Raw genomic sequence first — 57,671 nt, 5'->3', positions numbered from 1 at the left:
GCCGGCCGTGGAACGATCATCGACGTACTCTGGAGGGCATTATCTGGCGTTACCGTACGTGATCTCCGTGGTGTGACCTGCCCGAGCACTTCGGTCCCTGGCAATCGGTGGCCGAGAGGCATCTACGCTGGTCGGTCGATGGCATCTACGCGCGGATCTTCGCGGCGATCGCCTCTGACCTCGACGCCGAGGACGCCGACCTGGGCGCACTGTTGTCGGTCGATTCGACCAGTGTGCGCGCCCACCAACACGCAGCCGGAGCGCCCGGGCGCCGCACAGGGGATCTGTCGAATTACAAGAAATATCTCGATGAGCCCGATGACCACGCCATTGGGCGTTCCCGCGGCGGGCTGACTACCAAGATCCACGCCTTGACCGACCAGCTGTGCAGTCCGGTCACCCTGGCACTGTCGGCCGGTCAAGCCGGTGATAATCCGATGCTTTGGCCATTGCTGGCCGCCCGGTGCAGCAACTCATACGCCCCGTTTCGCCTGCTGGCGGACAAGGCGTACTCCCATGACTCGACGCGGGCACAGCTGCGCCGGCTCAAGATCGCCCATACCATCCCCGAGCGCAGCGACCAGATCACCCGCCGCAAAGCCAAAGGCCGCAACAGAGGACGGCCTCCGGGGTTCTCAGGCCGAATCTACAAGCACCGCAACACCGTCGAGCGAAGCTTCAACCGGCTCAAACACTGGCGCGCGGTCGCCACCTGCTACGACAAATACGCCCTGACCTACCTCGGCGGTGTCACCCTGGCCGCCATCATCACCTACCACCGCGTCCGCAATTAGCAGACAGGACCTAGTCGAAGCGGCGGGCTGGCCGGGCCGCATTGGGGTCGGTCGGGGCACAATGATGGAGTGACTACTGCCACCGACGGGTCCGCCGACGGCCGCTTGCGCGTGCTAGTGCTGGGCAGCACGGGTTCGATCGGCACCCAGGCGCTGGAAGTCATCGCCGCCAATCCGGACCGTTTCGAGGTCGTCGGGCTGGCTGCCGGGGGCAGCAATCTGGACACGCTGCTGCGACAGCGCGCCGAGACCGGCGTAACGGAGATTGCGATCGCCGACGAGCAGGCGGCGCAACTGGCCGGCGACATTGCGTACCAGGGGCCCGACGCTGTCACCCGGCTGGTGGAGGAGACCGAGGCCGACGTCGTCCTCAACGCGCTCGTCGGCGCATTGGGCCTGCGGCCGACGCTGGCCGCGCTGGCATCCGGGGCCAGGCTGGCCTTGGCTAACAAGGAATCGCTGGTTGCCGGCGGTCCACTGGTATTGCAGGCCGCGCAACCCGGTCAGATCGTGCCGGTCGACTCCGAGCATTCCGCGCTGGCTCAGTGCTTGCGCGCAGGCACCCCCGACGAAGTCGCCAAACTAGTGCTGACCGCCTCGGGTGGGCCGTTTCGGGGGTGGTCGGCGGCCGACCTTCAGGAGGTCACCCCGGAGCAGGCCGGTGCCCATCCGACCTGGTCAATGGGCCCGATGAATACGCTGAACTCCGCCTCACTGGTCAACAAGGGACTCGAGCTCATCGAAACCCACCTACTGTTCGGCATCCCGTACGAGCGCATCGAGGTCGTCGTGCATCCGCAGTCGATCGTGCATTCCATGGTCACCTTCGTCGACGGTTCGACCATCGCCCAGGCCAGCCCCCCAGACATGAAATTGCCGATCTCGCTGGCGTTGGGCTGGCCGCGCCGGGTGCCGGGTGCGGCCAGTTATTGCGATTTCAGTCAGGCTCAGACGTGGGAGTTCGAGCTGCTGGATGCCGAGGTGTTTCCCGCCGTCGAGCTGGCTCGCCACGCCGGCGAGACCGGCGGGTGCATGACTGCGGTCTACAACGCGGCTAACGAAGAAGCGGCAGCGGCCTTCCTCGCCGGCCGGATCAGTTTCCCCGCCATCGTGGGAACTATCGCCGACGTGCTGCACGCTGCCGACCAATGGGCCGTTTCACCCGCTAACGTGGATGACGTACTTGACGCGCAGCGTTGGGCGCGGCAGCGGGCACAGCGTGCGATCGCCAAAGTAAGCCCGGCCGGCGCATGCGAGAAGGTCTCCGGACTGGCTTGAGAAAGGTCGATAGAGGCTGATGATGTTCGTTGTCGGCATTGTGCTCTTCGCACTCGCCATCTTGATATCGGTGGCGCTGCACGAGTGCGGCCACATGTGGGTAGCGCGCGCGACCGGAATGAAGGTGCGGCGCTATTTCGTCGGCTTCGGTCCCACCTTGTGGTCGACGCGCCGAGGCGAAACCGAGTACGGGGTCAAGGCCATTCCGGCGGGTGGCTTCTGTGACATCGCCGGCATGACCCCGGTCGAGGATCTCGAGCCCGACGAACATGACCGGGCGATGTACAAACACGCGACCTGGAAGCGGGTGGCGGTCCTGTTCGCCGGGCCCGGCATGAACTTCGTTATCTGCCTGGTGCTGATCTATGGCATCGCAGTGGTCTGGGGGCTGCCGAACCTGCACCCGCCCACCCAGGTGATCATTGGCGAAACCGGCTGTGTCGCAAGGGAAACGGCTCAAGGAAAACTGGAGCAGTGCACCGGGCCGGGGCCCGCGGCGCTAGCCGGACTGCGCGCCGGTGACGTCGTCGTCAAGGTCGGCGACACCGCGGTCTCCACCTTCGACGAGATGGCGACCGCCATTCGTAAGCTGCACGGCAGTGTGCCGATCGTCGTCGAACGCGACGGAACCACGGTGACGGCCAACGTGGTCATCGAATCCACCCGCCGCTGGGTTCCCAACGAGCAGGGCAATCAACTCGAGCCCGCGACTGTCGGCGCTATCGGGGTGGGCGCGGCCCAGTCCGGGCCGACGCAATACGGGATTCTGTCGGCGCTGCCCGCCACGTTCGCCTTCACTGGTGACCTAACGGTCGAAGTGGGCAGGGCGCTGGTGGCCATCCCGACCAAGGTCGGCGCGCTGGTCCACGCCATCGGGGGCGGCCAGCGTGACCCGCAGACGCCGATCAGCGTGGTCGGCGCCAGCATCATCGGCGGCGACACCGTCGACCACGGGCTGTGGGTGGCCTTCTGGTTCTTCCTGGCCCAGTTGAATCTCATCCTCGGGGCCATCAACCTGCTGCCCCTGTTGCCGTTCGACGGCGGCCATATCGCCGTCGCGGTGTTCGAGAAGATCCGCAACATGATCCGCGCGGCCCGCGGCAAGGTGGCCGCGGCGCCGGTGAACTATCTCAAGCTGATGCCAGCGACCTATGTGGTGCTGGTTTTCGTGGTCGGATACATGCTGTTGACCGTCACCGCCGACTTGGTCAACCCGATCAGGTTGTTCCAATAAGAACCAGAAAGAAGGGGTCACAGTGACCACTGGCCTGGGCATCCCGCAGCCTCCGGCGCCCACGCTTTCGCCCCGCCGCACCACGCGTCAGCTGATGGTCCGCGATGTCGGAGTCGGCAGCGATTACCCGGTCTCGGTGCAATCGATGTGCACCACCAAGACCCACGACGTCAATGCCACGCTGCAGCAGATCGCCGAGCTGACCGCGGCGGGCTGCGACATCGTCCGGGTGGCTTGCCCCCGCCAAGAGGACGCTGACGCGCTGGCCGAGATAGCCCGGCACAGCCAGATTCCGGTGATCGCCGACATCCACTTCCAGCCGAAGTACATCTTTGCCGCCATCGATGCCGTTTGCGCTGCCGTGCGGGTGAATCCGGGCAACATCAAGGAGTTCGACGGCCGGCTGGGGGAGGTCGCCAAGGCGGCCGGGGCGGCTGGCATTCCGATTCGCATCGGGGTCAACGCGGGCTCGCTGGACAAGCGGTTCATGCAGAAGTACGGCAAGGCCACGCCCGAAGCGCTGGTCGAGTCTGCCCTGTGGGAAGCGTCGTTGTTCGAAGAGCATGGTTTCGGCAACATCAAGATCAGCGTCAAGCACAACGACCCGGTGATCATGGTCGCCGCCTACGAGCAGCTGGCGGCCCAATGTGACTATCCGCTGCACCTGGGGGTCACCGAGGCCGGTCCGGCCTTTCAGGGCACCATCAAGTCCGCGGTCGCTTTCGGTGCGCTGCTCTCGCGTGGCATCGGTGACACCATCCGGGTGTCGTTGTCGGCCCCACCCGTGGAGGAAGTCAAGGTCGGCAACCAGATTCTCGAGTCGCTGAATCTGCGACCACGGTCCCTCGAGATCGTGTCCTGTCCGTCCTGCGGACGCGCTCAGGTCGACGTCTACACGCTGGCCAACGAGGTCACCGCCGGCTTGGACGGTCTTGACGTTCCGTTGCGGGTGGCCGTGATGGGGTGCGTCGTCAACGGTCCTGGTGAAGCGCGTGAGGCTGACCTGGGAGTGGCCTCGGGCAACGGCAAGGGCCAGATCTTTGTGCGGGGCGAAGTGATCAAGACGGTGCCCGAAGCGCAGATCGTCGAGACCCTGATCGAGGAGGCGATGCGCATCGCCGCAGAAATGGGAACCGAGGATCCGGGCACGACATCAAGCGGTACGCCTATTGTGACCGTAAGCTGATAGGGGTCAGTGAATTGTCTGGCCTCAGTTCGCACCACAGAGAGATCTGAGATGTCGGCTCCGCCCATCATGCGCCTTGTCGGCGAGCGACGGGTGTCTGTGGTGCGTGACGTTGCCGCATTGTGGCGAGTGCTCGACGAGAATCCGGTCGAATCGTGCATGGTCGCCGCGCGGGTGGCCGACTACGGAATCGAGCCCAATTCGCTTGGCGGGGAACTGTGGACGCGCGACGGAGTGGATGAGTCGTTGTGCTTCGCCGGCGCCAACCTGATCCCGCTGCGCGGTGAATTGATTGATTTGAACGCGTTCGCCGATGAGGCGAAGAGCACCGCGCGGCGGTGTTCGTCGCTGGTGGGCCGGGCCGATCTGGTGCTGCCGATGTGGCAGCGCCTGGAGTCGGCCTGGGGGCCGGCCCGCGATGTGCGTGACCACCAGCCGCTCATGGCCATCAACACCCACCCCAGTTGCGCGATCGACCCGGAGGTACGCCAGATCCGACCCGAGGAGTTGGACGCCTACCTGGTGGCTGCCGTGGACATGTTCATTGGTGAGGTGGGCATCGATCCTCGCCTCGGAGACGGCGGCCGGGGTTATCGCCGCCGGGTCGCCAGCCTCATCGCGGCCGGGCGGGCGTGGGCCCGGTTCGAGCACGGTGAGGTGATTTTCAAGGCCGAGGTGGGGTCGCAGTCTCCGGCCGTCGGGCAGATCCAGGGGGTTTGGGTTCATCCGGAGCGGCGCGGCCTGGGTTTGGGTACCGCGGGAACCGCCACGCTTGCCGCAGTGACCGTCGGCAGCGGGCGCATCGCCAGCCTGTACGTGAACAACTTCAACACGGTCGCCCGCGCCGCCTACACGCGCGTCGGATTCAAGGAAGTCGGCACCTTCGCCACAGTGCTGCTCGACTGAGCAGCCTCCTGCACCAAACCCCTTCGTAGCGTCAACCAGATCCGACATAGCGGTTGGGTCTCGGTGTGTCTACGCCCTCCTTGGAGTCACTGTTCTTAACATCAGTAACGATGGTAACTAGAGCAACATTGGCCTCAGCTGGCGCAGCCCTTTTGTTGGTCTGCTGCATGGCGCTGCCAGGCTGCACGCCCCGCCCCGAGGGCCCGGGGCCGGCTGCCGCGAAATTCTTCGCCGCGCTCGCCGTTGGCGATACCGCGACCGCGGCCCAGCTCAGCGACAACCCCAACGAAGCCCGGGAAGCGCTCAACGCCGCGTGGGCGGGTCTGCAGGCGACCCACCTGGACGCGCAGATCCTCAGCTCGAAGTACGCCGAGGACACGGGCACCGTCGTCTACCGCTTCACCTGGCACTTTCCCAAGAATCGGACGTGGACCTATGACGGCCAGTTGAAGATGGCCCGCGATGAGGGGCGCTGGGCGGTCCGCTGGGTATCCACCGGCTTGCATCCCAAGCTGGGGGAGCACCAGACGTTCTCGCTGCGCGCCGACCCGCCCCGGCGGGCGTCGGTCAACGAACTCGGCGGCACCGATGTACTCGTGCCGGGCTACGTGTATCACTACGCTCTGGATGCCGTCGAGGCCGGCCGCAACCTGATCGGGACCGCCCATGCCGCGGTTGATGCCCTGCACCCCTTCAACGACACGCTCAACGACCCGCAGCTGCTCGCCGAGCAGGCCAGTTCGTTGACACACCCGCTGGACTTGGGGGTCACCCTGCGTCCTGACGACAGCGGTCGGGTCGCCGAAGCGATCGGCCACCTGCCCGGTGTGGTGATCACGCCCCAGCCCGAGATGTTGCCGACCGACGATCATTTCGCCGGAGTCGTCATGACCGAGGTGAAGAAAGCCGTGGTCGACGAGCTGGAGGGCGAGGCGGGCTGGCGGGTGGTCAGCGTCAACCAGAACGGTGTGGACGTGGCCGTGCTGCATGAGGTGGCACCGTCACCGGCGCCGTCGGTCACCATCACGTTGGATCGGGCCGTGCAGAACGCCGCGCAGCGCGCGGTGGACGCCAGGGGCGGCAAGGCGATGATCGTGGTGATCAAGCCCTCGACCGGAGAGATCCTGGCGGTGGCGCAGAATGCCGACGCCGACGCCGACGGCCCGGTTGCCACCACCGGCCTGTATCCACCCGGGTCGACCTTCAAGGTCGTTACCGCCGGTGCGGCCGTCGAGCGCGATATGGCCACCCCCAACACCATGCTCGGCTGCCCCGGCGAACTCGACATCGGCCATCGCACGATCCCCAATTACGGCGGCTTCGATCTCGGCGTAGTGCCGCTATCACGCGCGTTCGCCAGTTCGTGCAACACCACCTTCGCGGAACTGAGCAGCAAGATGCCCCCGCGCGGGTTGACGCAAGCGGCCATTCGTTACGGCATCGGGCTCGACTATCGAGTGGAGGGCCTCACCACGGTCACCGGTTCGGTGCCCCCGACGGTGGACCTGGCAGAGCGCACCGAGGACGGGTTCGGCCAGGGCAAGGTGCTGGCCAGCCCCTTCGGGATGGCGCTGGTGGCGGCCACCGTGGCCGCAGGCAGGACACCGGTTCCGCAGCTCATCGTCGGTCGGCCCACGCAGGTGACGGGTGCGGGCGCGCCGATCAGCCCGAAGATGGTGGACGCGCTGCGCCCCATGATGCGCCTGGTGGTGACCAACGGCACCGCCAAAGAGATCGCCGGGTGCGGCGAGGTCTTCGGCAAGACCGGTGAAGCCGAATTCCCGGGCGGGTCGCATTCCTGGTTCGCCGGATACCGCGGTGACCTGGCTTTCGCCTCGCTAATTGTCGGCGGTGGCAGCTCGGAATACGCCGTGCGGATGACCAAGATGATGTTCGAGCTGATGCCGCCCGGGTACCTGACCTAGCCGCTGTGGGCGCCTGGCTGGGCCCGCGGCGTCGCCGCCAATCCCGCAACCGCGGTAAGTTGCCAGGAGAGGCGGATGATCGCCGTTAGCGAGGGACATCAGGAAAAGGCCATGACGGATTCCGGTGCAGAGATGGTGGCGTTGCGGGTCTCCGACGCCGACAGGAACGGCACGATGCGCCGTTTACACAACGCGGTCGCGCTCGGGTTGATCGACATCAATGAATTCGAGCAGCGTTCGTCTCGGGTGTCGTTTGCGCGCACCCAGAACGAACTGGACGGGCTGGTCTGTGACCTGCCCGGGCCGGGCGCCATCGTCACATCCGCGGCTGACCGGGTCGAATTGCGTGGCTGGGCCGGTTCGTTGAAGCGCCATGGCGAATGGATGGTCCTGACTCGCCTGGCGTTGGTTCGCCGGCTGGGCTCGATCGAACTCGACCTGACCAAGGCGCGTTTCGCGGGACCCGTGGTGGTGATCGAACTCGACATGAGGTTCGGCTCACTCGAGCTCAGACTGCCCGAGGGGGCCAGCGCCTCCATCGACGACGTCGAGGTTTACGTGGGCAGTGCCAGCGACCGTCGCAAGGATGCCCCTGGTGAAGGCACACCGCATGTCGTGGTGACGGGTCAGGTGGTGTGCGGCTCCGTGGTGATCCGGGGTCCGCGCCGGGCCTTGCTGCGCCGTCATCAGGTGTAACCAGCGGTTCGCCCTGGCAGCGACCATCGGGGTGGGATGTGGCGGCGGGCCGGGCGCTCCCGGTGAGGTGCGAGTCACCGGCCAGGCGCGACTAAGCTAGCGGGATGCCTGCTCGCACCGCGCTTTCCCCCGGAGTCCTCTCGCCGATGCGTTCGGTGCCCAAGTGGATCGCGCGCCCGGAGTATGTCGGCAAGCCGACGGCCCGCGAAGGGACCGAGCCATGGGTGCAGACGCCTGAGGTCATCGAGAAGATGCGCGTGGCCGGGCGGATCGCGGCCGGCGCACTGGTCGAGGCGGGCAAAGCGGTCGCACCCGGGGTCACGACCGACGAGCTGGACCGGATCGCCCACGAGTACATGGTCGACAACGGCGCCTACCCGTCGACGCTGGAGTACAAGGGCTTCCCCAAGTCGTGCTGTACCTCGCTCAACGAGGTGATCTGCCACGGAATCCCCGACTCGACGGTGATCGCCGACGGTGACATCGTCAACATCGATGTCACCGCTTACTTCGACGGGGTGCATGGCGACACCAACGCGACCTTCCTGGCCGGTGACGTCTCCGAGGAGCACCGGCTGCTGGTGGAGCGCACCCGGGAAGCGACGATGCGGGCGATCAACGCCGTCAAACCCGGACGGGCGTTGTCGGTCATCGGGCGAGTGATCGAGGCGTATGCAAATCGCTTTGGCTACAACGTGGTTCGCGACTTCACCGGCCACGGCATCGGTACCACCTTCCACAACGGGCTGGTTGTGTTGCATTACGACCAGCCTGCGGTGGAGACGATCATGCAGACCGGGATGACATTCACCATCGAGCCGATGATCAACCTGGGCACGTTGGACTACGAGATCTGGGATGACGACTGGACGGTGGTCACCAAGGACCGCAAGTGGACCGCGCAGTTCGAACACACGCTGCTGGTCACCGATACCGGTGCCGAGATTCTCACGTTGCCATGAGCTCTCCATGCGCGAGCAGACGCAAACTCGCGTAGCCGTCCGCGTGCCGGTGCGATTTTGCGTCTGCTCGCCATGCGCGGTGGCGTCGGCGGTAGACCCGTTACCGGGTGGTTAACCGCAGGAAGCTCGAGGTGTCGCGGGGCTGCGACTGGATGAACTCGTGGCATGCTCTGGTCGATTGGCGGTAACTTGCGTAAGTGTCTTCGATGATGACCACGCTCGACGGATTCCCGGTCCAAGTGGCAGTGGCCGGTCCCGCAACTGGCGTCGTCGTCGTCATTCTTGGTGCCGATCAACGCGCTGTCACCGCGTATGACGCGGTGTGCGAGCGGCTGCATACCGCCTCACTTCGAACGGTGGTGGTGGGCGCCGACCCGCGGCTGACGTCAAAATCCGTGGTTGGCATCCTCGATGCCCTGGGTATCAAGTGGGCGGTGATGGCCGGCGATCGGGAGGGCGCCGAACTCGCCTGGGAACTGGCGGCGATGAGGTTGGGCAGGTTCGCCGGCTTGGTCGCAATTGACCGTGGCCATCCGGCGATCGCCGATTCCGCGGGTATCGTTCGCGATGACCTGTGTCCGCCCGTCGAGATCGCCACCACCGTGCTGGTGACTTCGGCGGCCGTGCGGGAAGCGGCCCGTAACAGCCAGCAGTTGGTCTACGCCGAGTATCGGGTCGTTGAGCTGCTGGGCCGCCGCAATGCGCAGGAGTCGACGGCCCAGCTGGCCACCGAGATCGTGCTGCGGACCAGCGGTTGGTAGGTGCCGCCAACCTGGCCTTCCACGAGCGGGCCGGGGATGTCTAGTCTTGTGCCACAACCGTTTCCGTTGAAATATTCGGCATGACACCACGCTGGGCGATGCGGATGCTCCAGCATGATGGGGAGAGGACGGGTGGTCTTGAACGCCGCTGGACCGGGACCGATCGTGGGGATGACCACATATCTGGATCAAGCCAAGACTGGTGTCTGGGATGTCAGCGCAAGTTTTCTGCCCGCCAGCTATTTCGACGGTGTCACCATGGCTGGTGGCATCGCCGTGCTGCTGCCTCCGCAGCGGGCCGATGCCGATGCTGCCAACAGAGTGCTCGACAGCCTCGATGCCCTGGTCATCACCGGAGGTAAGGATATCGACCCCGCTGCCTACGGCCAACAGGCGCATCCGGCCACCGACGAGCCGGCACCGAACCGGGACAGCTGGGAGTTCGCGCTACTGCGCGGTGCCCTGCACCGGGGGCTACCGGTGCTCGGTATCTGCCGCGGCGCTCAAGTTCTCAACGTCGCATTCGGTGGGACGCTGCACCAGCACCTGCCCGATGTGCTCGGGCACAACGGACACCGGGCAGGCAACGCGGTGTTTTCCTCGCTGCCGGTGCGTACCGTGCCCGGGACCCGGTTGGCGACCTTGATCGGGGAGTCCGCGCAGGTGCGTTGCTACCACCACCAGGCCGTCGCCGAGGTGGGCGAAGGCCTGGTGGTCAGCGCCAGGGATGTTGACGGCGTGGTCGAGGCGCTGGAGCTGCCGGGGGAGAACTTCGTGCTGGCCGTGCAGTGGCATCCCGAGGAGTCATTGGAGGATCTGCGTCTGTTCTCGGCTGTGGTGGATGCCGCCCGGTCGCGCAGCAGCGGGTGAGCGGATCGGACCTCCCGATTGGACGCCGCACTCGGCTCCGCCGGCCTAGTGTGGGCGCTACCCCGGCGGCTCACTGCCGACGGCGTCACCGATTGGTTCGCAGATCCATCCGGTGCGTTGTAGCACCGAGACGACGGGGCTGGCCGCAATCGCTGTTATCCACGCCTGCGGCACCGACAACGCTCCGATCGATGTCGCGTGATCAACGTCGACCAAAAGCTGGCTACCGCCACTGTCCGCGACGGTGGTTCGTGCTAGGCCCGATGCGGTAGCCGTTTCCAGGACATGTAGCGTGCGGGCCGCGAGATTTGACCGTAGGACAACCGAACTCAGTCTTGACAGCGACAAAGCCGCAGGGGAGATCGCGGCACCCAATGACGCATAGGGCGCAGACAGGGCCTTGAGCGCTCGCGGAATTGATGAAACCACCTGAGTGCCGGTAGTCATGATCGCGAGGCTGTCCATGGCGGCTGTCCCGCAGGCAACGGGCGACCCACGGTGGGCCAGCCTCGTGAACCCGATGGCGACGAGTTGGGAGGTCAACGCCGTCGACCTCGGCGAGATAGCCAGGGCACCGGCGAAGTCGTGCACGGCGTCGGCGCAGTGCACCCACACCCGTTCGTACTCGGCTTCGAGCTCGGCGATCACCGGGCTGGCCTGGCCCAGAAAGTTGTTCGCCGACAACCACTTTCTCATCATGCGGTTGGGCGCGATCAGCTGAGCCGATGTCATCTTTGCTGCTGCCCGTTCGTAGGCTTTCGCGGCGGTTTCGGCCTGAACCGCGGTCTGACTGGGATGGCGGGCCAGGGCGGTGAGCAATGCCCAGTGCGGCGCAATGACCCGCATCACCGGCACCGCCGCCGGCCCGCGCCACCCGCTGGTGAGCCCGGCGGCGATCGAACTACATTCCGCCCCAATCTGGCGCATCCCGGCGGCCAACCCGCGCAACGCCACCGCGGTGGCCTGCAGGGAGCCCGGACGGGCTCGACCGGAGTTGACCTCCGGTGGCAACTTCCCGAAGTCCATGGCTATCTCTTCGGCCTCTTCCGCGCGACAATCGTTCGGTGGATGGCAGGAGTGGGCCGTAGAGACATGATCAATTCCTAAAGTGCTGGGGGACGGGTTGATTCCGCTGTTGTCCCGTTACCGATGTGCTCGGGATCGTTGGCATTCGATGGTATCCTGCGAAGGGGTTACCGCATCGAAGAACGGCGTCATGCAACCAGCGCAGATGCGTTGAAATTGCGTGGTTGGCGATCACCTGTAACCGGTTGTGGTGCAGCACAACCGGCGGGAACGATCAGCGTCGAGCGACGCAGAACTTGGTCAAGATATCTCGGTCAGCGGCAGTCGCCGTCGGTGGACCCGGCGGGTGCACGTGGTTCAGCTGGGATTGCCAGCCCCGGGTTACCCAACCACTCGTCGGCCACCAGGCCGAAAGTGGCCCAAGGTGGGCCTGGCTTGGCGGCCGATCCCGCGTCATCCAAGCGTTTCTGAAGGGTTTCTGATGCGCGGGAGGAGCGTCTTGATCGCTATGGTTCACGGGTTGTGAGCCGTGAGCGAGCTGCAGGTGGCCGATATCGGGGATCGCCTGCGACCATGCTGCGGGTTGCAGTAGTGCCGCGGCGGAAAGCCCGGACCGCAGTGCCCAGCCCGCGATGACGGCGGCAAAAAGACCTAGCGCGACGACAACGGCGACGGCGCGTTGCCATCGTCGGGGAGAAGCCGCGCATGGGAAGGTCACAGTGGCGCAAACGTACAGCGCCAGCATTGTTGGGGGCTGGAAGAAACCTTTGAGATTGGTTAGAGGAATGCCATTTTCGGCTGGGTAGCTGAGCACGGGCACGTGATCGGGGCCCGATGCGGCGCGGGCCCTAACCGCATCCCGTCATCGTTTGGGTCATCCGGCGGCCGGGGAACGGGGTACCACCGTTGAGCGCAGCTCGAACCGGGAGGCGGCAGGGCCGTTAGCGCTGCGCCCGTTCATGCCGGTCAACGGCATGAACGGCATACCTGCGGTGCCGCTGTCTACGGAGCCAACCGAGGACAAACTGCTCGGTAGGTTCGCGGCGACGGCACTTGTGGCTGGCGCCGTGATCCAAGAATGCGGAACCGACAACGCCCCTACCGTCATGCCGCGTCCCATTGCGGCGCTCAGTGCCGCACCGCTACCCGTGATTCCCAGCGAGACCGATCCCAGCGATTGCGCCCCGGATTCGACCGCCTTGACCGCACCTGTGGCCGCGGCAGTGAGCGAACCGGTTGCGGCTTTGGTAAATCCGATCCCCTTATCGAGGAAGTTCAGCGCGTACATGGCGAAGTTCAGCGGCACGGTCAGTGAGCTCAGCTTCGACAGCGACGTTGACAACGACGTGAAGGCGCTATTCAGGGATTTCATGATGGGTGCGGTGGCGAGCCCCGCCAGGGCCCCGGGCAGCGTTGTGATCACCTGAGATGCCGCCAGTACGGCCTCGAGGCTTGGCGCAGCCGCCGATGCGCCAGTCGATTGCGTGGCGGCAACACCTTGTCTGGCCAACCCGACCGGGTCGGTGATCGGCGGCGGTGAAGTAAATGGCGTCAGCCGTGTGGCGCTCGCGCAAGCACCCGCGTAGCCATACATTGCTGCCGCATCCTGAGCCCACATCTGTTCGTAGTTGGCCTCGGTTGTCGCGATCGCCGGGCTGTTCTGACCTAGTAGGTTGGTCGCGATCAACGCTGCGAGATGGGCACGGTTGGCGGCGATCACCGGTGGTGGCACTGTCGCCGCGAACGCGCCGGCGTGGGCACTGACGGCCGCTCTTGCCTGGGCCGAGGCTAGCTGTGCCTGGGCCGCGGCGGCATGGGCCATCGCGGTAGCGGCCGGTCCCTGCCACTTGCCGGCCAGTCCCGCGGTGATGGAGCTATAGCAACTGGCCGCCGAATAGAGCTCGGTGGCCAACGCGTCCCAGGCTGTTGCCGCGGTCTGCATGGATGTCGATCCTGGCCCGGAATACATGCGAGCGGAGTTGATTTCGGGTGGTAAAGCTGCGTAGTCCATTGCTATTTCCTCGGGTCTTGCGCCGCTTGGCCGGCTTGGTGCGTTGGCGTGTCTGTCGCCGCTAGCATGACGAATTAGTTTGTGGTGCAACAGAACATGCTCTTCTTCCGGGCACGTTTGGGTGAGCCGTTTAGTGCATGACAAGTCGCACGGGTCAGCGAGATTGCTGATCGGGTGTAGGTTTCGCCGGCTCCGCGTCAGCCTTGGAATGGCCGCACAACGAGCCTGGTGCTAGCCGATCAGCAGCGAGCGACGCAGAGCTGGTTGAGATATGCCCGCCCGGCGGCAGCTGCCAGCGGGGCACGCGCACGCAGTGCACTGAGCGGGTGGCCCGCCGTGGTCAGTGAGGCAGGTGTGGATAGCCACCACTGCGGTGGTGCCGAGCGCGACCACGTCGGCGGCCGATCCCGTTTCAACCCAGCGCTTTTGCACGGGCTGTGGCCTGTGGATGACGAGCGTTGGTGCCCGGTGCTGCGCACGGACTGTTTGTCGATTTCGGCTCGGTTAAGGCCGGCGGCGGATGCTGTTGCCGCCGGATGCGACGGAGTGGCGGCCGCCACCCCAGAGCGCAGTGCCCAGCATCCGATGACGGCGGCGAATAGGCACAGTCCGGCCACCACAGCGATGGCTGACTGCCATCGCGTCGGCTTGTTGGGGCCCCGCAGAAACACAGTGATTCAACGGTACCAGCGACCGTGCTCAGCTGAGGTATCAAGACATGAACCGGCTTTCGCGCCGGTGCCGAGCATGGCCGTGAACCGGGTTGGCAGGGAGTCCGGTCAACCCGCCGCTGGTGGGTGCATGACCACTGTCGGCTTGAACCCGTAGCGGGGGACCTCGCTGAAACCGCGTCCGCCAAAGCCGCTCAATGGCAGCCCGCCGAGCATGCTCGCCGGGCCGTGTGCGGTCAGGGGTGCGCCGGCGGCAACGGATGGCAAGGTCGCCACTGCGGCGCCGACCGGCGAGGTCGCCGCCCAGGTCGGGGGCGCCGACAATGACCCGATCGAGGCCGCATTTCCCACCCCCGCCGACACGGCGGTGCCCAACCCGCCGAATCCGCCGAGACCGGGTGCGGCCCCGCCGAGGCCGCTGCTGGCGGCGATGGCGGCGTCCTCGGCAGCGTCCATGGCCGAGAAACTGGATAGCCCGAAGAAGTCACACATGGTGCCAAAGAAGTTGCCGGGCGTGTAGAAGCCGGAGCCGATCGCGTTCGTGGTTATTGCGTTGACGGCTGTGCCCAGCGGCGATCCGTCGGTCCCGTTGAAGAATGCGAGCAGCCCGCTCGGGGTCGTCAGGTCGATGCCCTGTAAACCGAGCCAACTTTGAATTCCGTCCAGTTGTGGGGCACCCAGCCCCAGCGCGCCCGCGACATCGGTGATGGTGACGCCGGACGCTGACGGCGAGGCCAGCCCCTGCAGGGCGGTCGGCACCGTTGACATCACCTGTGACAGCGATGCCTGGCTTTGGGTGCTACTTGTGTTCGCAGCCTGGGCGATCAGGCCGGCCTCGGAGCTGGTGGTCGGTGGTGGGTCGGCGAACGGGGTCAACCGCGTTGCCGTCGCGCAGCACGCGGCATAGCCGTACATGGCGGCCGCATCTTGGGCCCACATCTCGCCGTAGGCGGCCTCGGCGGCGGCGATGGCCGGCGTGTTTTGGCCGAGTAGGTTGGTGGCGACCAATGAGGCCAACAACGCGCGGTTGGCCGCGATCATCGGCGGTGGCACGGTCACGGCGAATGCGGCTTCGTAGGCCCCGGCGGCGGCCTTGGCCTGCAGTGAAGCCTGCAGGGCCTGTGTAGCGGTGCCCGCCATCCAGGCGATGTAAGGGGCGGCGGCGGAGGCCATCGAGGTCGATGCCGGCCCCCGCCACGGCCCGCTCGTCATGGCGGCCAATGCTGAACTGTAATCGGCTGCGGCCGAGGATAACTCGGTAGAAAGGCCATCCCAGGCCAGTGCGGCGGCCAGCATCGGGCCCGAGCCGGGTCCGGTGTACATGCGTGCCGAGTTGACTTCTGGCGGAAGCGCTGCGTAGTCCATGGTTGCACCCAGCGCTCAACCGGCGATGATCGCGTTGATGGCTTCGTTGGTGGGATGGCAATCCGCACCGACCGACCGCATCGGGCCAAGGTATTTGGCGTTATTCGCTGCTGCGGAGCATATTTCGGGTATCGTTCGGACAGATGATATGGGCTGCTCTTTCGGAATCGAGCCCGGCCCCGGTGGAAGTGTCCGTGTTTGGGCGCGCAGTGGCGCGCGATCGAGAAACAGCATGTGAGCATGAAATATGGTTCAGTGAAGCCATTTTCGATGTCGAGTGCGATACCGGGTCCGGATGGGTAGGTTACGGCCGTCGACTTCAGTGAATTGCTCCGCCCGTGGTTGGGGGAGGAGCTGGTCCGATCGTTGTGTCGCTTGTGCGTCGATCCATGGTTGGGATGCCGGAAATGCCTCCCCACCAACGTCTATCAGATCGGATCGTCATCGAATCCGGTATCGGCGCGGTGGTGCCCGCGGCTTGAGACCGACCCAAGCCGATGTGACGACACGTGTCAGCCGACGCGTTCGGCAGGCATCGAGCACTGCTCTTCTAGCTGTGCGCTACTGCGGGTCAGGAAACAAGGTGCCGATTTGTCCGGTGCAATAGTGTTTCGCATCAAGTGCGACAATGGCTGCCGGCAGCACAGAGCACAGGCCATGTGCGTCCCCTTAGGGTTGGCGGAGACTCCCTGTATCTAGAAGTTAACTACTGCAACCACATTGATGCAATCGATTTGCAGAAATAGTTGCGAATCATTTGCTACCCGACCACATGCGCACCATCTGCGGTTCGGGGGAGAGTGGGTGTGGGCTCAGGTCAACCCGTTGAGCTCGTCTTCGCCTAGCAGGGTGCCGCCGGTACCGCCGGCTCCGCCCTTGCCGTCGGTGCCCGCAGTTGCACCGGCAGCGCCGTTGCCGCCGTTGCCGCCGTTGCCGATCAGCATCGCACCGCCGCCGTCCCCGCCGTCCCCGCCGTCCCCGAATCCGCCCAAGTCGCACTCTCCGCCGGCGCCGCCGGAGCCTCCGGTGCCCAAGAGCGGTCCGCCGCTACCGCCGGACCCGCCGGAGCCGCCATCGATGAACACTCCGAATCCACCGGCCCCGCCGTCACCACCACTGCCGAATAGACCTGCGTTGCCGCCGTTGCCTCCGGACCCGCCCCCGGAGCCGAACCCGCCGAACCCGCCGAATCCGCCGCTGCCGAACAGCAACCCGGCGTTGCCGCCGGCGCCGCCGGTACCAGCAAAGCCGCGGGAGGCTCCGCCGGAGCCCCCGTGCCCGCCGTTGCCGAACAGCAGTCCGGCGTTGCCGCCGGCTCCACCGTTGCTCGAGGGAGCATCGTCGCTGTAGCCGCCGGTGCCGCCAGCGCCGCCGGCGCCGCCGAGCAACCCGCCATTGCCTCCAGCGCCACCGTCGCCGCCGTCGGTATCCCCGGGCCCGCCGTGACCTCCGGCGCCGCCTCCGGCGCCGACCAGGCCGCTGAGCAGCCCGCCCGCGCCGCCGGCCCCGCCGCCCCCACCGGGCCCGGCGAGGCTGCCCCCGCCTACCCCGCCGCCTCCGCCCCCGCCAAACAGGCCCCCGGCTCCACCTGCCCCGCCTACCCCTCCGGCTCCGGTACCGGTCGCTGGTGAGAACCCGCCGGCACCACCAGCCCCGCCAGTACCCGCCAGAAATCCGCCGGCCCCGCCCTCACCGCCGGCGCCGCCCAGGCCTCCCGTCGAGGTGCCACCGGCACCGCCGGTGCCGCCGGTGCCCCACAGCCCGGCGGCTCCGCCCGCACCTCCGTCTTGGGCCGTGAACAGTGGAGCGGATCCGCCGGCGCCGCCGTCGCCGAGCAGCCAGCCGCCGGCGGCTCCATCGGCACCGCTACCCGCCGCAGCGGGGGTACCGTTGCCGATTAGCGGCCGTCCGGTCAGTGTCTGGATCGGCCCGTTGATCGCGGTCAGCGCCTGTTGCTGCAGGGCGTGTATCGGCGAAGCGCTGGCCGGCGCGTTGAAGCCGTCCAGACCCAAGAGCAGCCCGCTGGTCCCGCCCACGCCGGTGCCGCCGACGGTCACACCAGCGCCGCCGATACCGGCGTTGCCGCCGTTGCCGATCAGTACGCCGGCCCCGCCGGCCCCGCCGGCGCCACCGGTGGAAGCGGTGCCGCCGTTGCCACCGGCGCCTCCGTTGCCGAACAGCACCCCACCGGTACCGCCGCCGCCGCCGACACCCCCGGAGCTGAAATAGCCCGCCCCGCCGGCGCCGCCGATTCCGCCGTTGCCAAACCAGCCGGCGTCGCCGCCGGCGCCGCCGGCCCCGCCGTCCACGGAGCTGAAGCCGCCGACTGCACCGGCCCCGCCATCACCGAACAACCCCGCATGACCGCCGGCGCCACCAACCCCCCCGGTGCCGCTAAAGGTGGCTCCGCCGGCACCGCCGGACCCGCCCGGCCCGAACAACAAGCCGGCCGCGCCGCCGGCCCCGCCGTCCCCGCCAAGGGTGCCGCCGAATGCGCCCGACCCGCCGCTTCCGCCCGGGCCGGCCAGCGCCCCGCCGTCCCCGCCGTCCCCGCCCGCTCCGCCATTGACCGAGCCGAATCCGCCGTTACCGCCGTTGCCGCCGCCGGAGCCGAATAGCCCCGTAAGCAGCCCACCGGCTCCACCGGCTCCACCGGCTCCACCATCCCCACCGGTATCCATCCCTGAGGCGCCGCCGGCCCCGCCGAGCCCGCCGGCGCCAAACAACCCGCCGGTGCCGCCGGTGCCACCGACACCGCCCGATGCGGTTAAGAAATTGCTGTACCCGCCGGCCCCGCCGGTCCCGGCATTGCCTAACAACAAGCCCCCGGCCCCGCCGGCTCCGCCGGTGCCGCCGTTGCTGGTCGATGAGCTGCCGCCGGTACCGCCGGCACCCCCGGACCCGAACAGTCCGGCCGCGCCGCCGGCCCCGCCGTTCTGCCCGAATCCCGCCGCGCCAGAGCCGCCGGCGCCGCCATTGCCGAGCAGCCAGCCGCCGGCCGCCCCATCGGCACCGGTGCCCGGGGTCCCGTTGGCGCCGTTGCCGATCAGTGGGCGTCCGGTCAAGGCCAAAGCGGGGGCGTTGATTGCGGCCAGGAGGGGGTCGGCGATTGACGCCGCGCTGGCGGCCTCGGCGCTGGAATAGGCGCCGGCCCCGGAGGTCAGGGCCTGCACAAACCGGCTCCCAAACGCCGCCGCTTGGGCACTGGCCGCTTGATAGGCCTGGGCGTGGCCGGAAAACAGCGCCGCAATTGCGGTTGATATCTCGTCTTCGGCGGCGGCGAGGATCTCGGTTGTAGGGATGGCCGCAGCGGCATTGGCGGCGCTCAGTGTCGAGCCGATGCCAGTCAAGTCTGTTGCTGCCGAGCCAATAAAATCGGGTACCGCAATTACGAACGACATTGTCATCCCTCAAAATAGAATCGAATTCGGTTTGCGCCCAATCGATGTCGACGCGCCTGGCGATATTTACCGTATAGCAAATTGGCTTTTGGGATTCCTATTTCCATAACGGATGCCTAGAATTGGCGGTAATAGCGGCAGGTGATGGGCGGCACGGCGATCTCGGTTGGTCGCCGGTTTGCTGTGAAAATTCCTGGGGTGAAATGGCTTTAGGGCGTCGTGTCCGAACCTGCCAGTGCCGCCGTGCGGTTGTTAGGACTGGGCTGATAAACGGATTGTCTTGCTTGCCAGTTATTTCCGATGTGTTACGTGCGGCCGCAGCGCAGGGTGCCCTGGCTAGGGCAACCCGTTGAGCCCGTCTTGACCCAGTAGCCCGCCGGAGCCGCCGTGGCCTCCGCTGCCGGTGGGTGTTCCGCCGTTGCCGCCGTTGCCGCCGGTCCCGATGAACGCCGCGTTGCCGCCGACCCCGCCGGCGCCGTCGCCTTCCCCGCCCTCGCCGCCGGCTCCGCCGTTGCCGAGCAGCCCTCCGCCGACGCCGCCGGCCCCTCCGGCACCCGCGTCGCCGACTCCGCCGAGTCCGCCGCCGCCACCGGCCCCGCCAAAGCCAACCAGTCTCGCGCTTCCGCCCGTGCCGCCGGCCCCTCCGGTCCCGCTGCCGAACCCGCCGAAGCCCCCGGCCCCGCCCGCCGAGAACAGCAGTCCGGCGTCACCGCCGTTGCCGCCGGCCCCGCCTACGCCGCCGACACCAACGGGTGCGAATCCGCCGTCCCCACCGCCGCCGCCGCTGCCGAACAGCAGCCCGGCGTTGCCGCCGGTTCCGCCGCCACCGGCGAAACCCCCGTGGCTGAAGCCGCCGGCTCCGCCGCTGCCGCCCGGGCCACCGAGCAATCCGCCATCGCCGCCGGCCCCGCCAAGACCTGAAATGGCGGTTGCGCCGCCACCGGTCCCGCCATTGCCGCCGCCGGCCCCGAATAGCCCGCCGAGTAGCCCGCCGGAGCCGCCGGCTCCACCCGAGCCGCCATCGCCATTGAGCACGCTCGCCCCGCCGGTGCCACCGACACCGCCGGCGCCCAGCAGTCCGCCTGCCCCGCCGCCGCCCCCGGCCCCACCGTTACCGCCGCCACCGGCCATGTTGGGTCCGCCGGATCCGCCGGCCCCGCCGGTGCCCGACAGCCAGCCGCCGGCCCCGCCGGATCCGCCGGCGCCGCCGTTGGTAGTCGATGTGAACGAGCTGCCTCCGGCCCCGCCGGTTCCGCCGGCGCCCCATAGCCCGGCCGAACCTCCGGCCCCGCCGTTGTGGCCGACGCCTGGTGCTCCGGACCCGCCGGCTCCGCCGTCACCGAGTAGCCACCCGCCAGGCGTGCCGATCGCCCCGGTGCCAGCAGCGCCGGGGGTGCCATTGCCGATCAGCGGGCGCCCGGTCAGTGCCTGGGTGGGCGCGTTGATGGCGGTGAGGACCTGCTGTTGCAGGTTGTGTAGGGGCGAGGTGCTTGCCGCCGCGTTGAATCCGTCCAGCCCTATGAGTAGCCCGCCGGTGCCGCCGACGCCGGTACCGCCGTTGGTGGTGCTGGCACCGCCGACCCGGGCGTTTCCGCCGTTGCCGAACAGCACACCGGCGCCGCCGTTTCCGCCGGTCCCGCCGCTGACTCCAGCACCGCCGCCGGCACCGCCAGCGCCAGCATTGCCAATCAGCTGGCCGGCTCTCCCGCCGGTCCCGCCGGCGCCGCCAAGGACGTTTTCGCCGTAGCCGCCGGCTCCGCCTATCCCGCCGTTGCCGACCACGGCGGCATTGCCGCCGTCGCCACCACCTGTTGTGCCGTACCCGCCGTTCCCGCCGATCCCACCGGTGCCCCACAGCCCGCCGTTGCCGCCGGCCCCGCCGTTGCCGCCGGCGCCGGAGGAGCCGAAGGTGGTGGATCCGCCGGTCCCGCCGCCGCCGCCATCGCCGAACAGCAGTCCCGCGTTGCCGCCTGCCCCTCCGCTACCGCCACTGCGCCCGAGGCTGGCTCCACCGTCGCCGCCGGCACCGCCCGGGCCGGCGAGCAGGCCGCCGTCGCCGCCGGTTCCGCCGGACCCGCCGTCGCCGAACATGCCAGCCCCACCGCCGGTACCGCCCGCACCACCGCCGGCACCGACCATCGCGGCCAGCAGTCCGCCCGCGCCGCCGTGACCGCCGACACCACCGTCATCGAACTCCGAGCTTCCGCCGGTCCCGCCAATCCCGCCGGCGCCCAACAGCCCACCGGGTCCGCCGGCTCCTCCGGCTCCGCCGTACCCCCCGCCGATGCCGGTCGCGGTGCCGCCGGCTCCACCGGCCCCTGCGTTGCCCGCCAGCCAGCCGCCTGCCCCGCCGTCGCCGCCCGCGCCGCCGCGACCATCGACCGTCGAGCCGCCGCCGGCACCCCCGGCCCCTCCGGAACCGAACAGTCCAGCCGCTCCGCCGTTCCCGCCGGGCATCCCCGCCGCGCCCGACCCACCGGCCCCACCATTGCCGAGCAGCCACCCGCCCGGCGCCCCGTCAACTCCGGTCCCCGGGGCCCCGTTGGCGCCGTTGCCGATCAGCGGGCGCCCGGTCAACGCCAACGCGGGTTCGTTTATGGCGGCCAGCAGCGGGTCGGCGATCGATGCTGCACTTGCGGACTCGGCGCCGGCATAGGCGCTCGCGCCCGCGGTCAAGGCTTGCACAAAGCGTTGCTGAAATGTGGCCGCCTGCGCGCTGGCCGCTTGATATGCATGGGCGTGTTGGGAAAACAGGGCCGCAACCGCCGCGGATACTTCGTCCCCGGCCGGGGCCAGAATCCCCGTTGTCGAAGCCGACGCAGCGGCGGTGGCCGTGTTCAGAGCTGTGCCGATGTTGGCTAAATCCGTTGCTGCCGAATCGATCAACTCCGGCAGCGTGATCACGAAGGACATGTGCTACCTCCAATACCGGAATAACCGGCTGGCGTCGGCCTGGGACCGACGCGGTCATGGTTCACCGTAGCGCGATTCGAGACGAGGATCTCTACATCGGGGCGGATACGTTGCGGTACTAGGGGTTTTAGCGCGCGATCAAATGAGATGGATAATTCGGCACCGTGCGCCGCTCGTCGAACGTGTATGGGGTGAAGCCGTTTCTGGGCTCTTGTGCTGTCAACAAATAGCCGCCAACCCCCGCGAGGCCGGGATGCACTGCGTTGAGAGCGCCTAGGTCCTGTCTGCTAATTGCGGACGCGGTGGTAGGTGATGATGGCGGCCAGGGTGGCACCGCTGAGGTAGGTCAGGGCGTATTTGTCGTAGCGGGTGGCGACCGCGCGCCAGTGTTTGAGCCGGTTGAAGCTTCGCTCGACGGTGTTGCGGTGCTTGTAGATTCGGCCTGAGAACCCCGGAGGCCGTCCTCTGTTGCGGCCTTTGGCTTTGCGGCGGGTGATCTGGTCGCTGCGCTCGGGGATGGTATGGGCGATCTTGAGCCGGCGCAGCTGTGCCCGCGTCGAGTCATGGGAGTTCGCCTTGTCCGCCAGCAGGCGATACGGGGCGTATGAGTTGCTGCGCCGGGCGGCCAGCAGTGGCCAAAGCATCGGATTATCACCGGCTTGACCGGCCGACAGTGCCAGGGTGACCGGACTGCACAGCTGGTCGGTCAAGGCGTGGATCTTGGTAGTCAGCCCGCCGCGGGAGCGCCCAATGGCGTGGTCATCGGGCTCATGGAGATATTTCTTGTAATTCGACAGATCCCCCCTGTGCGGCGCCCGGGGCGCGCGCTCCGGCTGCGTGTTGGTGGGCGCGCACACTGGTCGAATCGACCGACAACAGTGCGCCCAGGTCGGCGTCCTCGGCGTCGAGGTCAGAGGCGATCGCCGCGAAGATCCGCGCGTAGATGCCATCGACCGACCAGCGTAGATGCTTCTCGGCCACCGATTGCCAGGGACCGAAGTGCTCGGGCAGGTCACACCACGGAGATCCCGTACGGTAACGCCAGATAATGCCCTCCAGAGTATGTCGATGATCGTTCCACGGCCGGCCACGCCGCCGCCCCGCAGGCAACACCGCCACGATCAGCGACCACAAATCATCAGAAATCGCATGCGTCCGCATCACCCAAACAGCATCAGCCAAAACACCATTCACATTAAGCAGACACGCCCTAATCGGCGCCTTGGTGGATCTGTTGGTTGGTGGCCACTTTGGCGACGGCCTCGCCGAGCAGAGCCCCTGCGTAGTCATCGCGGGTCCGCAAGTACATGAAGATGCGTTCGGCGCGGGCGCCGAAGCGGTTCTTCTCGACCTCGGCGTCCATGCCCATCCGGACTTTGTGCATTGACAGGGCGCATGCCCTGCGGACCCAATGCAGGATCGTCACGCGGTATATGTCGCGATCCCGATACACGTCGTCAACTCCCAACAGGAACGGCGCATAGGTGTCACCGCACTTGTGCGCGGCCCAGAATCCGACCGGCTGTGGTGGGCCGCCCGCTTCGGTGCGGATTCGGACCACCCAGAGTTCCCAAGCGGGGCTGGTCAGCATGCCCGGGAGCAGCGTCATCGGCAGGTCGAATAGGTTGATCCGAAACTTTTTCTGCTCCAGCTGTTCAAACAGGCCGTGCAAGTAGATGGCCTCCTCGGCGGTCAGTGGAGCCAGGCCGACTCCGTGGAAGCTCACTTCGGTGTCTTTCGCATGTTCGATAACCCGCCGCAGCTGATAGCGCTTCTTGTTATGAAGTGCCGAATACCAGGCCGACTCGTCCGGGGCATCGAGGGTGAGGGTGTGGGTGTCGAGGATTGGCACGCGGGAGAAGCCCTCGTCGAGCATGAAGGTATCCATTTCCAGATCTCCGTCGGGCAAGTCTCGCAGCATGATCGCGTCGGCTCCCGAGCGCTCGGATTCTTCGTCCGCGGCGGCCAGAATCAGTCGTAGCGCTTCCCGCCAGGGGCCAGTGCGGTCCAGGTAGAGGTGATTGCCCTCGGACAGCGTGGAACCCGTCATGACGACCGTTGAACTCAGGTAGTAACGGTCTGCTTCCCGCCGCCTCTCGATCTCCCGGGAAACGTCTTCAACCGCGAGCATGTCATCCTTGGTCAGCAGCGTCGTGAACACGGTTGCGGCGACGACGCGATGGGTGTGGTCGCGGACGATCAGGTAGCGGAACTTCCAGCGATGTTCCGGTGGAGCGTCCTTGGCGCCTTAGATCCGCTCTGCCGCCGCCATCGCGTCCCAGCTACAGTGGGCTGCTTCGCCCAGGACGGTGTCCCAGGTGGCGCGGTCGATCTGGCGGATCGTGGTCGCGCTCTGCATCCGTAATCCATTGTCTCTCAACGGCGCATCCGCTACTGATTCTCGCGGGATCGCGTTCGCGAACTCTTCGGCGAGTTGGCCGTCGGCGACTCCGAGTTCACGCAGCACGTTGGGAATGTGCAACGCCAGCCGATCGATGGCCCGGTCTATCTCGGCGAAGGTGTGTGCGGCGGTGACGCTGAGCCGAATTCCCCCACGCTTCATCGGGACCGAGGGGAACACGGACGAATTCACCAGCAGGCCGTCATCGAGCATCCGCTTGGTGACTTCGAAGGCCACCCGAGGTAAACCGCACTGCAGGAAAAAGATTGGACTCTGATTGACCGCGATCGGGACAATCCCCGCGTCTTGGAGGCCGTTGTTGATCCGGTCCACCCTGGTGCGCAGGGCATCCTGAAACTCGACGATCTCGGGGCTCAAGTGAACGAGTGCTGAGCCTCGTTACGCCCCAAGCATCGGTGGCTGCATGGGCCCGCCGAACATCAGGGGGCCGCCGCTGGTCCGCACCAGGTCCAGCTCTGCCGGATCGCTGAACACCAAGCACGCGCCCCCGGCGGTGCCAGGTCGCCATACATCGAGTAGACGCCGTCCACGCAGAACCACACCCGGCGATGCTTGCTCGCGAGCTTGCTGATGGTGTCGCAGGCCTGGTCAAGGTGATCCTGGCGCACCAACTCGACTCGGGTTCCGCTAATTCGGGCCTGGTTGGCTCCGACGTGGACGGAATGATGGACTTGATGATCGAGGACGAGCGCATCGCGTTCATCGGCCAGCACGGGGAGTGCGGCCAGATGCGCCAGGGTCGTGGTGGGGGCCAACAACGCGTGTCCACCGAAAACTTCGGAAAGAAGCCGCTCTACGTCTTGGTACAGCGGGTTCGCCACAAAGGCCCGCGAGCAGGAGAACTGGGTGCCGTAGCGTTCGCCGGCATCGGTCATGCCATCGATGAGGGCCCGATGGAATTCCAGGCCCAGGTAGGAACACGACGAGAACGAGGTGACCTGGCGACTGTTGACCGTCAGCGATCGCCCGCGGAGCCGGTCGTCCTCGGCGTCGAGAAAATATATTCCCCGCCGCCGTCCATCGTCGGCCAAGTCTTTCACCATGCCGGTAATTTTGCTGTCCATGCCTGCGTGCCCTTTCTCGTGCGGGAATGTAAGTAAAATCGCGAAAATGAAGACAAGTCGCTAGTTCAAGAGGCGTTCTAACACTAAATTCACGCCAATTACTCCGGAGTGCGAAGCCGCGCCAGCGTGCTCACCGGGCGGGCCCACCGAAGTGCCGAAGAAAATGATGTCGCGTGCCGCGTCATAATTTGCGTCTTCCTGAATCAGCGCGGCGCGACATGACGGATCGCAGCCCTGCGCAATCCCAATCGGCTTTGATGCTCCGCAGGCGATAGGAAGCGTTCATAGAGCAGCGCCTGCCTGAATCCGGGTAGGCCGCTCTCGATCGTTTCGAGCACGCATTCGCGGATATTTGCGCGGCGTTCCGGTGATGGACCACGTGCTCCGCGCGGCAGTGGATTCGAGAAGCGTTTGACGACCGTGAGCAGCAATAACGCGACCTGCAGTCGGCCCTGCCGTCGAAGATATATGCCCGCGCTTGGCCCGGATATGCCGCTGGCAACTATCATCGTATCGAGTTTTTCGCATGGAAGGGGTGCGTGCACTTCTCGCTCCTGAGGGTTCGGAGAAATTCGGTATATTCCGGAATTAAATTATTGGGTCCCGGATATCATGAGTACCGGTCCGTTGTTGGGTCTATGTGTTGGCGGAAGCCCGGCATCGAATCCGGGCGCTATCCAGAAGATTCTTTGCCGCGCGGATTTAGTGAGAGCTTGGTGCTGGTTCTAGTTACGCAGCATTTCGGCGACCAGGAAGGCCAGTTCCAGTGATTGTTGGGTGTTCAGTCGTGGGTCGCAGGCGGTCTCGTAGCGCCCGGATAGGTCGGAGTCGGAGATGTCTTGCGCGCCGCCCAGGCATTCGGTGACGTTCTCGCCGGTGATCTCGACGTGGATACCACCCGGGTGGGTTCCCAGGCCGCGATGGACCTCGAAGAATCCCTGTACCTCATCGACGATGCGGTCAAAGTGGCGGGTTTTGTAGCCGGTGGATGACTCGTGGGTGTTGCCGTGCATCGGATCGCACTGCCAGATCACCTGGTGACCGGCGGCCTGGACCTTCTCCACGATCGGCGGCAGCAGATCACGGACCTTGTTGTTCCCCAACCGACTCACCAGCGTCAGCCGGCCCGCCTTGTTATGTGGATCCAGCCGCTCGACATACTCGACAGCCAGCTCCGGAGTCATCGTCGGGCCGATCTTGACCCCGATCGGATTGGCGATCACCTCCGCAAAAGCAACGTGGGCACCATCGAGTTGACGGGTCCGCTCACCGATCCACACGGTATGGGCGGACAAGTCATACAACTGCGGCTCACCGTTTCCCCCCTCACCCAACCGCAACATCGCCCGCTCATAATCGAGCACCAAAGCCTCATGACTGGCGTAGATCTCAGCGGTCTGCAGATTACGGTCGGCCACCCCACAGGCACTCATAAACCGCAGGCCCCGATCGATCTCGTTGGCCAGCGCCTCATAGCGCACCCCCGCCGGCGAGGTCCGCACAAACTCGCGGTTCCAATCATGAACCAAATGCAGCGACGCCAACCCCGACGACGTCAACGCCCGCACCAAGTTCATCGCCGCACTGGCATTGGCGTAGGCACGCACCAGCCGCGACGGATCATGCTCGCGCGCAGCAGCATCGGGCGGAAAACCATTGATCATGTCACCGCGGTAGGACTTCAACCCCAACGCATCAGTATCGGCCGAGCGCGGCTTGGCGTACTGCCCCGCAATCCGAGCAACCTTGACCACCGGCATGCTCGAGCCATAGGTCAGCACCACCGCCATCTGCAACAGCGTGCGCACATTGCCCCTGATATGCGGCTCGGTGTTATCGGTAAACGTCTCCGCGCAATCCCCACCCTGCAGCAAAAACGCCTCACCACGAGCGACCTGCGCCAGCTGCTCCTGCAACCGGATGATCTCCGAAGGCACCGTCACCGGCGGCACACTCTCGAGCACCTTACGCATCGCCGTCGCCTGATCGACCGGCCAGCTGGGCTGCTGAGCAGCCGGCTTAGCCAACGCAGCATCCAACCGCGCCCGCAACTCATCAGACAACGGCGGCAACGACGGCAGCTGGTCAATCGGAATATCTACTTGCGCGCTCGATAATGCGGCTATCGTCAGCGCTTGCATGGCGCCGCCACCGTCGGTATTAGGCGTGGTAACTGTCCCGGTTCGGCTACGTGCATCGCCATTTACTTCCCACTTTTCTGCCCCGGATTCGGACTGTACACGATGTTCGGGAGTGGTGGCTTAATTGGTCAGCTTGGGTGGCTGATTCTCTTAAATTGCCCATGCCAATTCGGCGCGGAATCTGTGACTGATTAGCGCGTGATCACGGCGCGAACCGGCTCGTAGTCACCGGATCGCTGCCGTCCGGTGGCTGTGGGTGTCGGGGTGGTGGCATGGGTGGTGAAATGCGGAGATGTGATGTCGGGGGAGCGGGTGAGGTTGCCCGCTCTGCCGGGGATCCGTCGGAGGGCGAACCGCGGATGGCGAAGTTACCGCGGGCGGAATTTGTGCGAGAAATCGAGCTATCAAATACCTAATTCGACCATTTATTCCGCCGATTAATTGGGGGTCAAGATCATGAGCTGTTGAATAACGCGTAACTTTGAAGTAACAAAGTTAATCACCCTACCTCGCGCTCCCGTACCTTGTTGATTTGGTGCTCTCACCGCCGAACTTGGGAAGTCGGATGCGCGCGAGCGGGTGAAGAAAACCGAATAGTCCGGAAACGCTTGCGGCCGACCCGTTAGCGGCACGTAGGCTGATGCGCCCGCGCGATGTTGGCGCAACGCGCAGTTCAACGATGTATCCGTGGCCAGAACAGATCGCCCAAGCAGATCAGTTGCCGGGCACAAGGATCAGAAGGAGATGAGCGGTATGGCCATTTCGGCCGCGGTGGCGGCGCCGTGAAAGCCGATGAGTCGGGCCGTTTCCGGCGGCTCGTGAGCCGTTGCCAGCACTGCCGCGTCGTCGGCACAAGTCACGACGACATCGCCGATTCGGAGCCGGTGCTCTGGTGCTACCGAACCGAAAATCCCTGTGGCAATTGCATCGTCGCGGGTGCGGACATCGGCTCGGGTTCCCAGCAGCTCCCGCCAGGTATCCAAGACGTCGGTTGTCGCCCCGGGCACGGTGTGCAGGTAGCGCACCCGCGGTTCACCGGCGACCACCCGGATCCCGGCCGAAAGCCGTGGGTCTGTGTCGAGATCGACGCGAGCATCGGCCGCGACATTCAGGCCACCGTGGTCTGCGGTCACCAGTAGCGCCGCATCCGGCGGCAATGCCTCGACCAGCCGGGTGAGCAAGGAATCCACGCTGCGCCCCGCCTCGTGCCACTGGGATGAACCGATGCCGAACAGGTGCGCCGCGGTGTCCAGGTCGGAGGTGTAGGCGTAAACGAGTCCCGGCGCGCCACGCACCTCATCGATGACCAGCTGAGCGTAGTCGTCGCTTGCGCGGGTCGGGTGAAACTGCGCGCCGCGGTACGCCGCTGCGGTCAAGCCGCTGCCGATGAACCACTCCGGCAGCACCGCGCGTGTACTGATGCCCGCCCACGTCAATCGTTCGAACCAGGTTGGGAGGGGCTGCCATTGGCCCTGTGGTGGATCATCGCGCCAGCGGATGTGGTTGAGCACCCGATCGGTTCCGGGGACGTTGACGGTAAAGCCGAGGATGCCGTGCTCACCGGGCATCGCTCCGGTACCCAGGGAGACCAGGCTTGTCGGTGTCGTGGACGGAAACGTACAGCTGAGTTGGCTGACCCGGCCGGCATCACCGGCCAACGAGGCGGCCAGCAGTGCACCATCAGCGGCCAACTCTGGCAGCAAGTGCCAGCCCAGCCCGTCGACCAGGACGACGAGCACGCGGTCGACGTGGCCGACCCGGTCGATCAGCCCGAGCCGGTCTTCGGTGCCCGGGACCCGCAGTAGTGCGCCCGCCGCAGGCAACACGTCGCAGATGGAACCGGGCATGACGGTCAGTCTGGCATGCCGCTATACCCGAGCTAGCCGCTGGTTTGTCACTCGTAGCTGGCGGTGGGTGCTCTCGGCGAGCGCCACCACTTGTTCTGGCGGTAGCCGGCCGCAGAGCCGGCCCCAGTGCACGGCGACTTCTTCGCCGACCGACACATCGGGTACCGCGCTGTATCCGTCGGCCCAAACATCCAGTAGCTGCGATGAGGGCGCGGCCAAAGCCAGCGCCTCGCCATCCCAGATGAGGCTTTGACGCGAAACCTCAACGGCGTCACCGGTGCGGGAGACGACTGTTGCCCAAGTGATTCGGCAACTATCGAGCACGCTCAGCGGATGCTCGTCGAGAAAGCGGGTCCACGGATAGACACCGAAGACGTGGAAGCAGTGATTTCCGGCCGCCTCGTGCGCCAGTTCCGGCGTCAGATGCGACCAATAACGGCCCGCCTGCGGGCCGATGATGGCCAGCAGCTCGTCGAAGAACCGGCCAGGCTCCACGTCGGTGCCGACGCCGCCACCGAGCCAGTATGCCTCGACGAGTCGATAGTCCAACGGATCGGCGATGCCGGTCAGCCGCGAGAGCACCCGCAGGTACGGCCACGCACCCGACAATTTCCTGGCCGCGGCGCGCACATCGGCAACCGATCAGTCCCGCAGCGTGGCGCCCAGCGGGGCACCGCAATAGCCCAAGGCGTTGGGCGCATAGGCGTAGCGGGCGAACATCTCGGGCCCCCGGATGTCGGGCGGATCAGGGACTGACACGCGTCATGCCCGCCCGGACTGCCCCACGAGCGTGACGGCGTCGCGGTGCAGGCGGCCGAAGTTGTAGTAGGCCGCACAGGCCCCCTCCGGAGACACCATGCACGTGCCGATCGGGGTCTCCGGCGTACACGCGGTGCCGAAGACCTTGCATTCCCAAGGCTTGAGCACACCCTTGAGCACCTCACCGCATTGGCATGCCTTCGGGTCGGCCACCCGTACGCCGGGCATCGCGAATCGCAGCTCGGCATCGAACTCGGCGAAATCGTCACTGAGCCGCAGTGCACTTTGCGAGATGAAGCCCAACCCACGCCACTCGAAGTGTGGGCGCAGGGCGAATACCTTGCCCATCAGTGCCAGTGCGGCGGGGTTGCCCTCTTCGGGCACGACCCGCTTGTACTGGTTTTCCACCTCGCAGCGGCCCTCACGAATCTGACGTAGCAGCATCGTGACCGACGCCAGGATGTCCAACGGCTCGAATCCCGCCACGACCAACGGCTTGTGGTACACCTCGGGCACGAACCGATACGGCCGATTACCCACGACGGTCGAGACATGACCGGGGCCAATGAAACCCGACAAGCGCAGATCCGGTGATTCCAGAATGGCTTTGATCGGCGGAACGATCGTTACGTGATTGCAGAACACACTGAAGTTGGGTAACTCGAGGTCGCGAGCCCGCACCAGGGTCACCGCGGTCGAGGGTGCGGTGGTTTCAAAACCGATGGCGAAGAACACCACTTGCTTGTCCGGGTTGTCGATCGCGACCTTGAGCGCATCCAGCGGCGAGTAGACGAATCGAACGTCGGCGCCGCGCGCCTTGGCGTCCAGCAGGCTGCCGTCGGACCCGGGAACCCGCATCATGTCGCCGAAGCAGGTAAAGATGACATCGGGTTGGCCGGCCAGCCACATGGCGTCGTCGATGCGGCCCATCGGGATGACGCACACCGGACAACCGGGGCCGTGCACCAGTTCGACATTGTCTGGCAGGAGGTGTTCGATCCCATGCCGGTAGATGGTGTGCGTGTGTCCGCCGCACACCTCCATGAACTTGAAGTGTTCGGGGCCGGCTCCCGGCAGGTGCGCCAGATGTTCGATGGCGGTCAGCAGTTTTCGGGCCGCCGCCGGATCACGGAATTCGTCGACAAATTTCATCGTCAGCCTCCTCACACGATCGAGGATGAGTCGAAGGCTTCCATCTCGGCTGTGTAGGCCTCGCCGAGCTGCTTGATGGCGGCCAGCGTGAGTAGCGCTTCGCTCTCATCGATCTTGGCCATCGCGAACCTGACGTGAACCAACACACAATCGTCGGGTTGTGGCGTGTCTTCGTCGAGTAACCGCACGCTGATCGTGCGCTGCACCCCACTGACATCGACTTTCGCCAAATAGTTCTCCGGATCGCTGATCTCGACGATCCGGCCCGGAATCCCAAGGCACATGTCAGCCCCTCTCTTCTAGCAGCTCAGCAGATTCGCGGCAGCGGGTCGCCGACCAACATGTCGACAATCCGGGTACCACCGAATCCGGTTCGCAGGATTACGGTTTCGGCCGGCTCGGCGATGATCTCGCCAACCTCGGCCGCATCGGCTCCCAGGGGGTGCGACTGCAACGCGGCCAGCCCCGCTTCGGCTTCCTCGGGCGCGACGACAGCGATGAACTTGCCCTCATTGGCGACGTAAATGGGGTCGATGCCGAGCAGCTCACACGCGCCGTTGACCATCGGAGCCACCGGAAGGCGCTGTTCGTCGAGCAAGACCCCGAAACCACAGGCCTGGGCCAGTTCGTTGCAAACGGTGCCCACCCCGCCGCGGGTGGCGTCGCGCAGCCAGCGGGTGTCCGGGGCGGCCGCCATGAGAAGTTCCACCAGCGGGCTGACCTACGCGGTGTCCGAGTGGATGTCGGCTTCGATGGCCAGATCCCCGCGCGCCAGCATGACTGCCATGCCGTGATCACCCATCGAGCCGGACAACAGCACCTTGTCGCCCGGTCGCACCGAGTCGGCAGATAGCGCACGCCCGGTGGGAATGATGCCGGTCCCGGTGGTCGTGATGAACAGGCCGTCTGCCGCGCCCTTGGGCACCACCTTGGTATCGCCGGTGACGATCTGCACGCCGGCCTTGGCCGCCGCGTCCGCCATGTCGGCGACGATCTGTTTCAACTCCTCGATCGGGAACCCTTCTTCGAGCACGAAGGCGGCCGAAATCCAGGACGGTACCGCGCCCGCCACGGCGAGGTCGTTGCATGTTCCGTGCACGGCGAGTTCGCCGATCGAGCCACCGGGAAAGCGTCTGGGCTGCACCACGAATGAGTCCGTGGACATCGCCACCCGCTCGCCGCTGGGCAGAGTGAGGATGGCTCCATCGCCCAGCGACTCCAGCAGCGGGTTGCGGAAAGCCTCCATGAACACCGCATCGATCAGCGCCGCGGACGCCTTTCCGCCGGCGCCGTGCGCCAGGGTGACGTGCTCGTCGAGCAGCCTGGGACGTCTGCGGCGGAACGATTCGATGCGCCCAATGACGTCACCTTCGGCAAAGCGCGGTCCTGACGACAAGTATTCGCCGGCTGACTTGCTCATGCCGCCCCCAGATCCCGGTCGACCTTTTCGTGGGTCGCCAACCACAACTGATAGCCCAACAATGCCTGTGACTCCTGAATCCGATGCACGCTTTGTGACCGAACGATGAAGCAGGCGTCGACGTTCGGGTTGTCCGCCATCGTGCCACCGTCGTAGCCGGCGAACCCGACGGTGTACAGACCCCGCTGCCGCGCCTCGGCCAACGCGGTCAACAGGTTCGGTGAATTGCCGCTGGTGGACATGGCGATCGCAATGTCGCCGGCCTGTGCGCGCGCGATCAATTGTCGGGCGAACACCAGCTCGAACCCGACATCGTTGCCCAGCGCGGTGATGATCGCCTGGTCGGCGGTCAGCGACCAGGCCGGCAGTGATGTCGTCGGTGTGCCGATCGGCGGCCGGGCGAACAGGCCGGCCAAGGTCGCGGAATCGGTGCAGCTACCGCCATTGCCGAAGGTGAACAGGCGCCCGCCGACGCGGAAGCGGCGTGCCATCTCGGTGGCGGCCTGGTCCAGCAGCTCGGCGTTGGCCTCCAGCGTGGAGCGCCGCAAGGCCAGGCTCTCGGCGGCCTTTGCCTGCGCCGAGGCGGCGAGGTCGGCGAGCAGGGATTGTGGATCTTATTCCTGCGCGTCGATGAACGGATACAGAAAGTTGGTGGGTTCCTCGCGCGTCATGAGTCGTCCCCGTCGTCGCCGAGGCGGCTGATCGCGGTACCCGCATACACTAGCACCAGGTCACCGGCGGCGACCGGGTCGATAAGTGTCGTGATCACGTCCTCGATGCCGCGCGCGGTGCGCACCGCGGCGAGCCCGTCGGCCGGGGCTCACACCACCTCGCCCAGCCGGCCTTCGTCGCTGCAGGTGACGCACACCTCCTCGGTGCACTCGGGTTTGAGCAAACCGGAATGTTCGAAGCAGACATGGGTCAATTCCCACAGCAGGTGATAGAACAGCACAAATCCGCCGGTTGCGGGCACTCGCGGGTCGGGATCGTCGAGCCAGAGCAGATGATCGGCCAGCGCGGCCTCGGGGCGGGCGCCACTGCCGATCCAGATCGTGGTGGCGCCCCAGGCCGGACTGCGACGCATCACCGATCGGACATCGGGCTGGTCGGCGCCGGCCACCGCGACCACGATGTCGCCGGGCCGCACCGATACCCGGACCAGATCCACCAGGTCAGGGCCGGTCAGCGCCACCGCGGGCAAGGCGCGTTGGCCCATGATGACCGGATGGACGAACTCGACCGCGATGTGCAGGGCATGCGGTTCCCACGACGGCGCGATTGACCACATGGTCGCGCCCGCGGCGAACCTTTTCGCCAGCGTGAACGCGGCGGCCGCCAGGTCAGCGGCCAGCTCGGAGCTGAGCCCGCGATCGATCGCGGTGGTGGTCATTGATCAGTCCTTTTCCAATCCTCATCCAGTCCTATCAACAAGGAAACCACGGCCTGGCCCAGCGCGAGCCCACCGTCGTTGGGTGGCACCGTATGGTGGGTCAGCACCTCGAATTCTGCTCGCTGCAATCGCTCCCGGCATGCCCGCAGCAGCAGCACGTTCTGGAACACTCCGCCGGTCAGGCCCACCAGCCGCACCTGGCCCGCTACCTGCGCAACCACCTCGGCGACGGCGCGGGCCACCGCTTGGTGAAAACTCGCCGCCAGTACCGCCGGTGGCGTGCCAGCGCGCAGGGCCGATACCAGTGTTTGCACCATCGTGGTCGGGTCGATCACCCCGTCCGGGCGCACGGTGAGCGGTAGTGACGGCCGGGGCCCGTTGCACTCGGCGAGCGCCGACTCGGCGAGCGCCTCGAGTTCGATGGCGGCCTGGCCTTCATAGTCGATCCGGTGGCGGACGCCGAGCAGGGAAGCCACCGCGTCAAACAAGCGGCCCATGCTCGAGCACGGCACACAGCCCGCGCCGCTGGCCAACTGGGAACGCGTCACCCGTAGTTCATCGACTCCCGCCGCAGCGACCGGCGCCAGGTCCGGACTCCACTCGATATGCGCGGTCCACAGCTGCGACAGCGCCATCCGCCACGGATTGCGCACCGCGGCGTCGCCGCCGGGCAGCGGCACCGCCAACAGGTGTCCGGCGCGGGTGAAGCGGTGGCTCTGGGGCCCGAGGACAAGAATCTCCCCACCCCAAATCGTCTCATCACACCCATAGCCAGTGCCGTCGAAGGAGACTCCGACGACGGGTTCGTTGATCCGCCCGTGCTCGGCGAGCAGCGACACCACGTGCGCGTGATGGTGCTGGATCAGATCGAGTGGTCGATCGTCCGCGTGACGCTCGGCCCAGTTGCGGGTGTGGTAACTCGGATGCAGATCGGCGGCCAAACGAACCGGATGGCCGCGTATTTCTCTGAGTTGGCCAACCGCGCGCTCGAAGGCACGCAACGTCTCCCAGGTAGCCATGTCACCGATATGCCCGGATAGGTAGGCACGTGTGCCGTCGGTCAGACAGAACGTGTTCTTGAGCTCGCCGCCGACGGCAAGAACCGGTGGGCTCTCGACGGCGATGTGTCCGAGGTCGACCGGCAGGGGGGCATAGCCGCGAGATCGGCGGATTGGTAGCTCACGGGCCAGGCCCGCGTCTTCGACCACCCGCACCACCGAGTCGTCGCAGGGCACGTGGATGGGACGGTCGTGGTCGAGCACCGCATCGCACAACATCGAAAGGCGCTCTGCGGCATCAACTTTGGTGAAGCAGATGGGTTCATCGGAGCGGTTGGCGCTGGTCAGCACCAGTGCCTCGGGCGCCGCCGCATCGGCACCCGGGACCGGTGTCAACAGTAGGTGATGGATGGGGGAGTACGGCAGCATCAGCCCGAGCTGCGGGCTGCCCGGAGCGACGGCGTCGGCGACCGGCGCATCGGGTCGGCGGCGCAGCAACACGATTGGCCGGGCGGGACCGGACAACACCGCGGCCTCGGCATCGTCGATGAAGGCGTAGCGGCGCGCCACGTCCAGATCGCGGACCAAGATGGCGAAAGGTTTGGCCCCACGGCTTTTGCGGGATCGCAGCACACCGACCACCGCGTCGTCGTCGACGGCACAGGCCAGGTGGTAGCCACCAATGCCCTTGATGGCGACGACCTTCGCCGCCGTCAGGGCGTGCTGGGTGGCCGCCAGCGCCGCATCCGCCCCGGCGACGTGCTCGGTTGCACTCCGAAACCACAGCGACGGAACGCAGTCCGGGCAGGCGATCGGCTGGGCGTGAAATCGGCGATCGCCTGGATCGTGGTACTAGGTCCTGTCTGCTAATTGCGGACGCGGTGGTAGGTGATGATGGCGGCCAGGGTGGCACCGCCGAGGTAGGTCAGGGCGTATTTGTCGTAGCGGGTGGCGACCGCGCGCCAGTGTTTGAGCCGGTTGAAGCTTCGCTCGACGGTGTTGCGGTGCTTGTAGATTCGGCCTGAGAACCCCGGAGGCCGTCCTCTGTTGCGGCCTTTGGCTTTGCGGCGGGTGATCTGGTCGCTGCGCTCGGGGATGGTATGGGCGATCTTGAGCCGGCGCAGCTGTGCCCGCGTCGAGTCATGGGAGTACGCCTTGTCCGCCAGCAGGTGAAACGGGGCGTATGAGTTGCTGCACCGGGCGGCCAGCAGTGGCCAAAGCATCGGATTATCACCGGCTTGACCGGCCGACAGTGCCAGGGTGACCGGACTGCACAGCTGGTCGGTCAAGGCGTGGATCTTGGTAGTCAGCCCGCCGCGGGAACGCCCAATGGCGTGGTCATCGGGCTCATCGAGATATTTCTTGTAATTCGACAGATCCCCCTGTGCGGCGCCCGGGGCGCGCTCCGGCTGCGTGTTGGTGGGCGCGCACACTGGTCGAATCGACCGACAACAGTGCGCCCAGGTCGGCGTCCTCGTTCCACGGCCGGCCACGCCGCCGCCCCGCAGGCAACACCGCCACGATCAGCGACCACAAATCATCAGAAATCGCATGCGTCCGCATCACCCAAACAGCATCAGCCAAAACACCATTCACATTAAGCAGACACGCCCTAGGCGGCGCACCGCTCGCACATCGGGAATGCCGACATGGTGGTGCCCGGACGGTCGTAGGGCAGCGTGCGGATGACGGTCAATCTCGGCCCGCAATTGGTGCAGGTCACGAACGGGTGCCGAAAGCGTCGGTCCCGCGGGTCGAAAAGCTCGCGCAGGCAGTCGTCGCACACCGCGATATCCGGCGGAATCGGTGTTGTCGCACCGGTTGCGCCCTGGCTGGCAACGATCCGGAAGCCGGCGGCACCGGCCTGCAGCGCCAACTCGGTAGCCGAGACCGAGCTGATGCGGGCCAACGGCGGAGCGTCTGCGCGCAATCGGCGCGCAAACTCGACCAGCCCGGCGCGCCCGCCCTGTACCTAGATGAAGACCGCCGCCGAGTCATTGCCGGCGAACCCGGACAGACCCAGCTCGCTGGCCAGTTGGTGGACGAAGGGGCGAAAACCCACTCCCTGGACGACACCGGTCACCGTGAAACGCTGTCGGGTCTCGGCGCACCGCACCATCGCGGGCCGCAGCAGGGGGAGGCCGGCCATGTCAGCCGCCGTCGGTGAAGTCGGTGTCGGTTCTGCCGCGGCCCATCAACTCCAGACCGGCCATCGCTTGTTCGGCGCCGGCCCGATCCGTTTTCTCGAAGGCGAAGCCCATGTGAATGATCACCCAGTCACCGGGTGAAAATGTCTCCTCCGGCAGCATGCCGATATTGACTTTCCGCGCCTCGCCGGTGACCTCGACCAACGCCAATTGCCCCTCGTACCCGTCGAGGATCCTGATTACTTGACCGGGTATGCCCAGGCACATGCTCAGACCTCCTCTCAGGTCGACTGCGCGGTCGCGGGACCCTGTAGCGCCGCCACGATCTCCTCGACCGCTCGCGCGGCGCGGGGGACGGCCTTGGCGACGGGTTCGGTGAGGCCGATACCTTCCTCGACGCTACCCGCCTCGCATCCGACGACAACGGTGTAGGGCGGATTGCCGCCTAGCGCCCGCAGATTGGCGAACACCGTTCCCGGATCCATGCCGTGGGCGCCCAGGCCGGGCGCCTCTGACCAGGACGCTTGATCTGCCTCGAAATCGGCTTGGAAGACGTGCAGGGTGCCCGGATTGCCGTGGCTGGGTACCGCGTCGACGAGCACCAGGGTGTCCCAGCTGTCCAGCAGGTCGTAGGCCAAGTGCATGCCGCGGATGCCGTAGTCGATGACGCGCACACCCGGATCGTTCTGCGGGATGTCGGCTCGCCGGACCACTTCGGAGCCAAATCCGTCATCCCCCAGAAAGATATTGCCGATTCCGGCTACCAGGATGCGTGCTGTCATCGGGCTGGCGGGAGGCTACATGCGCCGCGGCCTGAGGTAGCGACGGGCGTCCGGTAGCGATACCACGCCCATCACCACCGCGGCCGCCACGACCAGCGCGATGATGCCAAGGAAGATCCAGCCTAAGATCTCCATATCGAACTCCTTTCGTTGCTGGTTTGTTCGGATTCCAACGGCTCGACTTCGTCGGGGGAGAAGTACAGGTAGCGCCCGTACCAATCATGCAGATCGGCGGCGGGATCGTCCTCCACCACGACCCCGACGTGGCGGTTGCCCTCAACGTCCTCATGCACCTAGGTGACCCGCGCGATCTTGCCGGCAACAAAGATGTCCTGAGCGTCGGCGTTGCGCCTGGGGTGTAGCCGGACACGGCTGCCCCGCGCGACCCGGACCCCGTTCACCAGCACGCCGTCCAGCTCGGGCCGAACCGCTTTGTCGGCCATGGGATCCCACCAGTCGACTCCCTCGGGCAGCTCAGGGACTAGGGCGTGTCTGCTTAATGTGAATGGTGTTTTGGCTGATGCTGTTTGGGTGATGCGGACGCATGCGATTTCTGATGATTTGTGGTCGCTGATCGTGGCGGTGTTGCCTGCGGGGCGGCGGCGTGGCCGGCCGTGGAACGATCATCGACGTACTCTGGAGGGCATTATCTGGCGTTACCGTACGGGATCTCCGTGGTGTGACCTGCCCGAGCACTTCGGTCCCTGGCAATCGGTGGCCGAGAGGCATCTACGCTGGTCGGTCGATGGCATCTACGCGCGGATCTTCGCGGCGATCGCCTCTGACCTCGACGCCGAGGACGCCGACCTGGGCGCACTGTTGTCGGTCGATTCGACCAGTGTGCGCGCCCACCGACACGCAGCCGGAGCGCGCTCCGGGCGCCGCACAGGGGGATCTGTCGAATTACAAGAAATATCTCGATGAGCCCGATGACCACGCCATTGGGCGTTCCCGCGGCGGGCTGACTACCAAGATCCACGCCTTGACCGACCAGCTGTGCAGTCCGGTCACCCTGGCACTGTCGGCCGGTCAAGCCGGTGATAATCCGATGCTTTGGCCATTGCTGGCCGCCCGGTGCAGCAACTCATACGCCCCGTTTCGCCTGCTGGCGGACAAGGCGTACTCCCATGACTCGACGCGGGCACAGCTGCGCCGGCTCAAGATCGCCCATACCATCCCCGAGCGCAGCGACCAGATCACCCGCCGCAAAGCCAAAGGCCGCAACAGAGGACGGCCTCCGGGGTTCTCAGGCCGAATCTACAAGCACCGCAACACCGTCGAGCGAAGCTTCAACCGGCTCAAACACTGGCGCGCGGTCGCCACCCGCTACGACAAATACGCCCTGACCTACCTCGGCGGTGTCACCCTGGCCGCCATCATCACCTACCACCGCGTCCGCAATTAGCAGACAGGACCTAGGTCGATGTGCGCGTCCGGGTCCAGACCAGGCTGGGAGAGCAGCCGCATGATCCGCTCGAGCCCGGCTCCGTAGAGGCCGACCACCTCCCGGACCAGTTGCGAAGCGCGCTCCTGCGCGGCGGTTCCGCCGGCCGCGCAGGAGTCCAGGAGTGTCTGGATCCGATCGCCCGCTGTACGCCACTGCACGTCGCTTTCCGAAATTACCTGGGTAGGTTCCGAGGGGGTTTCCGGGCGATCCGCCATGTGTCACTCCCCGACGGGTGACTGTGTTGGTGTGTGCAGTCTCTCCAGGGTTTTGCCCTTTGCCAGATACATGTGCACCCCGCAAGGCAGGCACGGGTCGAAGCTACGCACGGTGCGCATGACATCGATGCCCTTGAAGTTTTCCCGGTCGTTCTCTTCCAAGATCGGCTGGCCCTGCACGGCATCTTCGTAGGGGTCTGGGGTGCCAAAGCTGTCGCGCGGGTTGGCATTCCACGGGGTGGGCGGATACGGGTGGTAGTTGGCGATCTTGCCGTCGCGAATCACCAGATGGTGGCTCAGCACCCCACGCACGGCCTCGGTGAACCCGCATCCGATGCCCTCGTCGGGTACCTCGAATTTCTCTCAGGTCTTGGTGCGCCCGGCCCGGATCTCGGCGAGTGCTTTCTCGGCGAAGTGCAGGGCGCACGCCGCGGCGTAGGCCTGGAAATAGGTGCGGGCGCGGTCGCGCTCGATGGTGTTGCTGCCGTGCTTGGGTGCCTTCCACTCAAACTCGACCGGGCCCTTCAGCGCGGTCTTGGGCAGGTTGATCTTGACGCTGTTGCCGGTGGCCTTGACGTAGCCGATGTCGACCAGGCCGGCCAGGGCCGTCGCCCACAGCCGGGCCAGCGGACCGCCACCGGTGTCCAGGGCCAGGTGATCCTTGCCGTCAAACCAGCGCGGCGACATCACCCAGCTGTACTTGCCGCCATCCATTTCCCGCTTCTGGGGATGCGGGTTGGTGTGCTGGTTCCACGGGTGGCGTCGATCCACCTTGTTGCCTAGGGGATCGGTCTTGACAAACATCTCCTGGTCGGTCCAGTCGTCGTAATACGAACTGCCCAAAAGGATCCGGATACCCAGGTTGATGTCCACGAGCGAGTGGGTGACCAGCTTGCCGTCGACCACAACACCCGGGGTTACAAACATGGCGTTACCCCAGCGTTCCATGTCCTTGTATTCGAAGTTGCACACCTCGGGATCCTGGAAGGAGCCCCAGCAGCCGAGCAGCGTGCGGCGCAGGCCCACCTTCTCGTAGCTGGGCAGGGCGTCGTAGAAGAAGTCGAACAGATCGTCGTGTAGCGGGACGACCTTCTTCATGAACTCCACGTAGCGCATCAGACGCGTCATGTAGTCGGTCATCAACTGGATGGTCGCGACCGTGCCGACCCCACCCGGGTACAGCGTGGAGGGGTGCACGTGGCGACCTTCCATCAGACAAAACATCTCTCGGGTCCAGCGACTGACTTGCAGGGCTTCGCGATAGAACTCGCCGCTGAACGGGTTGAGCGAACGCATGATGTCGGCGATGGTCTTGTATCCGTGCGCGTCGGCATGTGGCGCTTCGGTCTTTTCCGCTTTGGCGAGCACTCCGGGGTTGGTTTCGGAGACCATCTTTTCGCAGAAGTCCACGCCGACCAGGTTCTCTTGGAAGATGTTGTGGTCGAACATGTACTCGGCGGCCTCACCGAGGTTGACGATCCATTCACCCAGGTGCGGCGGCCGGACTCCGTAGGCCATGTTCTGCGCGTAGCACGAACAGGTGGCGTGGTTGTCACCGCAGATGCCGCAGATGCGGCTGGTGATGAAGTGGGCGTCGCGGGGATCCTTGCCTTTCATGAAGATGGAGTAGCCGCGGAAAATAGACGAAGTGCTGTGGCACTCGACGACTTCGCGGTTTTCGAAATCTATCTTGGTGTAGATGCCGAGGCTGCCCACGATTCGGGTGATCGGATCCCACGCCATTTGGACGAGCTGGCCGGGTTCGCGCTTGGCAGTGGTGGGCTCGGGGACGATAGTTGTCATCGGAGTCTCTCTGTCTAGAACAAGATGGAGTGCCGGTCGGTTCGTCGAACTACCAGGTGCGGCGGGCTCCAGTGGTGAGTTGGGTGCCCTTGTGGCGCCAGCGCGGTTCCTTGTCGACGGTGCGTTCGGTGATATTGCGCAGACTGCGGATCACCGTTCCGTACAGACCCGACGCGGTGCTGGACAACTTGCCGCCCGGCGGCTCGTCCATGAACGGCATGAACTTGTCCGGGAATCCCGGCATCGTGCAACCGATGCAAATGCCGCCGACGTTCGGGCAACCCCCGATGCCGTTGATCCAGCCGCGCTTGGGCACGTTGCACTTCACAACGGGACCCCAACAGCCCAGTTTGACAATGCATTTCGGTGAACCGTATTCGGTGGCGAAGTCTCCCTGCTCGTAGTAACCGGCCCGGTCGCAGCCCTCGTGCACGGTGTTGCCGAACAACCACTTGGGGCGCAGCGCGTCGTCGAGCGGAATCATCGGTGCCTGCCCGGTGGCCATGTAGAGCAGATACGTCAGGGTCTCCGACAGGTTGTCCGGGTGAATCGGGCAGCCGGGAACGCAGACGATCGGGATGCCGGCCTTGCTCTTCCAGTCCCAGCCCAGGTAGTCGGGCACCCCCATCGCCCCGGTCGGATTGCCGGCCATCGCGTGGATACCGCCGTAGGTGGCGCATGTTCCCACGGCGACGACAGCGGTGGCGTTGGGCGTTAGCCGATCAAGCCATTCGCTGGTGGTCATCGGCTGACCGGTCGCCGGGTCGTTGCCGAACCCGCACCAGTAGCCCTCGTTCTTGATCTTCTCGTTGGGAATCGACCCTTCCACGACGAGCACGAAGGGCTCCAATTCACCGCGTTCAGCCTTGAAGAACCACGCGAGAAAGTCGTCCGCGCCCCCGCTGGGCCCACATTCAAAATCGATCAATGGCCAGTGGACAGCGACCTGAGGCAGGCCCGGAAGTGCGCCTAATGCGATTTCCTCGACGCTGGGCTGGGTGGCGGCAGTCAACGCCACCGAATCGCCGTCACAACTAAGACCTGCATTGATCCACAGAACATGGATCAAGGTTTCTTCTGCTTTGACTGCTGCTTCTGTTGGCATGCTGCAGCTTTCCGGGGCGGGCTGAAGCCCCTCACGCTGCCGGAGTCGACCTTCGGCCCACTTGCGCAGCGTTGTTTTTGGGTTTACCCCGGTTGCCGAGCCTTGTCAATGGTTCGCAGTTAGAACACCAAGCAATGTGGCAAGAAAGCCATTGCATGGCCCATCGTTTGTGCCGAATCTGCTTCGAGCAGCAAAGTATTCATGACTTCTGGCCCATCCGATGAGCCCCGGCGAGCGGCTCGGCGGACCATTGTTGGGATTTCTGCAAATCATTTGCAGCTGAATTAATGCGCGCCGCCAATTGCATGCGTAAAGAGGTCTATTCCGGCGGTAGGCCTTGCGCGAATCGGCGCAACCAGTCGAACCAGGCGGTCATGCCGGCCCCGGTGCGTGCACTCACCGGCAGGATTGTTGCGTGCGCGTTGACCTCTCGGATGTGCGCGACGTATGTGTCGACGTCAGCGTCCAGATAGGGCACCAGATCGATCTTGTTCAGCAGCACCACATCCACACAGCGGAACATCACCGGGTACTTCAGCGGCTTGTCCTCGCCTTCGGTCACCGAGTACACCATGGCCTTGGCATGCTCGCCGACATCGAACTCCGCCGGACAGACCAGATTGCCGACGTTCTCGACGATCACCAGGTCCAGGTTCGGCAGGTCCAGACCCGGTAGGGCGCGGTTGACTATTGGCGCGTCGAGGTGGCATTCCCCGCCAAATCCGTTGCTGGTGTTCAGCAGCGATACCTGTGCGCCGCGACCACTGAGTTTGGCGGCGTCCAGATCGGTGGCGATGTCGCCTTCGATCACCCCGATGGCGAACTCGCTGGCGAGCTGGTCGAGGGTGGCTTGCAGCACTGTCGTCTTACCCGACCCGGGGGAGCTCATCAGGTTGAGCGCGCGGATCCCGTTGGTCTCGAAAGCCCTCCGGTTGAGATCGGCGCGCACGTCGTTTTCGGCGAAGATTTCTTCCAACACTTCGATTCGCGCCGGTCCCGTCTGATAGCCGGTGTGATCGCCGTGCTGGTGATGTTCGTGCTCGTGGGTGTGCACCGTGCCGTCGTCGTGACGGTGAAATCTACCCATGCTGGAAACCGTTCATCTTGACTACCTTTCACGAGACATCCAGCGATGTCACCAGGAACTCGTTGCCGTGTAGCACCTCTACATCGGAACTGTCACACTGCGGACACCAGATCGACCACGCCGAGGTGATCTCCGACTGCTGGCCACAGGCGCGACAGCGGACCTCGGCGGTGACGCACTCGAGTTCCAACTCGGCGTCGGGCATGTTCTGCGAGTCGCGCACCAGGGTCCAGCAGAACGACAAAGACTCCGGGACCACCTGCCTCAGCGCACCGACACGCACCCGGACCACCTCGACGTGGCGACCGTCGGCATGCGTCTTGACCACGTTGGCGATCGCCTCAGACAGGGCTAGTTCATGCATGGGCGGCAAACGGAGCTCATGTGCCTGTTCTACACCGTGGACCCGCACCGGGGCCATCAGCCCGGGACACAGCGGTGGGGTGCGGCACGGGTCAGGTCGCGCTATTTGCCGCGGCGGTCCACTTCTCTTCGATGCCGCCGAAGCGCCAGACCAGCATGGCGGCGGCCCAGGTGACCACAAACATGCCGACGACCAGGAAACCGACCAGGTTCAGGTTCAGACCGGCGATCCAATCCCAGAATGCACCCCGCCAGCCGAATTCGTCGGCGAAGAGGCCAAGTAACTCGACGCTTCCGATCAGCAGCGCCACTGCCACCGACAGTGCGGTGATGGTGATGTTGTAGTAGATCTTGCGCACCGGGTTGGAGAACGCCCAGCCATAGGCGAAGTTCATGAACGAACCGTCGATGGTGTCCAGCAGGCACATGCCCGCGGTGAACAGCACCGGCAAACACAGGATCGCGTACCAGGGCAATCCGGCCGCCGCGCTGGTGCCGGCGAGCACCAGCAGCGCGATTTCGGTAGCGGTATCGAACCCGAGTCCGAACAGCAATCCCACCGGATACATGTGCCAGGACTTGGTGATCGAGTTGGTGAACCGGCCCAGCAGCCGGTTGATCAGTCCTCGGTTGTTCAGCTGCTCCTCGAGTTCGGCCTCGCTGAACTCGCCGCGCCGCAACCGGAAGAAAACGCGCAGGATGCCGGCCAGAATGATGACGTTGAGGATGGCGATCAGATATAGGAACAGCCCGGAGACGCTGGTGCCGATCAGGCCCGTGTAGTGGTGCAGCCTCGAGGAGTCCTCTCGGACCGGGCCGATGATGGTCTTGATCCCGGTTGCCAGCAGGACCGCTAGGCCGAAAACCACGGTGGAGTGGCCCAGGGAGAAGAAGAATCCGGTGGCCAACGGACGCTGGCCGTCGTTCATCAGCTTGCGGGTTGTGTTGTCGATCGCGGCAATGTGGTCGGCATCGAAGGCATGTCGCATGCCCAGCGTGTAGGCGGTCACTCCGATCCCGATACCGAAGGCCCTGCTGCCCACGGCAAGCTGCGCCGGCTCCACCAAGAAAACCAGCGTGCCCCAGCCGACGACATGCAGCGCGGCGATGAAGGCGAACATCGCGCCCAGGCGCCGCCATTCCGGCGGCGTCAGGGTGCTGTGCAGCCTGGACCACCACGAAGAGCGTGAGACGAGGTCATTGCTGGCCATGTCGGTCCTTCCGGCACTGGGCACGACGCAACAATCAGACTGTAGGTTCGTCCCCGAGCTGGATGCAAGTCAATTGCAAGAACGCCGCCGCGGCGGCACCGCCGTGTTCCATCCCCGTGATGCATCAAGTCAAGATGCCTGCGAAACCTGGTTCATGCATCAGGTAAGGAATGCCCGCGAAATCGGGGTCAGGTGGTGGTCTTGCTTTTGATGCGGATGCCGGCTTTGAGGGCGGGTAGAGCGGCGGGTATGGCGGTGAGGTAGAGCTGTTCGGTCTTGTCTTTGGCGAGTCTGAGCAGGGCGGCTTGCAGGTCGGCGATCTGGTGGGCGATCGCGGCGGGGTTGAGGCTGTTGCGGTAGGTGAGCAGCTCTGTTTGTTGGGCCGCTGAGAGGACTCCGGCGGCCAGCAGCCGGTCCAGGGGGGTCTGGGGCTTGTCGTAGAGCCGGCGGCGGTGACCGTCGCGGCTGCAGCCGTAGCTGATGGGTTTGATGGTGGGGGTCAGGTAGTTGAGCCGGTCGTTGACCAGGTGCCACAGCCGGTTGAGCACGGCGCGTTCTTCGTCGGTGTCGTAGCGGTAGTAGAACCCGTAGCGACGCACGAGGTGGTTGTTTTTGGACTCGATGGTGGCCTGGTCGTTCTTCTTGTAGGGTCGTGAGCGGGTGAAGAAGATCTCCATGTCCGCGGCCCACTTGATGACCGCCTTATTGAGGAATTCGGTGCCGTTGTCGAAGTCCAAACCCGTTACCTTATAGGGATTTTAGTAATTCCGGTTTTGAGGGCGCCCAGGATGTGGGGGTGGGCGTTGTTGCGCACCGTGCGGGTGAACACCCAGCCGATGTGCATGTCGGTGAGGTTGACCGTGCGGGCGAACTCACCTTTCAGTGTCGGGCCGCAGTGCGCCACGGTGTCGCCTTCGAAGAACCCCGGAGATTCTTCGGCCTCATCGCCTGCTTTGCAGATGGTGATCGAGGACCGCAGCAGCGGGGAGGGTTTCGTCGTCGACACACCCGAGATCTGGTCGCGGGCCTTGGCGCCGCGCAGGTAGCGGTCGATCGTGGCGCTGCTCATCGCCAACAGCTCGGCACGCACCGCCGGGCCGTAACGGTCACGGCCGTCCACCAGTTCGCCGTGGCGTTCTAGAGCATCCAACTGAAGTGCCATGGAAGCGGCCAGGTACCGGCCGCACTGCCCGCCTGAGGCCGCCCACACCTTCTGCAACACCTTGAGCGCATCCTAGGAGTACTTCGGATTGCGTTGCCGGCGAGTCCGTTTGGCGACCTGCCGACCCGCTCCCGGCGGCGCGGCCGCCGCCCTCAACCGCCGCCGGGCGTTGTCACGCGACCAGCCGGTGACCGCCACCACCTGATCCAGAATCTGCCCCTTGTCCGCCTTCGGCGCCCCCACATACGCCCTGGCGAACTTCGCGGTGATCTCGGCCCGAGACGACATCGACAGCCCACTTCCCATGCCTGCTGAGGATCGACCGTTTCGCGGGCATTTTTACGTGATCCACCGAGGACGCTTCACGGGCATTTCTCGTGATGCTTGCCGATCACTGGCATTCCCGGGGGATGGGCGCGACACTGAATAGGTGACGACAACGCCGCCGGGGCTGGACCCGGCCGTCACCGAACGCATCGGAGAGTTGCTGCGCGCTCGCGGGTTGCGGCGGATGGCGTCGCGCATCCAGGTGTTGGCGGTGCTCGAACCGGTCAACGGGCACCTGTCGGTGGCCGAGATCCATCAACGGCTGGCCGCGCGGCTTCCCGCCGGTGCACAGCCGCCGGACCTGGCAACCATTTATCGCACCGTCACCACTCTGGTGCAGCAGGGGGTGCTGCACGCGCTGACCCTCGATGGGGGCGTCACCACCTACGGACTGGCCACCGCCGCCCACCACCACGCGGTATGCACCAAATGCGCGGCGATCATCGAAGTACCCGCACGACAGCTGAGCTCGGCGCTGGAGCAGGCGATGGCGGGCAGTTCTTTCGCGCTCTCGGAGCGCGCCGGACTGACGCTGCGCGGGTTGTGTCCGGCGTGTCAAGACAGTGTGGCGGACAAGCCGGAACAGGCAGACCGCTAGTCGAGGTCAGCGCAGATTCAACAGGGCGTTTTCGATCACCTCGGGCAGCGCGGGATGAATCCAGTACTGGCCGCGGGCCATCTCGGCCGCGGTCAGCCCGAAACTCATCGCCTGAATCAACGGTTGGATCACCGTCGATGCGTGATAGCCCATGATGTGGGCGCCCAAGAGCCGACCGGTGGCGCGGTCGCCCACGAGCTTCACGAACCCGGTCGTGTCCTCCATCGCCCAGCCGTACCCGACGTCGGCGTACTCCTGTATCGCAACGGTGATATCGAGGCCCTTTGCCACGGCTTCATTTTCGGTCAACCCGACCCCAGCCAGTTGCGGGCTGGTGAACACCGCAGCGGGGACAAACCGGTGGTCGGTGACGGCCATCGACTCGGTGTCGTCCCAGTGGCAAAGCAGATTCTGCTGCACAACGCGGGCTTCATGGTTGGCTACGTGCTTGAGCTGGTACGGCGAGGACACGTCTCCGAGCGCGAAAACCCCACGCGCGGAAGTCCGTTGGTACTGGTCGACCACTACTCGGCCGTCGGCGACCGCGACGCCGGCTTGCTCGGCATCGATCAGATCGGCGTTGGAAACCCGCCCGGTCGCCACCAGGAGCAGGTCGGCGTCGATGGTTGAGCCGTCGTCGAGCTGCAGCACGACGCCCGAGCCACGGTTTTCCCCGCCCACGATGTTGAGGTGCGTGCGTAGTTCCCACTTGGTCGACGCGATGCGGGTAAACCGCTCACAGATGGTGTCGTCGCAATGGCGTAGCAGACAGCTGCCCCGGATCACCAAGGTGACTCGTGCGCCGAGCGTGGAGAACACATGCGCGAATTCGGCAGCCACAAAACCACTTCCAACGATCACGACGTGTTCGGGCAACTCGGCGATACGCATGACGGTGTCGCTGGTGTGATACTTCAGGCCGGATTCGGCGATGGCCTGGGGAACCACCGGCCGTGACCCGGCCGCGATCACCACCTGGTCAGCGGTGAACTCATCGCCGGCCGCAGTCCGCAACAGGTAGCGTCCGTCAGCCTGGGTCGGCCCGAACCGGGTATGGGAGCCGTATACATCGATGTTGGGTGCCGAGCGTCGGTAGTCCTCGCCGCTGTGCGCGATTGGATCGATACGGCCGAAGACCCGCGAGACAATGTCGTCCCAGCGCACCTGGTCGATGTGCGCGTCGACGCCGTAGCGCGACGCGCCCCGAATGGTCTGGGCCACCTCGGCGGCGTAGACGAACATCTTTGTTGGCAGGCACCCGACGTTGAGGCAGGTGCCGCCGAAGGTGCCTTGCTCGCAGATCGCTGCTCGCTTTCCGGCATAGCGCTCGTCGAGAATGCTATTGCCCGAGCCCGTTCCGATGATCGCGAGGTCGTAGGTTTCCATTCTGGGCCGTTTACCCTTTCCCCGGACGATGCCGAGACGTCGGTGTCTAGGTCCTGTCTGCTAATTGCGGACGCGGTGGTAGGTGATGATGGCGGCCAGGGTGACACCGCCGAGGTAGGTCAGGGCGTATTTGTCGTAGCGGGTGGCGACCGCGCGCCAGTGTTTGAGCCGGTTGAAGCTTCGCTCGACGGTGTTGCGGTGCTTGTAGATTCGGCCTGAGAACCCCGGAGGCCGTCCTCCGTTGCGGCCTTTGGCTTTGCGGCGGGTGATCTGGTCGCTGCGCTCGGGGATGGTATGGGCGATCTTGAGCCGGCGCAGCTGTGCCCGCGTCGAGTCATGGGAGTACGCCTTGTCCGCCAGCAGGCGAAACGGGGCGTATGAGTTGCTGCACCGGGCGGCCAGCAATGGCCAAAGCATCGGATTATCACCGGCTTGACCGGCCGACAGTGCCAGGGTGACCGGACTGCACAGCTGGTCGGTCAAGGCGTGGATCTTGGTAGTCAGCCCGCCGCGGGAACGCCCAATGGCGTGGTCATCGGGCTCATCGAGATATTTCTTGTAATTCGACAGATCCCCTGTGCGGCGCCCGGGCGCGCTCCGGCTGCGTGTTGGTGGGCGCGCACACTGGTCGAATCGACCGACAACAGTGCGCCCAGGTCGGCGTCCTCGGCGTCGAGGTCAGAGGCGATCGCCGCGAAGATCCGCGCGTAGATGCCATCGACCGACCAGCGTAGATGCCTCTCGGCCACCGATTGCCAGGGACCGAAGTGCTCGGGCAGGTCACACCACGGAGATCCCGTACGGTAACGCCAGATAATGCCCTCCAGAGTACGTCGATGATCGTTCCACGGCCGGCCACGCCGCCGCCCCGCAGGCAACACCGCCACGATCAGCGACCACAAATCATCAGAAATCGCATGCGTCCGCATCACCCAAACAGCATCAGCCAAAACACCATTCACATTAAGCAGACACGCCCTAGTTGGCGATAGGCTATCTGGCCCGGCTGTCCGGTCGGAAAGAAGACGTCGTGTTGGGCGCACTCGTCGATGAGCTGGTGGGTGGCATCGCCCGCCCCGCGGATCCACGCGCGCCAAGGACCGATCCTCAAGGCACGCAATGCTTGTCGAGATGATGCAGCGGGATCTCGGCTCGACTCGAGGGGGCGCATGCGCGCCTTTGCCCGGGGGTTGCGTCGTCGGCCACTTCCTCGGAAATGGGCCATTCGAGCGTGTTCGAGTTTGCGAGAAATATGTAAATGTAGATTCAGGTTCTATCGACAATATAATTGGCACCACCATCTCTTCTTCCGCTTGATACCGACGGGCATCCCGGCGTCAAACAGGCCCCTCGAGGGTGCTCCAAAGTCGCGGTACCGAGAATCTTGGTTTGGCCGCCGAGGCGATCGGCGAACTGTTACCGTTCCACGCAGTGGAGCGGCCATCGGATTTGCGCCACTGATTGATGTCCGAATGATTTCATGTACAACTACTGAGGCCACAGCTATGTCGTTACTTCTAGACCGGTTTAGGGAACTCGCGGCGTGCATACCCGCCAACACCGCCATCTCGTTTGTCAACGAAAAAGGGCGAGTCGCCGAATCGATGAGCCGTGCTGATGTGGTGAGCGACATGGGCGAGGTGGCCGAGTTTCTGCGGCACCACTGCGGACTGGAGCCGGGGGACCGGGCGATCCTTGCATATCCATCCGGTCTGGACTTCGTGCGCTGCCTGATCGGATGCCTCGCAGCGGGGGTTGTTCCCGTCCCGATCTACCCGCCGGACCCGATCAACCCTCAGAAGACCGTCGACCGGATGCAGCGGGTGGTGGCCAGCAGCGGTGCGAAAGCGGTGCTGACGAGTCGGCGGTATGCGAACGCTCGCCGGCTCGGAACAGCCAGGTCCATCGTCACCGGAAGCACGGTTGGCTGGCCTGGGGATCTGCCCTGGCACATCACCTCGCGGGGTATCGGCGGCCGCCGAATGCGCGGACCGGGCACCCCCGGCGCGCCGGGCCGCGGCTGGTCGCCGAGCCTTGACGCCCCCGCTTTGCTGCAATACACCTCGGGCTCCACCTCAGACCCCAAGGGTGTCGTAATCACCAATGGCAACCTGGCGCATCAGGTCGATTTCAACCGTCGGTTGCTAGGGCCCGGACTGGATGCCCGGGGCGTCTTCTGGCTCCCGCCGTATCACGACTTCGGACTCATCAGCGTGATCCTGAGCGGTTTGGCGGGCAGTGGCGAGGTCACCCTGATGTCGCCGTTGACCTTCCTGCAACGGCCCGCGCTGTGGTTCGACGTCATGGATCGGGTGCGTGCCACCCACACCGCCGCCCCCAACTTTGCCTACGAACTGGCGGTGCGTAAGACCACCGCCGAGCAACGTGCGGCATGGGATCTGAGTTCGCTGCAGGTGGTTATGAGCGCGGCCGAACCGGTACGCGAGGACACCACCAGCCGTTTCCTGGATGCCGTCAGCGGAACCGGGCTGCGTCGCGATGCATTCTGCCCCGCCTATGGCCTGGCCCAGCACACCGTCGCCGTCACGATGTTCGGGCGTTCGACGCTCAGTGTCGACCGCCATCAGCTGGAGACGCAGCGGCTGGCGGTTCCTGCCGATGGTCCCGGTAGCCAGGTGCTGATTGGTTGCGGCCAGGTGGCCGACGACGTCGACGTGCGCATCGTGGACCCCGAACTCCACGTGCCGCTGGCCGACGGGCAGGTCGGCGAAATCTGGGTGGATTCTCCGAGTAAGGCGGCGGGCTACTGGGGATTGCCGGACAAGAGCCGCGACACCTTCGGCGCCCGTCTCGCCGGGTCTGACGACAGCCGCAGCTACCTGCGAACCGGTGACCTGGGACTCCTGCATGACGGCGAGCTGTATGTGTGCGGTCGCCTCAAAGACCTGCTCATCCTGGCCGGGCGCAACATCCATCCCCAAGACATCGAGGAGAGCCTGCGTGACTGTCACCCAGCCATCAGGCCGGGCGGGATCGCAGCCTTCGCAGTCGATGCCGGCGATGCCGGCGAGGTCGAGGGGCTTGCGGTGCTCGTCGAGGTGAAAGCCGATATCGCCACCGAGATGTTGTCGGGGGTGGCCGATGAGGTGCAGGCAGTTGTCTTGAAGAACCACCAGTTGCGCTGCTCGGCGGTGGTGGTCGCGCCGCCCGGCAGCGTGAGCAAGACGACCAGCGGGAAAGTGCAGCGTGCCAGATGCCGCACCCGCCTGCTGGACGGCACCCTGGAAGCCGAGGCGCTGCTGGTGGCACGCCTCGAGGACGCGGGGCCGCCGGACGTGCCCGACGACGAACTGGGGACGGCCGGCCCAGTGGTCACATCGGCCGGAGCCTGGCCGGCAGCTCCGGGCGACCCGCTACTGGCGTCGGTGCGCGACCAGGTGGCCGCGGTCTTCGGAATTCGGGCTGCCCGTGTCGACATCGACCAACCCCTCAGTGAGCAGGGCCTGGACTCGGTCGGGTTCGTGAAACTGGCTTCGCGCCTGAGCCAGGCGTTCGACCGGGATGTGCCTCCGGTGGACGTCTTCAACCACCTGACCGTTCGAGGCCTGGCTCACATTTTGAGGGACGCTGAGGTGGCGGGTTGCGAACACCACCCGCCGCAAGCTTTGCTGCAGCACCCCAACCCGGCCCGGTGCGGTCCGGCTGGGGATGGGGACGACGCATCAACCAGGGATTCGTTCGAAGCGCTCCTCAAGGGGGCGATCACCACAGGGCGGATCAGCGAGGGAATGCACTTGCTGCGTTCGGCGTCTCAGCTACGACTGGCGGTTCAATCCGAGTCCGGCGCCCGGACCTGGCCGACCGCCGTTCCGACGACCTTCACCAGCGGGCCCAAGGCTCCCCATCTGATCTTCCTGTGCACGTCGGTCTTCAGCAGCGGAGTGTATAACTATGCAAAAATTGCGTCAGAATTCAGGGGAGTGCGAGCCGTCTCGGCCATACCCTTGCCCGGTTTCGCCCGCGGTGAGCCACTGCCCGACTCCCCGGAAGCCGCGGTTGAGTGCCTCGCTCGGATCGTCGTCGAACTGGTCGGTGATGAGCCTTTCGTCCTCGCGGGGCAATCATCGGGTGGAAAGTTCGCCTATGCTCTCGGCAAACGTTTTGAGGATGTCAGAAATCGCAATCTCGCCGGTGTGGATTTGCTCGATAGTCACAAGGAATCCGATCTCGAACTAACTGAACTTCTCACCAGAGAAATACTTTATGACGTGTACGAGTAAAGTGGCGGACAGGATCTATTTCATGCCACCAGGCTAACTGCCGTAGTCAGCTGGTCGGATCTGCTTCCAAATATGTACGATGGGCCTCTTGAATCCGATGTGCTATTCGTGCAATGCACCCGGCCGTGGGTGATGCCTTATGGCGCGGGTGATATTACGTATCCCGCCACCGAGCCTTGGTCGCCATCGAATACCGTGCGCACGGTCGCGGTGGACCACGTTTCGCTGCTCGTCGAAGGGGCGAAACCCGCATCGCAGATCCTCGAGGAGTGGATCAGCCGGGGCTGAGGGTCTCAGTCGACAAGGCGCGCAGCCGCCGGGTTGGGTGACGTGCGCCAAGCGATGGCAAATGATCCGGGGGATCAGGCAGGCGGGGTTTGACTGCGGTGGGCCTGGTTGGCCGGGTTCGCACCTGCAGCGGCCACCAGAACCAGCGCCCGAGTAGCGCGGCGATGGACGGCGTCATGAATGCGCGCACGATCAGGGTGTCGAACAGCAGGCCCAGACTGATGGTGGTGCCGACTTGGCCGATGATCCGCAGATCGCTGACGATCATCGAGGCCATGGTGATGGCGAACACCAGTCCCGCATTCGTCACCACCTTGCCGGTACCGCCGATCGCACGGATGATGCCGGTATTGAGGCCGGCGCCGATCTCCTGCTTGAACCTGGAGACCAGAAGCAGGTTGTAGTCGGATCCCACCGCCAACAGCACAATCACCGACATCGGAAGCACCAGCCAGTGCAATTTGATGCCGAAAATGTGTTGCCAGACCAATACGGATAGGCCAAAGGAAGCGCCCAATGACAGCGCCACCGTGCCGACGATGACGGTGGCGGCGATAAGGGCTCGGGTGAGGATGAGCATGATGATGAGAATGAGGCACAGGGAAGCGATTCCCGCGATCAGAAGATCCCATTTAGCGCCTTCGGAGAGGTCCTTGGATACGGCCCCGATTCCGGTCAGATAAATCCTCGAGTCTTCTAATGGCGAGCCCTTCAGCGACTCCTCGGCAGCGGTGCGTATCAGGTCGATGCGGGCAATTCCTTCAGGCCTGTCGGGGTCTCCACGGTGCAAAATAATAAACCGAGCCGCATGCCCGTCGGGGGATAGAAATAGTTTCATTATGCGTTTGAAGTTCGCGTTGGTGAACACCTCGGGGAGATAGAACGAGTCGTCGTTGTTCGCGGTGTCGAACGCTTTCCCCATGGCCGTCGAGTTTGCGCTCAGCTCGTCCATCTGGTCGTAGATCCCGATCATGGTGCTATGCATGGTCAGGACGATGTCCCGTACCGTCTCCAGGGCTTCGATCTGCGGTGGGATCTGGGCGGCCGTCAGCGGCATGAGCCGGTCCATGGTTTTCACGTCGCCCAGCAGGTCGGTTAGTTCGTCGCTGATCTTGTCGACGCCGTCGAGCGCGTCGAATATCGATCGCAGCGACCAGCACATCGGGACTCCGTTGCAGTGCTTATCCCAGTAGAAATAGCTCCGGATCGGTCGCCAGAAATCATCGAAGTCCGCAATATGATCGCGCAACTCATCGGTGACATCCTTTATCTGGCCGGTGTCGATGACCGTCTGATGCATCGTGTCCGACATTTGCATCATCAAGTCATACATGCGTTTCATCACGGTGATGGACTTGCCGATCGCATCAGCCTGTCTGAGTAGGTCGTCCATTCGGTCACGTTGATAGTTGAAATTTTGCATCTGACTGGCGTTTCGCATGCTGATCTGAAACGGGATCGACGTGTGATCCATCGGCTTTCCTTCGGCCCGGGTTATCCCCTGGACACGGGAAATCCCGGGAATCCGGAAGATTTCCTTTGCGACCTTGTCCAAGACCAGAAAGTCGGCTGGATTCCGCAGATCGTGATCCGACTCGATCAGCAACGCCTCGGGCTTCATCCGCGACTGAGAGAAATGTCGATCCGCGGCGGCGAATCCCTGGTTGGCTGGGGTGAAGCCCGGGGTGTAGTCCCGGTTGTTGTAGCTGGTCGTGTACGCGGGCAGAGCGAGCAGACCGATCAGCGCGGTTGCGATCGTGGCAGCCAGAACGGGCCCCGGCCAGCGAACCACGACGGTGCCGATCCGTCGCCAGCCGCGAATCTTGATCATGCGTTTGGGGTCGAATACCCCGAAACGGCTGCCGATGGCAAGCACCGCCGGTCCTAACGTCAGGGCGACCACCACCGCTAGCAGCATCCCGACCGCGCAGGGGATACCTAGCGTTCGAAAGTAGGGCAGCCGGGCCAGGCTGAGGCAAGACGTCGCCCCCGCGATCGTCAGCCCCGAGCCCGCGATGACGTGGGCGACCCCCCCGGTACATCGTGTAGAACGCCGTCTCGCGGTCTTCGCCGGCCTGGCGGGCTTCCTGATAGCGCCCGATGATGAAGATCCCGTAGTCGGTGCCGGCGGCAATCGCCAGCGAAGTCAGCAGGCTCACGGCGAAGGTGGAAAGCGCAATGGCCCCGACCTGCCCGAGTAGCGCGACTACTCCACGGGTCACCGTGAATTCGGCTCCGACGGTGAGCAATAGCAGGACCACCGTGAGCGGCGAACGGTACACCCAGAGCAACATGATGAATATGACCGCGGCGGTCGTGACGGTGATTCTCGCCAAAGACCTGTCGCCACTGTGCTGCATGTCAGCCACCAGTGCCGCTGTCCCGGTGACGTAGACCGCGATCCCGGGCGGCGGCTTGGCGCCGTCAACGATGCTGCGGACAGCTTCGACGGATTCGTTGCCCAGCGGCTCACCCTGGTTGCCGGCCAGATTCAGCTGGACATAAGCGGCCTTGTCATCGGCACTCTGCGACCCGGAAGCGGTAAGCGGATCCCCCCAGAAATCCTGGACGTGCTGCACGTGCCTGGTATCGCCACGCAACCTACGGACCAGATCGTCGTAGTACTTGTGGGCGTCGGTGCCGAGGGGCTGGTCGCCTTCCAGAACAATTGTCACGATGCTGTCGGAATCCGATTCCTTGAACACCGCCCCGATCCGGTGTATAGCCTGCATCGCCGGCGCGTCGCGGGGAGTCAATGACACCGAAAGGTTTTCTCCAACCGATTCCAGTGAAGGCACGAAGGCCGCGATGATCGCGCAGACGGCTAGCCAAAACAGGGCTATGGGAACCGCGAATTTTTAGATCGACCTTGCCAGAATTTATGGTTCTATATCTGTGTTTTTGAGGTATTTGCCACGCACGCGTGCTTCGCTAGATCGATTGTGTCAAAGATGGTGCGATGAGTACCCCCTGTCGCCCATCTCTTATTGCCTGATGTGAATCGACAGTCGATGTCGGATTCCTTCGTCGCGATGTTTGTCGTCAACGCCGCCCCATCCGTCGTGCTACGAACCGTTGGTGCAGCGTACTTCGTGGCCGAGCGGGTTGTCAGTATTTTGTGAAAGTCGCGGCGGGAAGCGGGTGCTGGCAATGTTGGTCGACAGCTATTTGTCGCCCCGGACCCGGCCAGGTGAGTGCAGCTTTCATGACGGGGCAGGGCATTCAACGATGTCGCGTTAGTGCTGGCCGAAATCCGTGCGACGACGCGCGCAGCTCCACCCTCCGAAGGCCTGATGTACGGCCCGACTTACCGCAGCTTGATGGCATGATGTGTCGCGCGGTGGTGGGCGCCGGAAACCGATTTCGGGCAGCGATTCTGCGGCGGAGGTCGCGACCCATGAAGCGCTGACCGCTACTCCTCCTGGTCGGGCCGTCCTGCCGGGGTTCGTCATCGAAGGATGATCCCATTTATGCACGCCAGAAGCTGAATAAACGCGGGCTCGAACCAAGCTGGTTTGTAATCGGAAGTGATGCCCTGCCCGGGATCCTCGAATTAGATTCTTGAATTATATTCTCGAATTACGTTCTTGAATTTGATTCTAGTATTGGGGCACTATCCTCGGTATTGTCGGACGAGAATCGGCTCGCTGAGCATGTTCTATTCGACGCTTGATGGCGAGGTTGGATGTCGATATCTGTCAACAATTGGTGACTTTGCGGGTGACTCACACAGTGGTTGCTTTCGAGCGGCGGTCGGCAAGTTATTGTCAATTTGTCCGATTTGCATAGCAGCGTCTTTCTGGGGGGTAGAGTCACGGGCTGGACTTGCCGGCGCATCATCGACGTTGGCTTCCGTTCGGGGAAATATTCGGTTGGGACGTGCGCGAATATCGCAGCTGTTTCAGATCGAGCCGCGGCGCAGGTATTCATCGGTTCTCGCCGATGCTCACCGAGTGACTGAAAGGGTCGCAGCGATGTCATTGCTGGTGATGGCCGCCTGGGTGCTGCATCGGGCTGGCCCGGCCGGGCCCGTTACGGCCACCGCGGCCCGCGCTGCTGGTGGTGGCCGGGTCGAAGTAGCGCCATGACGCGGGGGGAGACGCAGCGAGCCGTGCCGGCAAGTCCGGGCATCCACTGCAATGCTGCGCCCGTCCAAACCCACCGCGACACGCTATGGGCGATCGCCATTGGCATCTTCATGACCTCGGTGGACGACACCGTCGTGTACGTCGCCAACCCGAGCATCATGGCCGGGCTGAACACCAGCTATCACATGGTGATCTGGGTGACCAGCGGCTACGTGTTGGCCTATACGGT

The 57,671-nt window shown here is 65.0% G+C and carries 38 protein-coding genes and 15 pseudogenes (2 of these 53 cut by a window edge); 14 read left to right on the top strand and 39 right to left on the bottom strand.

Annotated elements, in window-relative coordinates:
* From G6N41_RS24050 to G6N41_RS24005, 10 genes and pseudogenes are all read left to right on the top strand, one after another.
* A pseudogene (locus G6N41_RS24050) lies at positions 1 to 794 on the top strand (IS5 family transposase) (it extends 76 nt beyond the left edge of the window).
* Between the two features lie 69 nt (positions 795 to 863).
* Positions 864 to 2,072 carry a 1-deoxy-D-xylulose-5-phosphate reductoisomerase gene (gene dxr, locus G6N41_RS24045; RefSeq protein ID WP_198965876.1) on the top strand — a complete coding sequence of 403 codons (1,209 nt, stop codon included), beginning with the start codon at positions 864 to 866 and terminating at the stop codon, positions 2,070 to 2,072.
* 19 nt (positions 2,073 to 2,091) lie between these two features.
* Positions 2,092 to 3,306 (top strand): M50 family metallopeptidase, encoded by a 1,215-nt coding sequence (locus G6N41_RS24040; protein WP_198965875.1) that lies wholly within the window; start codon positions 2,092 to 2,094, stop codon positions 3,304 to 3,306.
* A 22-nt stretch (positions 3,307 to 3,328) separates the two neighbouring features.
* Positions 3,329 to 4,492 carry a flavodoxin-dependent (E)-4-hydroxy-3-methylbut-2-enyl-diphosphate synthase gene (gene ispG, locus G6N41_RS24035; RefSeq protein ID WP_198965874.1) on the top strand — a complete coding sequence of 388 codons (1,164 nt, stop codon included), beginning with the start codon at positions 3,329 to 3,331 and terminating at the stop codon, positions 4,490 to 4,492.
* Positions 4,493 to 4,543: 51 nt separating this feature from the next.
* Complete coding sequence (locus G6N41_RS24030; RefSeq protein WP_198965873.1) at positions 4,544 to 5,398, top strand: GNAT family N-acetyltransferase; 855 nt, start codon at positions 4,544 to 4,546, stop codon at positions 5,396 to 5,398.
* Between the two features lie 110 nt (positions 5,399 to 5,508).
* Positions 5,509 to 7,323, top strand: a complete 1,815-nt coding sequence (locus G6N41_RS24025) for a penicillin-binding transpeptidase domain-containing protein (protein ID WP_198965872.1) — start codon at positions 5,509 to 5,511, stop codon at positions 7,321 to 7,323.
* Positions 7,324 to 7,434: 111 nt separating this feature from the next.
* Positions 7,435 to 8,019: a DUF1707 SHOCT-like domain-containing protein gene (locus G6N41_RS24020; RefSeq protein WP_198967996.1), complete on the top strand. Its 585-nt coding sequence runs from the start codon at positions 7,435 to 7,437 to the stop codon at positions 8,017 to 8,019.
* Positions 8,020 to 8,123: 104 nt separating this feature from the next.
* Positions 8,124 to 8,981 carry a type I methionyl aminopeptidase gene (map, locus tag G6N41_RS24015; protein WP_012393640.1) on the top strand — a complete coding sequence of 286 codons (858 nt, stop codon included), beginning with the start codon at positions 8,124 to 8,126 and terminating at the stop codon, positions 8,979 to 8,981.
* A 206-nt stretch (positions 8,982 to 9,187) separates the two neighbouring features.
* Positions 9,188 to 9,742, top strand: coding sequence for an alpha/beta hydrolase (locus G6N41_RS24010; RefSeq protein ID WP_198965871.1), 555 nt, complete (start codon positions 9,188 to 9,190; stop codon positions 9,740 to 9,742).
* Between the two features lie 114 nt (positions 9,743 to 9,856).
* Positions 9,857 to 10,612, top strand: coding sequence for a gamma-glutamyl-gamma-aminobutyrate hydrolase family protein (locus G6N41_RS24005; RefSeq protein WP_231608692.1), 756 nt, complete (start codon positions 9,857 to 9,859; stop codon positions 10,610 to 10,612).
* A 57-nt stretch (positions 10,613 to 10,669) separates the two neighbouring features.
* Here G6N41_RS24005 and G6N41_RS24000 read toward each other — a convergent pair whose 3' ends face one another.
* The 25 genes and pseudogenes from G6N41_RS24000 to G6N41_RS23890 all read right to left on the bottom strand — a co-directional run.
* Complete coding sequence (locus G6N41_RS24000; RefSeq protein WP_198965869.1) at positions 10,670 to 11,638, bottom strand: PPE family protein; 969 nt, start codon at positions 11,636 to 11,638, stop codon at positions 10,670 to 10,672.
* Positions 11,639 to 12,512: 874 nt separating this feature from the next.
* Positions 12,513 to 13,649, bottom strand: coding sequence for a PPE family protein (locus G6N41_RS23995; RefSeq protein WP_198965868.1), 1,137 nt, complete (start codon positions 13,647 to 13,649; stop codon positions 12,513 to 12,515).
* Positions 13,650 to 14,428: 779 nt separating this feature from the next.
* Positions 14,429 to 15,685 carry a PPE family protein gene (locus G6N41_RS23990; protein ID WP_198965867.1) on the bottom strand — a complete coding sequence of 419 codons (1,257 nt, stop codon included), beginning with the start codon at positions 15,683 to 15,685 and terminating at the stop codon, positions 14,429 to 14,431.
* An 812-nt stretch (positions 15,686 to 16,497) separates the two neighbouring features.
* A complete protein-coding gene (locus G6N41_RS23985) occupies positions 16,498 to 19,086 on the bottom strand; it encodes a PE family protein (protein WP_198965866.1) in 2,589 nt (862 codons plus the stop codon).
* Between the two features lie 336 nt (positions 19,087 to 19,422).
* Positions 19,423 to 21,999: a PE family protein gene (locus tag G6N41_RS23980; RefSeq protein WP_198965865.1), complete on the bottom strand. Its 2,577-nt coding sequence runs from the start codon at positions 21,997 to 21,999 to the stop codon at positions 19,423 to 19,425.
* 287 nt (positions 22,000 to 22,286) lie between these two features.
* Positions 22,287 to 23,163: pseudogene (locus tag G6N41_RS23975) on the bottom strand (IS5 family transposase).
* 46 nt (positions 23,164 to 23,209) lie between these two features.
* A complete protein-coding gene (locus tag G6N41_RS29205) occupies positions 23,210 to 24,160 on the bottom strand; it encodes a GNAT family N-acetyltransferase (protein WP_231608691.1) in 951 nt (316 codons plus the stop codon).
* Positions 24,161 to 24,247: 87 nt separating this feature from the next.
* Positions 24,248 to 24,778, bottom strand: coding sequence for a PLP-dependent aminotransferase family protein (locus tag G6N41_RS29200; protein WP_231608690.1), 531 nt, complete (start codon positions 24,776 to 24,778; stop codon positions 24,248 to 24,250).
* Positions 24,779 to 24,840: 62 nt separating this feature from the next.
* Complete coding sequence (locus tag G6N41_RS29195; protein WP_231608689.1) at positions 24,841 to 25,485, bottom strand: PLP-dependent aminotransferase family protein; 645 nt, start codon at positions 25,483 to 25,485, stop codon at positions 24,841 to 24,843.
* A 203-nt stretch (positions 25,486 to 25,688) separates the two neighbouring features.
* Positions 25,689 to 25,916, bottom strand: a complete 228-nt coding sequence (locus tag G6N41_RS29190) for a hypothetical protein (RefSeq protein WP_231608688.1) — start codon at positions 25,914 to 25,916, stop codon at positions 25,689 to 25,691.
* 294 nt (positions 25,917 to 26,210) lie between these two features.
* A complete protein-coding gene (locus tag G6N41_RS23960) occupies positions 26,211 to 27,626 on the bottom strand; it encodes a class II 3-deoxy-7-phosphoheptulonate synthase (protein ID WP_198965864.1) in 1,416 nt (471 codons plus the stop codon).
* A 734-nt stretch (positions 27,627 to 28,360) separates the two neighbouring features.
* On the bottom strand, positions 28,361 to 29,473 hold the full coding sequence (locus tag G6N41_RS23955) for an alkaline phosphatase family protein (protein WP_198965863.1): 1,113 nt from the start codon (positions 29,471 to 29,473) through the stop codon (positions 28,361 to 28,363).
* Positions 29,474 to 29,494: 21 nt separating this feature from the next.
* Positions 29,495 to 30,232 (bottom strand): annotated as a pseudogene (locus G6N41_RS23950) (DUF6390 family protein).
* A 3-nt stretch (positions 30,233 to 30,235) separates the two neighbouring features.
* Positions 30,236 to 31,384, bottom strand: a complete 1,149-nt coding sequence (hypD, locus tag G6N41_RS23945) for a hydrogenase formation protein HypD (protein ID WP_198965862.1) — start codon at positions 31,382 to 31,384, stop codon at positions 30,236 to 30,238.
* Between the two features lie 11 nt (positions 31,385 to 31,395).
* Positions 31,396 to 31,668 (bottom strand): HypC/HybG/HupF family hydrogenase formation chaperone, encoded by a 273-nt coding sequence (locus G6N41_RS23940; protein ID WP_198965861.1) that lies wholly within the window; start codon positions 31,666 to 31,668, stop codon positions 31,396 to 31,398.
* A gap of 23 nt (positions 31,669 to 31,691) precedes the next feature.
* Positions 31,692 to 32,804, bottom strand: a pseudogene (gene hypE / locus G6N41_RS23935) (hydrogenase expression/formation protein HypE).
* Positions 32,801 to 33,475, bottom strand: a pseudogene (locus G6N41_RS23930) (D-sedoheptulose-7-phosphate isomerase). The pseudogenes hypE and G6N41_RS23930 overlap by 4 nt, the downstream one beginning before the upstream one ends.
* Positions 33,472 to 34,194 (bottom strand): annotated as a pseudogene (locus G6N41_RS23925) (hydrogenase assembly protein HupF). Before G6N41_RS23925 ends, G6N41_RS23930 begins: the two co-directional pseudogenes overlap by 4 nt.
* Positions 34,191 to 36,044 (bottom strand): annotated as a pseudogene (hypF, locus tag G6N41_RS23920) (carbamoyltransferase HypF); the annotation flags it as partial. The pseudogenes hypF and G6N41_RS23925, both read right to left, overlap by 4 nt.
* Positions 36,045 to 36,058: 14 nt before the next feature.
* Positions 36,059 to 36,659, bottom strand: a pseudogene (locus tag G6N41_RS23915) (IS5 family transposase); the annotation flags it as partial.
* A gap of 148 nt (positions 36,660 to 36,807) precedes the next feature.
* A pseudogene (locus G6N41_RS23905) lies at positions 36,808 to 37,341 on the bottom strand (acylphosphatase); the annotation flags it as partial.
* Position 37,342: 1 nt separating this feature from the next.
* Complete coding sequence (locus G6N41_RS23900) at positions 37,343 to 37,606, bottom strand: HypC/HybG/HupF family hydrogenase formation chaperone (RefSeq protein ID WP_198965858.1); 264 nt, start codon at positions 37,604 to 37,606, stop codon at positions 37,343 to 37,345.
* A 14-nt stretch (positions 37,607 to 37,620) separates the two neighbouring features.
* Positions 37,621 to 38,121: a hydrogenase maturation protease gene (locus tag G6N41_RS23895; protein ID WP_198965857.1), complete on the bottom strand. Its 501-nt coding sequence runs from the start codon at positions 38,119 to 38,121 to the stop codon at positions 37,621 to 37,623.
* Between the two features lie 15 nt (positions 38,122 to 38,136).
* Entirely contained in the window at positions 38,137 to 38,256 is a 120-nt protein-coding gene (locus G6N41_RS30175; protein WP_407663670.1) for a DUF6893 family small protein, read from the bottom strand.
* Positions 38,244 to 38,606, bottom strand: a pseudogene (locus G6N41_RS23890) (hypothetical protein); the annotation flags it as partial. The gene G6N41_RS30175 and the pseudogene G6N41_RS23890, both read right to left, overlap by 13 nt.
* A 46-nt stretch (positions 38,607 to 38,652) precedes the next feature.
* Here G6N41_RS23890 and G6N41_RS23885 point away from each other — a divergent pair.
* A pseudogene (locus G6N41_RS23885) lies at positions 38,653 to 39,526 on the top strand (IS5 family transposase).
* 11 nt (positions 39,527 to 39,537) lie between these two features.
* Here the strand turns inward: G6N41_RS23885 and G6N41_RS23880 are convergent.
* The 9 genes and pseudogenes from G6N41_RS23880 to G6N41_RS23840 form a co-directional block, all read right to left on the bottom strand.
* Positions 39,538 to 39,783 (bottom strand): annotated as a pseudogene (locus G6N41_RS23880) (NifU family protein); the annotation flags it as partial.
* Positions 39,784 to 39,786: 3 nt separating this feature from the next.
* Positions 39,787 to 41,586, bottom strand: a pseudogene (locus G6N41_RS23875) (nickel-dependent hydrogenase large subunit).
* Between the two features lie 49 nt (positions 41,587 to 41,635).
* The gene (locus G6N41_RS23870) at positions 41,636 to 42,691 is read right to left on the bottom strand and encodes an NADH-quinone oxidoreductase subunit B family protein (RefSeq protein ID WP_198965856.1); all 1,056 of its coding nucleotides are present in this window, start codon (positions 42,689 to 42,691) and stop codon (positions 41,636 to 41,638) included.
* A 319-nt stretch (positions 42,692 to 43,010) separates the two neighbouring features.
* Positions 43,011 to 43,778 carry a hydrogenase nickel incorporation protein HypB gene (gene hypB / locus G6N41_RS23865; RefSeq protein ID WP_198965855.1) on the bottom strand — a complete coding sequence of 256 codons (768 nt, stop codon included), beginning with the start codon at positions 43,776 to 43,778 and terminating at the stop codon, positions 43,011 to 43,013.
* Between the two features lie 28 nt (positions 43,779 to 43,806).
* A complete protein-coding gene (locus G6N41_RS23860) occupies positions 43,807 to 44,142 on the bottom strand; it encodes a hydrogenase maturation nickel metallochaperone HypA (RefSeq protein WP_198965854.1) in 336 nt (111 codons plus the stop codon).
* Positions 44,143 to 44,233: 91 nt separating this feature from the next.
* On the bottom strand, positions 44,234 to 45,352 hold the full coding sequence (gene nicT, locus G6N41_RS23855) for a Nickel transporter NicT (RefSeq protein ID WP_198965853.1): 1,119 nt from the start codon (positions 45,350 to 45,352) through the stop codon (positions 44,234 to 44,236).
* 188 nt (positions 45,353 to 45,540) lie between these two features.
* Complete coding sequence (locus G6N41_RS23850) at positions 45,541 to 46,089, bottom strand: hypothetical protein (RefSeq protein WP_231608572.1); 549 nt, start codon at positions 46,087 to 46,089, stop codon at positions 45,541 to 45,543.
* A gap of 5 nt (positions 46,090 to 46,094) precedes the next feature.
* The gene (locus tag G6N41_RS23845) at positions 46,095 to 46,514 is read right to left on the bottom strand and encodes a hypothetical protein (protein ID WP_198913147.1); all 420 of its coding nucleotides are present in this window, start codon (positions 46,512 to 46,514) and stop codon (positions 46,095 to 46,097) included.
* Between the two features lie 72 nt (positions 46,515 to 46,586).
* Positions 46,587 to 46,802 (bottom strand): hypothetical protein, encoded by a 216-nt coding sequence (locus G6N41_RS23840; RefSeq protein WP_198968062.1) that lies wholly within the window; start codon positions 46,800 to 46,802, stop codon positions 46,587 to 46,589.
* A 142-nt stretch (positions 46,803 to 46,944) separates the two neighbouring features.
* Between G6N41_RS23840 and G6N41_RS23835 the strand changes: the two genes are divergently transcribed.
* The gene (locus G6N41_RS23835; protein ID WP_012393671.1) at positions 46,945 to 47,439 is read left to right on the top strand and encodes a Fur family transcriptional regulator; all 495 of its coding nucleotides are present in this window, start codon (positions 46,945 to 46,947) and stop codon (positions 47,437 to 47,439) included.
* Positions 47,440 to 47,445: 6 nt separating this feature from the next.
* Here the strand turns inward: G6N41_RS23835 and mtr are convergent, their stop codons facing one another.
* The 3 genes and pseudogenes from mtr to G6N41_RS23820 form a co-directional block, all read right to left on the bottom strand.
* Positions 47,446 to 48,825, bottom strand: coding sequence for a mycothione reductase (mtr, locus tag G6N41_RS23830; RefSeq protein ID WP_198965852.1), 1,380 nt, complete (start codon positions 48,823 to 48,825; stop codon positions 47,446 to 47,448).
* A gap of 60 nt (positions 48,826 to 48,885) precedes the next feature.
* Positions 48,886 to 49,757 (bottom strand): annotated as a pseudogene (locus G6N41_RS23825) (IS5 family transposase).
* Between the two features lie 26 nt (positions 49,758 to 49,783).
* Positions 49,784 to 49,936 carry a hypothetical protein gene (locus G6N41_RS23820; protein WP_198965851.1) on the bottom strand — a complete coding sequence of 51 codons (153 nt, stop codon included), beginning with the start codon at positions 49,934 to 49,936 and terminating at the stop codon, positions 49,784 to 49,786.
* Positions 49,937 to 50,330: 394 nt separating this feature from the next.
* Here G6N41_RS23820 and G6N41_RS23815 point away from each other — a divergent pair, with 394 nt between their 5' ends.
* A complete protein-coding gene (locus G6N41_RS23815; protein WP_231608687.1) occupies positions 50,331 to 53,066 on the top strand; it encodes an AMP-binding protein in 2,736 nt (911 codons plus the stop codon).
* 274 nt (positions 53,067 to 53,340) lie between these two features.
* Here G6N41_RS23815 and G6N41_RS23810 read toward each other — a convergent pair whose 3' ends face one another.
* Together G6N41_RS23810 and G6N41_RS30170 are read right to left on the bottom strand one after the other, a co-directional pair.
* Complete coding sequence (locus G6N41_RS23810; protein WP_407663669.1) at positions 53,341 to 55,488, bottom strand: MMPL/RND family transporter; 2,148 nt, start codon at positions 55,486 to 55,488, stop codon at positions 53,341 to 53,343.
* Positions 55,460 to 56,086 (bottom strand): annotated as a pseudogene (locus G6N41_RS30170) (MMPL family transporter); the annotation flags it as partial. The gene G6N41_RS23810 and the pseudogene G6N41_RS30170, both read right to left, overlap by 29 nt.
* Before the next feature lie 1,379 nt (positions 56,087 to 57,465).
* Here G6N41_RS30170 and G6N41_RS23805 point away from each other — a divergent pair.
* Positions 57,466 to 57,671: the 5' portion of an MFS transporter gene (locus tag G6N41_RS23805; RefSeq protein WP_198967995.1), read on the top strand. It continues 1,318 nt past the right edge of the window; the window shows 206 of its 1,524 coding nt (coding positions 1-206); it begins with the start codon at positions 57,466 to 57,468; its stop codon lies beyond the right edge, outside the window.

It is taken from the genome of Mycobacterium shottsii (assembly GCF_010728525.1).
Lineage (GTDB): Bacteria > Actinomycetota > Actinomycetes > Mycobacteriales > Mycobacteriaceae > Mycobacterium > Mycobacterium marinum.
Note: the sequence above shows the minus strand (reverse complement) of the source record. Positions and strands in the feature narration are given on the sequence as shown.

Bases quoted from the DNA above. Each gene is read 5' to 3' on its own strand.
- G6N41_RS24020 (WP_198967996.1), top strand. From the start codon at position 7,435: ATGACGGATTCCGGTGCAGAGATGGTGGCGTTGCGGGTCTCCGACGCC.
- G6N41_RS23815 (WP_231608687.1), top strand. From the start codon at position 50,331: ATGTCGTTACTTCTAGACCGGTTTAGGGAACTCGCGGCGTGCATACCC.
- map (WP_012393640.1), top strand. From the start codon at position 8,124: ATGCCTGCTCGCACCGCGCTTTCCCCCGGAGTCCTCTCGCCGATGCGT.
- G6N41_RS23845 (WP_198913147.1), bottom strand. From the start codon at position 46,514: ATGGCACTTCAGTTGGATGCTCTAGAACGCCACGGCGAACTGGTGGAC.
- G6N41_RS23870 (WP_198965856.1), bottom strand. From the start codon at position 42,691: ATGCCAACAGAAGCAGCAGTCAAAGCAGAAGAAACCTTGATCCATGTT.
- G6N41_RS24005 (WP_231608692.1), top strand. From the start codon at position 9,857: ATGATGGGGAGAGGACGGGTGGTCTTGAACGCCGCTGGACCGGGACCG.
- G6N41_RS23860 (WP_198965854.1), bottom strand. From the start codon at position 44,142: ATGCATGAACTAGCCCTGTCTGAGGCGATCGCCAACGTGGTCAAGACG.
- mtr (WP_198965852.1), bottom strand. From the start codon at position 48,825: ATGGAAACCTACGACCTCGCGATCATCGGAACGGGCTCGGGCAATAGC.
- G6N41_RS23990 (WP_198965867.1), bottom strand. From the start codon at position 15,685: ATGGACTACGCAGCGCTTCCGCCAGAAGTCAACTCGGCACGCATGTAC.
- G6N41_RS23840 (WP_198968062.1), bottom strand. From the start codon at position 46,802: ATGTCGTCTCGGGCCGAGATCACCGCGAAGTTCGCCAGGGCGTATGTG.
- G6N41_RS23985 (WP_198965866.1), bottom strand. From the start codon at position 19,086: ATGTCGTTCGTAATTGCGGTACCCGATTTTATTGGCTCGGCAGCAACA.
- G6N41_RS23895 (WP_198965857.1), bottom strand. From the start codon at position 38,121: ATGACAGCACGCATCCTGGTAGCCGGAATCGGCAATATCTTTCTGGGG.
- G6N41_RS24025 (WP_198965872.1), top strand. From the start codon at position 5,509: ATGGTAACTAGAGCAACATTGGCCTCAGCTGGCGCAGCCCTTTTGTTG.
- G6N41_RS30175 (WP_407663670.1), bottom strand. From the start codon at position 38,256: ATGGAGATCTTAGGCTGGATCTTCCTTGGCATCATCGCGCTGGTCGTG.
- G6N41_RS23995 (WP_198965868.1), bottom strand. From the start codon at position 13,649: ATGGACTACGCAGCTTTACCACCCGAAATCAACTCCGCTCGCATGTAT.
- G6N41_RS24030 (WP_198965873.1), top strand. From the start codon at position 4,544: ATGTCGGCTCCGCCCATCATGCGCCTTGTCGGCGAGCGACGGGTGTCT.
- G6N41_RS23960 (WP_198965864.1), bottom strand. From the start codon at position 27,626: ATGCAAGCGCTGACGATAGCCGCATTATCGAGCGCGCAAGTAGATATT.
- G6N41_RS24040 (WP_198965875.1), top strand. From the start codon at position 2,092: ATGATGTTCGTTGTCGGCATTGTGCTCTTCGCACTCGCCATCTTGATA.
- G6N41_RS24000 (WP_198965869.1), bottom strand. From the start codon at position 11,638: ATGGACTTCGGGAAGTTGCCACCGGAGGTCAACTCCGGTCGAGCCCGT.
- G6N41_RS23900 (WP_198965858.1), bottom strand. From the start codon at position 37,606: ATGTGCCTGGGCATACCCGGTCAAGTAATCAGGATCCTCGACGGGTAC.
- nicT (WP_198965853.1), bottom strand. From the start codon at position 45,352: ATGGCCAGCAATGACCTCGTCTCACGCTCTTCGTGGTGGTCCAGGCTG.
- G6N41_RS24010 (WP_198965871.1), top strand. From the start codon at position 9,188: ATGATGACCACGCTCGACGGATTCCCGGTCCAAGTGGCAGTGGCCGGT.
- G6N41_RS23940 (WP_198965861.1), bottom strand. From the start codon at position 31,668: ATGTGCCTTGGGATTCCGGGCCGGATCGTCGAGATCAGCGATCCGGAG.
- G6N41_RS29195 (WP_231608689.1), bottom strand. From the start codon at position 25,485: ATGGACAGCAAAATTACCGGCATGGTGAAAGACTTGGCCGACGATGGA.
- G6N41_RS23955 (WP_198965863.1), bottom strand. From the start codon at position 29,473: ATGCCCGGTTCCATCTGCGACGTGTTGCCTGCGGCGGGCGCACTACTG.
- hypB (WP_198965855.1), bottom strand. From the start codon at position 43,778: ATGGGTAGATTTCACCGTCACGACGACGGCACGGTGCACACCCACGAG.
- hypD (WP_198965862.1), bottom strand. From the start codon at position 31,384: ATGAAATTTGTCGACGAATTCCGTGATCCGGCGGCGGCCCGAAAACTG.
- G6N41_RS23980 (WP_198965865.1), bottom strand. From the start codon at position 21,999: ATGTCCTTCGTGATCACGCTGCCGGAGTTGATCGATTCGGCAGCAACG.